We start from the raw sequence: 56,262 nt of genomic DNA, 5'->3' as shown, positions 1-56,262 counted from the left end.
GGTCTACCTGTGCCTGTTCAGCGTGGTCGGCAGCCTTGTGGTTGGCGTCTTGCTGGCGGCGGCGCTTACGTCCGCACGTCGCTGGTTGGCCTGGCCGGCGCGGGCCTTTATCGAGGTCACTCGTAATACGCCGACGCTGGTGCAGTTGTACTGCGCGTTCCTGGTGCTGAACATGCTGATCAACCAGAGCCTGGGCAACGCCAACCCGATGACGCCCTTTGCCTGGGTGGTGCTGGTGATATCCCTGCACAAAGGGGCGTTTCACGCCGAGGCCTTGCGCGCCGGCATCGAGGCGGTGCCGGCAGTGACCCTGGAGGCGGCCAGCTCGCTGGCCTTCAGCCGCCGCCAGCAACTGCTGCAGGTACAGCTGCCGCTGGCCGTGCGCTTTGCCTTGCCGGCGCTGGTCAACAACCTTATCGACCTGGTGAAGATGACCGCCGTGGCGTCGGCGATCGCTGTCAACGATATTACCTATGCCTCGATCATGATCTGGACCCAGGGCGACAATGTCATCGAACTGATGATTCTGATCCTGGCGTTCTACGGCCTGCTCAGCTTCGCTGTCAATTGTGCCGGTCGCGCCGTGGAAGCGCGCCTGAGGATGCCGGGTTATGGCCATTGAGAACCTCGCCACACTGTGGCATTGGTCACCGACCCTGGGGGCGGGCCTGTTGCAGAACATCCAGATCAGCGTTGGCGCCATTGGCCTGGGCACATTGCTGGGCTTGCTGATAGGCGTTCTGTCGCTGTCGCCCTTGGCGCCACTGCGCGGTGTCGCACGGCTGTGGGTGCAGGTGTTCCGTAACGCGCCGTGGCTGGTGCTGATCTACTTCACCTCGTATGTGTTCCCGTTCGAAATCCAGGTGGCCGGCACCTGGCTGGCCTTTCCCGACTGGCTCAAGGTCACGATCGGCCTGGCCCTGCCTGCCAGTGCCAACGTTGCCGAGATTTTCCGTGGTGCGGTGGCTTCTATCCCGGCTACCCAGTGGGAGGCTGCGCGTTCGCTGGCCTTCAGCCGCGTGCAGATCTTCCGTTCGATCATTCTGCCGCAGTGCCTGCGGCGCATGTTGCCGCCCTGGATGAACTTGTACGCGGTAGTGACCATGGGCACCGCGCTGGCTTCGCTGGTGGGGGTGCACGACCTGATCGACAGCGCGCAGATTGCCGCCAACACCGTCAACCGCAGCGGCTTCACCGTGCTGGTGTACTTCAGCGTGCTGGCGTTGTTCTTCGCCTACTGCTACCCCATTGCCCGCCTGACCCAACGCCTGGAGCGCCGCTATGCCTTCTGAACCCTTGATCCAGTTGCGCGACGTGCACCTGGCTTTTGCCGACAACCCGGTGTTGCGTGGCATCGACCTTGATGTGCAGGCGGGCCAGGCGGTGTCGATCATCGGCCCGTCCGGCTCGGGGAAGTCGACCATCCTTCGCTGCATGACCGGCCTGCTGCGGCCGCAGCGTGGCAGCATCTGCATTGGTGGTACCCAGGTCGAGCGTTTGCGCGGCGAGGCGGAGCTGATTGCCCTGCGCAAACAGGTGGGCTTTGTCTTCCAGCAATACAACCTGTTTCCCCATTTGAGTGTGCTGGACAATTTGCTGATCGCCCCGACCAAGGTGCTTGGGCGCAACCGCGCCGAGGCCCGCGAGCAGGCCCTGGCGCTGCTCGACAAGGTGCGCCTGGGCCACAAGGCAGCAGCCTTCCCAGGTGAGCTGTCGGGTGGCCAGCAGCAGCGTGTTGCCATTGCCCGTGCCTTGGCGATGCGGCCCAGGTTGATCCTGTTCGATGAAGTGACCTCGGCGCTGGACCCAGAGATGGTTGGCGAAGTGCTGGCGGTGATCCGTGAGCTGACCGAGGAAGGCATGACCTGCGTGCTGGTCACCCATGAAATGCGCTTTGCCGAAGAGATCAGCGACCAGGTGTATTTCACCGAGCATGGCCGGATCGTCGAGCATGGCAGCGCCGAACAACTGTTCCGCGCCCCGCAACACGAGCGTACCCGTGCCTTTCTGCAGCATGCGCTAGGTGAGGGCGGCCAACGCCCGAGCCGCCCGGCGCCCGATGTTTTCAGCAACCTGGGGCGCTACAGCCTCAGCGTGTGACCTCCGCTAGCCAAGAAGAGAAACCGATAATGTCCCGTGAATCCGTGATCCAGCCGTTTCTGGCGCAAGTGCGCGCTATCCATGAGCGTGGTGTCGACCGCGCTGCCCTGCAGCAGATCGTCCACTTGCTCGAAGGCCTTGCCGAGCGCCGCGAACTGTTCAATTTCGAGCGCTTCCCGGCACCGGACGCGACCACCGGCGAGACCCAGTTCCGCTACCGCCTGAACGATGATGGCGAGTCGCCGACCCTGTACGTCAACTCGCTGCTGCCGGGCAAGGCGACCCTGCCACACAACCATGAGACATGGGCAGTCATCGTCGCCGTCGAGGGGCAGGAGCTGAACCGGGTGTATCGCCGCGAAGATGACGGCAGCGACCCGGCCCGTGCACGCCTGGCGCTGGAGCAGGAGATCGTGGTGCAGCCAGGGACCTCCGTGGCGTTCCTGGGTGAAGACCTGCATGGCATTCGTGTGGAGGGAGATCAGCCGACCTTGCACTTCCACCTTTATGGTCGGCCGCTGGAGTCGCTGGAGAACCGTTACGGGGTCAAGGACGACGGCAGCGTGGTGAACTACAACAAATCCCAGATGGCGCCTTCGATCGCGGCATACGGCCTTTGATCCGTATTGCCTGAGCTCAACCCTGCAAACGACCACGGACTGCGTCCCATGACTCCCAGCATCACCCCCGCGCTACTGCATGACTGGCTGTTCGACGGCCACGAAATCGCCCTGTTCGACCTGCGCGAGCACGGCCAGTACGGCGAAGCTCACCTGTTCTACGCCGTGAACCTGCCGTACAGCCGGCTGGAAATCGAGGCCCCGCGCCTGGCGCCCAACCCGCTGGTGCGTCTGGTGGTCTACGACGCAACCGGCGGCGAACTGGTGCAGCGCGGCGTGCAGCGCCTGCAGGCGCTGGGCTACAAGGCCGTGCATTGGCTCGAAGGCGGTAGCCAGGGCTGGCAGGCCGCTGGCTTTGAATTGTTCGCCGGTGTGCACCTGCCCTCCAAGGCCTTTGGCGAACTGGTCGAACATGCCTGCCACACCCCACGCATCAGCGCCCAGGAGCTGGCCGAATGGCAACGCCAGGGCAAGCCGCTGGTACTGCTCGATGGCCGGCCACTGGACGAGTTCGCCAAGATGAACATCCCCGGCGCCACCTGCTGCCCCAACGGTGAACTGGGCTACCGCCTGGAGGACCTGGTGCATGACCCCCAAACACCGGTGGTGATCAACTGCGCAGGGCGTACCCGCAGCATCATCGGCGCGCAAACCCTGATCAACCTCGGCATCGACAACCCGGTCTATGCCCTGGAGAACGGCACCCAGGGCTGGTACCTGGTCGACCTGCCACTGGAGCACGGGGGGCAACGCGGGTATCCGCCGCATAGCGGCCAGGCACTGGGGCGGCAACGGGCACGCGCCACGGGGTTGGCGCACAAGGCCGGGGTGCAGTGGGTGGCAGCGGCGCAGGTACAGGCCTGGCAGCAGGATGCACAACGCACGCTGTTCCTGTGCGATGTGCGCACCCCGGAGGAGTTCACCGCTGGCAGCCTGCCCGGCGCGCAGCATTGCCCAGGCGGGCAACTGGTGCAGGGCACCGACTTGTACATTGGCGTGCGCAAGGCGCGCGTGGTGCTGTTCGATGGCGACGGCGTGCGTGCCCCGGTGGTGGCCAGCTGGCTGCGGCAGATGGGGCATGATGCGTACGTCCTCGAAGGCGGCCTGGGCAGTGGCTTGGCATTGCCGGCACAGCCGCCGCTGGCGGTAACCTTGGCCGAAGCCAGCGCTGCAGAACTGGAGGGCGCCTTGCTGCTGGACCTGCGCCCGAGCACGGCCTACCGCCAGCGCCACGTGCGCGGCGCGCAGTGGGCGATCCGCCCAGGGCTGGCCGAGCAGGTGCGTGAGCAGTCTGGGCGCCTGGTGTTCATTGCCGACGACCCTCGCGTCGCCGAGTTGGCTGCCAGCGAACTGCCAGATACACAACGTCGCGCTGCGCGCCTGTTCCCCCAGGCGTTGCTGGCCGAGTGGCCGCAGGCCGCGGACGACACCTCGTTGCCAGACGCCGCCTGCATCGATTTCCTGTTCTTCGTCCATGACCGACACGCCGGCAACAAGGAGGCGGCACGCCGCTACCTGGCCTGGGAGACCGGGCTGATCGCACAGATGAGCGCCGCCGAGGTTGCCAGCTTCACCCCCCTGACGCACAGCGATCCGGTCGCTACACGGCTGGTGCATGCCGGGCGTGGCGAATCGGGCCAAGGGGCCCACGGCGTCAACCCACCGGTCAGCCGCCTGAGCACCGTGCTGTTCGACAGCGTCGCCGAACAGCGTGAAGCGCGCAGCCATCGGGACCAGCAACGGGTGCTCAGCTACGGTGCCCGTGGCAACCCCACGGCCTTTGCCCTCGAAGACCTGGTCAGCGAACTGGAAGGCGGCTACCGCTGCAAGTTGTTCGTTACCGGGCTGCAAGCCATCACTCAGACCTTTCTCGCCTACTTGCGCCCCGGCGACCATGTGCTGCTCAGCGATGGGGTGTATGGCCCGGTGCGGCGCCTGGCGCGCGAGCTGCTGCAGCCGTTCGGTGTGCAAGTCAGCTATTTCGCCGCCGATGGCCACGGCCTGGAGGCCGCGTTGCGCCCGAACACCCGCATGGTCTACAGCGAGAGCCCGAGTTCGTTGCTGTACGAGCTCAATGACCTGCCGGCCATGGCTGCGTTGTGCAAGCCGCGCGGGATCCTGCTGGCGGTCGACAACACCTGGGGTTCGGGTTACTTGTACCAGCCGTTGGCATTGGGCGCAGACATCTCGGTGATGGCCCTGACCAAGTACGTGGGCGGGCACAGCGACGTGATGATGGGCAGCGTGTGCACCACCCAAGAGGCCTTCGCCGCGTTGTCGCGCAGCAGCGATACCTGCGGCTGCACGGTCAGCCCGGACGATGCTTGGTTGGTGCTGCGTGGGGCGCGCAGCCTGGCCAGCCGCATGGCCGTGCACGCGCGCCAGGGCCTGGAGATCGCCCAGTGGCTCCAAGCACGCGAGGATGTGGCGCGGGTGTATCACCCGGCGTTGCCGGAGCACCCGGGGCATGCCCTGTGGCGCCGCGACTTCAAGGGCAGCAATGGCCTGCTCAGCCTCGAACTGGCCGACGCCAGCCTGGGCCGGGCAGAAGCGTTCATCGATCGCCTGCGCCTGTTCGGCATCGGTGCCTCCTGGGGTGGCTACGAGAGCCTGGTGACCCTGGCCGAGCTGGGTGAGCGCAGCTTCGCAACCCCGGTGCGTGGTGCATTGGTGCGCCTGCACGTGGGCCTGGAAGAGGTCGGCTCGCTACAGCGCGACCTCGACCAGGCGCTGCGCTGATCAGGCCCAGTCGGCGCGGTCTGCCAGCAACCTGGCCTGGCGCAACAGCTCGTCGTCTGGTGTCGCGCTGGCGATGGCCAGGCGCAGTTGCCCAAGGAACCGCCCCTGGATAGGGGCGATCGTGCCCGAGAACAGGCTCACCCCATCGCCCAGCGCGGCACCGATGGCCGCCAGATCGGGCTTCAGCCCTTTGCCGCCGGTGTAGTGCAGGTCGAGGTAGCGTTTGTCGGCAGCAATGGCCTGTGCTGCAGGCGCGGCCTCGCCGAGCAACGTGCGGCTGACGGCGTGCTGCGGGTTGCCGAACACTTCCCACACCGCGCCCGTTTCGACGATGCGGCCTTGTTCCAGTACGGCTACACGGTCGCACAGATCACGGATTACCTGCATTTCGTGGGTGATCAGGACGATGGTCAGGCCCAGCCGCTGGTTGATGCTGCGCAGCAGGTCGAGGATCGCCTGGGTGCTTTCCGGGTCCAGCGCCGACGTCGCTTCGTCGCACAGCAGAATCTGCGGCTCCAGCACCAGCGCCCGAGCAATGCCGACGCGCTGCTTCTGGCCGCCGGACAGTTGCGCGGGGTAGGCGCCGCCACGGCCGGCCAGGCCGACCAGGCGCAACAGCTCCGCCACCCGGGCGCTGCGCTGTGCTTGCGGCACCCCGGCCATGCGCATTGGCAGCTCGATGTTCTGGGCGACCGTGCTATTGGCCAGCAGGTTGAAGTGCTGGAAGATCATCGCCACCTTGCGCCGCAGCGCGTGCAAGGGCTTGCCTTGCAGCCCGGCGATGTCCTGGCCGTCGATCAGTACCTGGCCGGCGCTGGGTGCTTCCAGGCGGTTGAGCAGGCGAAGCAGCGAGGACTTGCCCGCGCCGCTGCGGCCGATGATGCCGAACACCTCGCCCCGGCGCACTTGCAGGTCGATGGCGTCGAGCGCGCTGACGGCGCCATAGCGTTTGTGGATGCCGCGCAGGCACAGGTGCGCGTCGGTTGGCTGGATTTGCTGCTGGTAACGGCTCATGTTCGGGTTCCATGCCCTCCGTCACCAGAGGGCGTCAGGGGTCAGAAACCAGGGGCGATCTGGCCTTTGTAGCGGGTCAGGATGAAGTTGCGCACTTCAGGGGAATTGAGTGCCTTGGCCAGCTTCTGGATACCCGGGTCCTGCAGGTTGTCGGGGCGGGCGACCAGGTATTCCACGTACAGGTCCTTGCCTTTTTCAACGATCAGCGCGCTGTTGGTATCGATGCCGGCCTCCAGTGCGTAGTTGGCGAAAACGAAGGCCAGGTCGACCTGTTTCACCGAGCGGGCCAGCATGGCGCCTTCCAGTTCGCGGATCTTCAGGTGGTGGGGGTTGTCGGTAATGTCGCGCTGAGTGGACTGCGGGTTGGCCGGGTCTTTCAGCGTGAGCAGCCCGGCCTCGGCCAGCAGTACCAGGGCACGGCCAGTGTTCACCGGGTCGTTGGGAATGGCGACGCTGGCGCCATCGGGCAGCTCGGCAAGGGTTTTGTACTTGGCCGAATAGGCGCCGAATGGCTCGATGTGCACGCCTACCACCGGCACCAGGTCGGTGTGCCGGGTCTTGTTGAAGTCGTTGAGGAATGGCCGGTACTGGTAGTAGTTGGCGTCCAGGTTCTTCTGCGCCAGTTGCAGGTTGGGCTGGATGAAGTCGTTGAACACTTTGATGTCCAGGTCGACCCCTTGCTTGGCCAGGGCCGGTTTGACGAACTCGAGGATTTCCGCATGCGGTACCGGCGTGGCGCCAACCACCAGGTGTTCGGCGGCCTGGGCACTGAAGGCGAGGAAAGCGGCGAGGGCGGTGAGGGTCTTTTTCATGGTCAGTACCTGAGAAGAGTCGGGGTTCAGCGGCGGGTGAAGTGTCTTACCAGGCGGTCACCGCTCATCTGCAGCACCTGCACCAGCAGGATCAGCAGCAGCACGGTGACCACCATCACATCGGTCTGGAAGCGTTGGTAACCGAAGCGGATCGCCAGGTCGCCCAGGCCGCCGCCGCCGATCACCCCGGCCATGGCGGTGTAGTCGACCAGCACGATGGCGGTGACGGTGACCGCCGCGATCAGCCCGGTGCGCGCTTCGGGCAGCAAGGTGTAGCGGATGATCTGCGCGATGCTGCCGCCCATGGCCTGGCTGGCTTCAACCAGGCCACGGTCCACTTCGCGCAGCGCGGTTTCTACCAGGCGAGCGAAGAATGGCGTGCAGCCGACCACCAGCGGCGGAATGGTGCCCTTCACGCCCAGCGACGTGCCGGTCAGCAGGGTGGTCAGCGGAATCAGCACGATCAGCAGGATGATGAACGGCAGCGAGCGCAGCACGTTGACCACCACCGACAGGCTTCGGTACAGCGGGCCGTGCGCCAGTAACTGGCGCTGCCCGGTCAGGTACAGCAGTACGCCAAGGGGCAGGCCGAAGAGCACGGTAAAGCCCAGTGCGGCGCCCAGCATGCTGAGCGTTTCCAGGCAGGCCTGGGCGATTTCCGCCCAGTCGACGTTGGTCAGCAGGTCATTCATTGGCGTGGCCTCAGTTCCAGTCATGGCGAGGCGGCTTGACGCCGTTCAGTGCCCAGTTACCGACCAGGTGGTACTTCCAGCGCACCGGGTCGTGCAGGGTGTGCACGCGGGCGTTGCGCCAGTGGCGGTCGAGATTGTGCCGGGTCAGCGACGAGCGCGTGCCGCCCAGTTCGAACAGGCGGTTACTGGCTTCGATGGCGGCCTCGGTGGTCAGTACCTTGGCCTTGGCCACTGCAATCGAAGCCAGGGCCACGTTGTTTTCATCAGGGGCGGGTTTGGCCGCATCCAGGGCCTGGCCTGCACGTTCGAGCAGGGCTTCGGCGGCTTCCTGACGAATCTCCAGCGAGCCGACCTGGATGATGGTCAATGGGTCTTCGCTGGCCTTGTCGACCTGGGCATCGATCCACGGCCGGGCATGCTCACGCACGAACGCGAGGGTGTCGTCCAGCGCTGCGCGGCCGATGCCGGCGTCGATGGCCGCTGTGGTCAACTGAGCAAAGGGGCCGGCGAGGGTCGGGCTTTCGTAGGAGCGGTAGCTGGGGAACAGGTTGAATGCCGGCACCCGCAGGCCGTCGAGCAGCACCGTGCCGCTGGACGTGGTGCGCTGGCCCATGCTGCTCCAGTCATCGACGATCACCAGGCCGGCGCTGCCTCGTTGCACGAAGGCCAGTTGGGCACGGTCCTGCTCGTCCAGGGCCAGCACGCCGAGCCAATGGGCGTACAGCGAGCCGGTGCAGTAGCCTTTGCGCCCGTCGATGCGGTAGCCATCGCCCTCGGCGACCAGGCGTGTGCGAATGTCCTGGACGGTTTTGCCGCCGGTTTCCGACAGGGCGTTGGCAAATCGGTGCCCTTGCAATACCAGGTCGTAGAAGTAGCGTTGCTGCTCTGGCGTGCCTTGCAGGCGTATGTCTTCGAGCAGGCAATAGTGGTTTTGCGGAATTTGCCCAAGGGATGGGTCGGCAGCGGAGACGATGGCGATCACGCGGGCAAGCGTGGCGAACGATACTTCGGCGCCACCGTAGGCCCGCGGCACGGTGATGCCCCATAGCCCGCTGTTGGAAAAGGCGTCGACGATGTCGGCCGGTACTTCGCGGTTGCGGTCGCGTTCGGCTGCGCCCTCGCGCAGCAGTTCGGCGACTTGATGGGCGATGGCAAGCGCCTCGGCGTCATCGCGAATGATGTGCGCCGCTGGCGTGCGGATTTCGTAGTTGGCGGATACGGTAGGGGCAGGCATGAGCAACTCGTCGTGTAGGCGGATACCTTCACGTTGCAGCTGCTGTGCCAACCTTTAAAACCAATGAAATCAGGCTTTTAGCTTAGTGTTTCGAGGGGTATCTGCCTGAAAACCCAACTAACTGTTGTTGCACTGTCGGCCCTGCAACAGCAGCAGTTCACTGAGCTTGTCCATGGCCGGTGTCGCCTGGCTGCCTTTACGGGTAACCAGCTCGTAGGGGTCGCTGACCGAGCCCATGCTCAGGGGCAGAATGCTGACCTGTTGATTCATCGCACATTGCCGGGCCACGTCGATCGAGACCAGTGCGACGAAGTCAGGGCGGTTTTGCAACAACGACAAGGTTGCCAGGATCGAGGTGGTTTCAACCAGGTGCAGCGGGAAGCGCAGCCCGGCATCGTGGAACTCGCGCTCCAGTTGCACGCGCATCGGCATGTTGGCCCGGTACACGATCCAGCGGCTCTCGGCCAGCTCGTCAAGGCTCAGGCTTGCCGCATGCTTTAACGGGTGGTCGATGTTGGCGATGACCGCCAGCGTCTCATCCTGGACAAAGGTGCTGGCGAACAACTGTGGCGTGTTGCTGACGCTGGTGCGGCACAGGGCGATGTCCAGGCGGCCGCTCTCGATCTGCGCCAGCAATGACTGGCTGGTGTCCTCGATGATTTCGAACGACATCTGCGGCTGGATGCCGGCCAGCTGAGACACGGCTTTCATCAGCAACGGCACGGCGCCCATGATCGCCCCCACCGCCAGCCGGCCGCCAACCCCACGCAGGATGGCATCCAGGTCATGCCGCAGGTTGGCGATATCAGTCTGTACCACGCGGGCGTAGCGGATGGCGCAGTGCCCCGCGGCCGTAGGCTCCAGCCCGCGGTTGGTGCGGTTGAACAGCACGGTGCCGAAGGTGGTTTCGATTTCCTGCAATGCCTTGCTGGCACCAGGCTGGGTAAGCCCGACGCTGCCTGCTGCACCGAGCAGCGAGCGGTGCTCGTCCAGCTCGATCAACAAGCGCAGGTGGCGGGCGTGCAGGCGGGACATGATCGAATTGAGCGAGGGGGTCATCGGGTATGCGTCCTGGTTATACCGATATGGATTGTTCTCAATACCATGGCCAGCCGTGCATTCCTATACTGGCGCTGCACAGCGTCGCTTCCCTTGCGGTTGAGACGCCCAGAACAATAAAGCCAGGAGCCTGCCAAGCCTTATGTCCCTGATCAACTACGTCACCCAGATTCAATTCGAAATCGGCGCCATCGCCCGCTTGCCTGCCGAGTGCGAGCGCATTGGTATAACCAGGCCTTTGATCGTGACCGACCGAGGCGTGCGCGCTGCCGGTATTGTCGATACGGCGTTGAACACCTTCGGCGACAGCACCGCGCAACTGCCGATCTATGACGGTACGCCACCCAACCCCAACGAGAATGCCGTGCGTGAAGCCGTGGCCATGTTCAAGGAGTGCGGCTGTGACGGCATCATCGCCATTGGCGGCGGTTCGGCGATCGACCTGGCCAAAGGGGTGGCGGTGTGTGCCCGACACGATGGCCCCTTGAAAAGCTTTGCGGTGATCGAGGGCGGCCTGGCCCGCATCACCCCGGCAACCGCGCCGGTGATTGCGGTACCGACCACCGCCGGCACGGGCAGCGAGGTAGGGCGGGGCGCCATCCTGATTCTGGATGACGGGCGCAAGGTGGGGGTGATCTCGCCCCATGTGGTGCCCAAGGCTGCCATCTGTGACCCGGCGTTGACCCTTGGCCTGCCGGCACAGCTCACGGCTGCCACTGGCATGGATGCGATTGCCCACTGCCTGGAAACCTTCATGGCCCCTGTATTCAACCCGCCTGCCGACGGTATTGCCCTTGACGGCCTGTGGCGCGCCTGGCGCTTCATCGAGAGCGCCACCCGCGAACCGGGCAACCTGGACGGGCGCATCAACATGATGAGTGCCTCGCTGCAAGGTGCGTTGGCTTTCCAGAAGGGCCTGGGCTGCGTGCACAGCCTTAGCCATGCGCTGGGCGGGATCAACCCGCGCCTGCATCACGGTACCCTCAATGCGATCTTCCTGCCTGCCGTCATCACCTTCAACCGCCAGGCCGAAACGGTACTTGACGAGCACAAGATGCAACGCATCGCCCAGGCGATGGGGTTGGCGGACGACAGCCAGATCGAAGAGGCCATCCGCAACATGACCCGCACGCTGGGCCTGCCGACCGGGCTGCGCGAGCTGGGCGTCAGCGAGGACCTGTTCCCGCGCATCATCCAGGGCGCGCTGGCCGACCACAGCCACCGCACCAACCCGCGCGAAGCGTCTGCCGAGGACTACCAGGGGTTGCTTGCAGCGTCCATGTAAGCCGTTACTCGCGGTTCTTCCAATAACAACAAAAGTGAACGCCCATGAATAGCAAATACGCGCAAGCCGAGCTTGCAGGTTCGCCGGAAGCGGTCGCCAGCGCGAACCCCTTCAGAAAGTACCAGGTCATCACCGTCAGCCTGTTGCTGGTGATTGGCATCATCAACTATGTCGACCGCAGTGCGCTGTCGATCGCCAACACGTCGATCCAGCGCGACATGGGTATCACGCCGTCACAGATGGGCATTCTGCTGTCGGCGTTTTCCCTGGCGTATGCCTTTTCGCAACTGCCCCTGGGCATGATCATCGATCGCCTGGGCAGCAAGATCTCGCTGGGGGCGGCCTTGTTGGGCTGGTCGGTGGCGCAGACGGCTTCCGGCCTGATCAACAGTTTCTCGGCGTTTATCGGGCTGCGGGTGGTGCTGGGGATTGGCGAAGCGCCGATGTTCCCGTCGGCGGCCAAGGCGCTGGCAGAATGGTTCGAGGCCGAAAAGCGGGGGACGCCGACCGGCATCGTACTGTCATCGACCTGCATTGGGCCGTGCCTGGCGCCGCCGTTGCTCACGTTGCTGATGGTCACCTGGGGCTGGCGCGGCATGTTCATCGTCACCGGGGTGTTTGGCATTCTGGTCGCCGCCTGCTGGTTCGCCTTCTACAAAAGCAAGGCGCGTTACCTGGCCGAACTGCCCGCCGAAGAGCGTGAGCGGCTGCTGGCGACTCAGGTGCATAAACAGCCTGTGGCGAGCGCCAGGCCGAGCGTGCGGACGCAGTTGGCGGCGTGGGCCGAGTTGTTCCGCCACAAGAGCACCTGGGGCGCGGTGTTGGGCTTCATGGGGGTGATCTACATGCTGTGGCTGCACCTGACCTGGTTGCCGGGCTACTTCGAACGTGAGCATGGCTTGAGCCTGTACCAGACGGCCTGGGTGGTTTCGCTGGCCTATGTGTTCGGTGCGCTGGGCACCATTGTCGCGGGACGCATCTGCGACCGCCTGGTAAAAAACGGCGCCAGCGTGCTGGGTAGCCGCAAGCGGGTCGTGGTGACGGCGTTGTTCGCGGCGGCGGCATTTACCGTTCCGTTGTCGTTCGGTAGCGGTTTCATGCTCAGCGTGGCATTGCTGTGCTGCGCGTTGTTCAGTGTGAACATGGCCAGCTCCACCGCCTGGATGATTGCCAACACCGTGGTCGACAGCCAGCGTGTGGCCTCGTTTGGCTCGATCCAGAACTTCGGCGGCTACCTGGCGGGCTCGGTGGCACCGATCGTGACCGGGTTCAGCATCCAGCAGACCGGGTCGTTCGCTTCGGCATTCCTGATCAGTGCAGCGGTGGCGGCAGTGGCGGCGATGGCTTATGTACTGTTGCTGAAGCAGCCGGTTTCAACGGATCAGTGATCGTCATGCCGATTCATAACGGCTTGTTATGCCAGGCATCATGACAATATATTTACCCTCATCAATTTCAGGCCCTAGCATCTGTTGCCCGCCATCGCCCATTTCCATGAGGTTTTGATGAACAGTTCGCTCTTCGTACACCAACGCACCGCAGCCCTGTTAATGCAGCACTGGCGCAGTGGTGACCTGCTGACGGAACTGCCCGCCAGCCTCAAGCCTGAGACGTTGAAGCAAGGTTATGACAGCCAGGACCAGTTGTTTGCCGCTGCCGCTGGCCAGCGCGCAGGTTGGAAGCTGGGCGTCGGCAGCCCCGCAGCCATGCGAGCAGCCAACTTGTCGCGGCCATTGATTGGCCAGCTGGAGGCGGGGCGTTGTCATGCGGATGGCGCACACATCCAACTGCCGGCCATTACACCGGTGACCATCGAGTGCGAGATCGCCTTCGTGCTTGACCGTGATATCCCGCCACAAGCTGGGCGGGCCCCGGTCAGTGAGGACATCCGCGCTACCTGCGTCACCTTCGAAGTGGTGCGCTCGCGCTTTGTCGACCGCAAGGCGGTCGGCTGGCCGAGCTTTGTGGCAGACAACGTAGGCTTCGAGGCGCTGGTGGTCGGCAGCAGCCTGGGCGCAGGCATCGCTGTACCGCTGTTGGCCGACCTGGCCGAAACCACCGAGGTGCACGTAGACGGTGAATTGCGGGCGCGTGGCCTGTCGGGCGAAGCGGCGACCGACCCGCTGGTGTCACTGGCCCACCTTTATGCACATGCCGCCGAACGCGGCGAGACCTTGAAGGCAGGTGATGTGGTGACCACGGGGGCCATGTGCCAGCCCTTTGACCTGGATGGAACCGGGTATCGGATAAGCGCCAGGTTCCTTGGCCAGATGCTGTCGTTCACGCTGTAACGGCCGACCATTGCTCGAACGCCGCCTGCATCCTCTGCCGGGTCTGTGGGTCGGCGGGGATCAGGTGTTCGATGCGCAGTGATTCCACCGTGATATCCAGCGGCATGCCGAAGGTGGTGAACGTGGACAGGAACCTCAGCTCGCCATAGGGGCTATGCACACGCGTCAGCAGCACTGGTGTGGCAGCCGTTTCGAGCGGGCTGCCCGGAATCGGCAGTTTGCCCAAGCGCTCTGCCAGCGCCGGGTTGCCTGCCGCCTCCCTGGACGCACGTTGCCAGGCAGCGCTGCGAATTTCTTGCGCATTGGCCAGATGATCGCCCAGGCCGCCGGGGCAGAGCAGTGTCTGCAGCAGGTTGAGGCCTGTGGCCGGCTGTGCTGTAACGCCGGCCATCGCCAACAAGAGCCCGGTACTGGTATTGGCGGCGATGACGTCCCAGTTGCTGTCGATGACGATCGCAGGTGCGGGGTTGTTGACCTGCAGGATGTGTTCAATGGCGGCATGCACCAGCGCCAACTCGGGCGCATCGAGTGGCGAGGCCGCGTAGCGGGGCGCGTAGCCGGCAGCGACGAACACTTCATTGCACAGCTCCAACGGCGCGCCAAGGGCCGAAAGCAGCGCATGCAAGGTGCTCGGGCTGGCCCTGGCGCGGCCGGTCTCCACGCAGCTCAGATGGCGCTGCGACAGCCCCGCCAGCAGCGCCAGGTCCAGCTGGCTGAGGCTGGCCTGCCGACGCAGGTGGCGTAGATGCTGGCCTGCCGAAGTATGTGGGGCAGGGCTATTGCGATGGAACAGGTGCTGATTCATGCGTGGCCTGATCGTCCTTGAGTGCAATGTACATGACCTCACTGGTCATTGAGCGCCAACAACCCTACCACTACTGTGCCCGCAAACCCTACCAAGGAGAACGATATGGGCTTGCGTATCTGCGCGCTGGCAGTGCTGGTGCTGTTTTCGCTGTATACCGGCTGGACGATGCTGATTGCCGAGCAATCACTGCTGGCGTTCGGGCTGGCGCTGTTGTCCCGGCCGGACACTGCCCAGGTAGTCATCGACCTGTACCTCATGGCGGGGCTGGCTTGCCTGTGGATGGTCAAAGACAACCGACTACGGGGCAGTGCCGGTGTCGCGGTGCTGCCTTACCTGCTGCTGACCGTTGTCTTCGTTTCGCTGGGGCCGTTGTTGTACCTGGTGATACGAGGCGTTGCCGGAGGGCGACAGCCATGAGCGGTGCCTTGCAGGTGTACGCGTTGTGCGTGGTCGTGCTGTTTCTCAAGATGTTCTTGGTTTCCTGTTATCAGGGCTATCACCGCTTGCGTTTCGTGGCCTTCACCAACCCGGAGGACGCCGCTGTATTCAAACGCGCCGCACAGGCCACGGAACGCCCGCAGGTGTTGCGTGCAGCCAAGGCATGGGCCAATGACCTGGAAAATATCCCGTCCTTCTTCGCCCTTGGTGGCTTGGCCATCGCCCTCGACACACCGGCGGCGCTCGGTGCCTGGTTAAGCATCGTGTTCACCTGCGCCAGGGCCCTGCACACTTGGGCCTATCTGGCGGGGGTGCAGCCCTGGCGAACGCTGTTCTATGGCGTCGGGGTGGTCTGCCTGTTGGGCTTGTGCGCAATCATCGTGCTGAAGGTACTGAAGGGTTTGCTTCACTGATTCTGGCGAAAGAGCAAAGTTTGCATGAGTCAACTTGATGCTTTCCCGCATTGCTACTAATACTTAGGTACTGCCGGGAGAGGGATGATCATGCAGACGCGCTTTGTGGTGGTTCCAGCGGTGCCGCTCAAGAAAGAAATCTATCCACGCAACCTTGGCTTTCCCGCCACATTGGCGGCGGGCTATGACTTGTATGACACGCAAGAAAAGCTGCGTCTGAGCCTGCACTACCCGACACGCGCCGAAGCTGAGTTTCAATGTGCATGCCGCAACCGTTGTCGGGATGCCGACGAGGCGGATATTGCGGGAATTGGTTGAGCCCAGTGCAACATTGATACATGCAGAAAACCAAGGGCCGCCAGGCGGCCCCAATGCGTTGGGCTGACAGGCGTCAGTAAATCTGCGGCACGATGATATCCATCGGCGTCGGGTTGCGAATGTAGTCCTCCTTCCTGACCCGTTGCGGCAGCTCGATCATCGGCACCTCCACTTCTTCATAAGGCATTTGCCCCAGCAGGTGGTGGATGCAGTTGAGCCGGGCTTTTTTCTTGTCGTCGGCCTGTACCACCCACCAGGGTGCCTCGGCGATGTGGGTGCGTTCGAGCATGATTTCCTTGGCCTTGGTGTAGGCCTCCCAGCGCCGGCGTGACTCCAGGTCCATGGGGCTGAGCTTCCATTGCTTGAGCGGGTCGTGCAGGCGGCTGAGAAAGCGCAGGTGTTGTTCCTGGTCGGAAATGGAAAACCAGTACTTGATCAGCTGGATGCCTGAGCGGGCGAGCATGCGTTCGAACTCCGGTACCGTGCGGAAAAACTCCTCGTACTGGTCGTCGTTGCAAAAGCCCATGACCTTTTCCACGCCGGCACGGTTGTACCAGCTGCGGTCGAACAGCACGATTTCGCCTGCCGCCGGCAAATGCGGAACATAACGCTGGAAGTACCATTGCGTGCGTTCCCGATCATTGGGGGCGGGCAGGGCGGCCACCCGACAGACACGGGGGTTGAGGCGCTGGGTGATGCGCTTGATCACGCCACCTTTGCCAGCCGCGTCACGGCCCTCGAACAGGATTACCACCTTGTGGCCGGTCTTGACCACCCAGCTTTGCAGCTTTACCAATTCCCCTTGCAGGCGGAACAGCTCGCGAAAGTAAGTCCTGCGTGCGGCTTTTTCGCTGCCATCCTCGACATGTTCATCAAACAGCGCATTCAGGTCATGGCCGTCTTCGGCCAGTTCCAGCTCCAGTTCTTCATCGCTGTGGTCAAGCAGTTCGCGGTGGATGCGCCGCATCAAGGCGTGTTCTGTGGCGGTCATGGCAAAGGCTCTCGTTAGCGGAAATGGCCAAGTGATAGTCCGCTTCGGTTACCAAGGCATGACATCAAGTTGCCGTCATGGCACAGGTAAAGCGCTCTAACACGCGGATGCCATTCAACAGTCACAAAGCTGTAACACAGCTGATGCAAAGTGTGCCGGCCATCACACGGAGCACTTTTTGATGAAACGCCTGATGAAGTCTGCTGCACTCGCCGTTGCGGTTTCCCTTTGCGCCACTTCGGCAGCCTTTGCTGCAGAAAACGTCCGCCTGACTGGTTCCGGCGCCAGCTTCCCTGCACCGATCTACCTGACCTGGTTCAAGGACTTCAGCAAGAACACCGCTGGCGTCACCGTTGACTACCAGTCCAAAGGGAGCGGGGCGGGTGTTCAGGACTTCCTGAACAAAACCGTCGACTTCGCCGCCAGCGACTCGGCCATGAGCGAAGCAGACATTGCCAAGGTTGGCGAAGGCGTGCAGTTGCTGCCAATGACCGCCGGTGAAATCGTCCTGGCTTACAACCTGCCGGGCAACCCGAAAGGGCTGAAGCTGCCGCGCGATGTGTACTCCAACATTTTCCTCGGCAAGATCACCCAGTGGAACGACCCGCAAATCGCCGCGGCCAACCCTGAGCTGAAACTGCCTGCCACCCCGATTACCGTGGTCGTGCGTGCCGACTCCAGCGGTACCACTGCGGTCTTCACCAAGCACCTGTCGGCCATCAACGCTGACTTCAAGCAAGGGTTGGGTGAAGGCAACACCGTCAACTGGCCGGCCACCGACAAGTTCATCAAGTCGCCGAAAAACGATGGCGTAACCGCCACCGTCCGCCAGACCCCAGGTGCCATCGGCTACATCGAGTACGGCTTCGCCAAGCTGGCCAAGGTCGACTTCGCCGTGCTGCAGAACAAGGCTGGCCAATACGTCGTGCCGAATGCCGAGAGCGGTGCCGAAGCACTGGCTGCGGTGAACATGCCGGAAAACCTGGTGGCTTGGCTGCCGGACCCGGACGGTGCCAAGTCCTACCCGATCACTTCCTACACCTGGATGATCTTCCGCAAGGACAACGGCAACCCGGAAAAGGCCAAGGCCATGCGTGAAATGGTCGAGTACAGCCTGACCAAAGGCCAGACCATCGCCGACTCGATGGGTTACATCCCGCTGCCTGCGTCGGTCGTCGACCAGGTGCGTAAAGCGTCCGCCAACATCCAGTAATACCCAGGCGCTCCCGGTATTGGCATGACGCCATGCCGGGGGTGTTTGTCCCTTGTCCCGGAACTCGCCAATGAACACACCCTTTGCCATACCGGATAACCCAGACTCCGCGTGCCAGCCACCGTCTGCGAAAGACTTCCTGGTCGATCGCACCTTCCGTGCGCTTGCGCGCATTGGTGTGGTGCTGGTGCTGGCGCTGGTCTTCGCGCTGGTCTACGAAGTGGGCCGCAAGGCACTGCCTGGCATCGAAAAGCACGGCTTTGACGTGCTGTTTGGCAGCGTCTGGGACGTCAACCAAGGCAAGTACGGTATTCTGCCAGCGATCTGGGGTACGCTTTACAGCGCCTTGATCGCCCTGTTGATCGCCGGTTTCTTCGGCGTCAGCATGGCCATTTTCCTTACCCAGGATTTTCTTCCGGCCAAGCTCGCCGCGGTGTTTCGCACCATCGTCGAGCTGCTCGCCGCCATCCCCAGCGTGGTCTATGGCCTGTGGGGCATCTATGTGGTCATCCCGGCAATTCGCCCGCTGACCGCCTGGTTGAACAGCGAGCTGGGCTGGATCCCGTTTTTCGGTACCTCCCTCAGTGGCCCCGGCCTGCTGCCAGCGGCGCTGGTACTGGCGATCATGATCCTGCCGACCATCGCTGCGGTTTCCCAGGATGCGCTGACCAGCGTGCCGATGAAAACCAAGCAGGCTGCCTATGGCATGGGGACTACCCATTGGGAAGCCATCCTCAAGGTGATGGTGCCATCGGCCGCTACCGGCATCTTCGGATCGCTGGTGCTGGGCCTGGGCCGTGCGCTGGGTGAAACCATGGCGCTGGCCATGCTGGTCGGCAACGCCAACACCATTTCCCTTTCCTTGTTCGCCCCGGCCAATACCCTGGCGGCGCTGTTGGCGCTGAACTTCCCGGAGGCCGGCCCCAACGAGGTCGAAGTGCTGATGTACGCGGCACTGGTGCTGATGTTCATCACGCTGCTGGTGAACGTGCTCGGCTCGATGATCATGCTCTACGCCCAGCGGGGTAACAAACAATGACTGACTTGACGACCCCTGTGGCCGCGTTGCCCAGCCTGCAGCGCAAGCTGGAAGGCCGTGCCCTGCGCAGCCTGGTATTGACCACCCTGGCCTGGCTGGCGGCGCTGGTGGCCAGCGTGCCGCTGATTTCCGTGCTGTACATGCTGATCACTCGTGGTGGTGCACGCCTTAACCTGGAAGTGTTCACCGAGTTGCCGCCCACCGGCTTCGAGATGGGTGGCGGTTTTGGCAACGCCATGGCCGGCACGTTCGTCATGGTCGGTATTGCCGCCGCCATCGCGGTACCGGTCGGTATCCTGGCCGCGGTGTTCCTGGCCGAGCTAGGCCCGGACAGCAAGCTGGCCAACGCCGCGCGCTTTGCCGCCAAGATGCTTACCGGCCTGCCGTCGATCCTGGCCGGCGTGTTTGCCTACGCCCTGGTGGTGATGACCACCGGTACCTACTCGGCACCGGCAGGCGGTGTGGCCCTGGCGGTGCTGATGCTGCCGATCGTGGTGCTGACCGCCGAAGAGTCGATGAAGATGGTGCCCAAGATCATGAAGGACGCTGCCTACGGCATGGGCTGCACCCGCGCCCAGGTGATCTGGAAGATTGTTTTGCCCACCGGCCTGCCGGCCATCCTCACCGGCGTGATGCTGGCCGTGGCCCGCGCCGCTGGTGAAACCGCGCCACTGCTGTTCACCGCACTGTTCAGTAACTACTGGATCTACCACGACGGTAGCCTGGCGGTCATGAACCCTACGGCCTCGCTCGCCGTGCTGATTTACAACTTCTCCGGCATGCCGTTCGACAACCAGCTCGAGCTCGCCTGGGCGGCCTCGCTGGTGCTGGTAATGATCGTGCTGGTCATCAACATTCTGAGCCGAGTCTTCGGCAAGCCCAAGTATTGAGAAAGGGAGCATCCAACTTGAACGTATCCACTGCGCAAAGAGCCGCTCCCATGGTCAGTGAAGCTACCCCGATCGTCATGGACTGCAAGCTGGACAAGATTTTCTACGGCAATTTCATGGCCGTGCGTGACAGCCATGTACCGATCCGCAAGAACGAGATCACCGGCTTCATCGGGCCGTCGGGCTGCGGCAAGAGTACCGTGCTGCGTAGCCTGAACCGCATGAACGACCTGGTGAAGGGCTTCCGCTTCGAAGGCCATGTGCACTTCCTGGGCCAGGACGTTTATGGCAAGGGCGTTGACCCGGTGGTGGTACGCCGCTACATCGGCATGGTGTTCCAGCAGCCCAACCCGTTCTCGATGAGCATCTTCGACAACGTCGCCTTCGGCCTGCGCCTGAACCGCTACAAAGGCGACTTGGGTGATCGCGTGAAGCACGCCTTGCAAGGCGCCGCGCTGTGGGACGAGGTGAAGGACAAGCTCAAGGTCAGCGGCCTGTCGCTGTCCGGTGGCCAGCAACAGCGCCTGTGCATTGCCCGTGCCATTGCCACCGAGCCAGAAGTGCTGTTGCTGGACGAGCCGTGCTCGGCGCTCGACCCGATCGCTACCCGCCGGGTGGAAGAGCTGATGGTCGAGCTGAAGAAGGACTACACCATCGCGCTGGTGACCCACAACATGCAGCAGGCGATTCGTGTGGCCGACACCACGGCGTTCTTCTCGGTCGATATCTCCCAGGGCACGCGCACCGGCTACCTGGTCGAGATGGGCCCTACCGCGCAGATTTTCCAGAACCCGCGCGAACAACTGACCAGCGACTACATCAGCGGCAAATTCAGCTGAGCCATGCATGCCCAAGGTGGCCGGGTGTCGCAGCCAGGGAGGTTGCAACACCTGGCCGCGTTACCTTCCGTTAAAGTGTTACCCAGGATTTCCAATGCGAGCGATGCGTCGTCTTGATCTGTCAGCGGTAGAGCGCGCACTGCGCGAGGTGCAGGGCCGCTTTGCAGAACTCAGCCAGCATTTCACCGAACCGCGCGACCCGTTCACCGACGAGGTGCTGCTGAATGTGCTTGAAGGCTATGCCCTGATTGACGACTATGTCGCTCGCGGTATCGACCTTTTCGACCTGCAACAGCTGAACCTGATGCTGGAAATCAATGCCACCGTGCTGTGCGGCAGCGACCCGGCCCGCCGCCTGGAGTTCGCCCCGCACCTTGCCGCAACCGAGGCGCACTTTTTCAACAACGTGGAAGGTGGCATCAAGGATTTGTACAACTGGTACTGCTCGTACCGCAGCGATTCGATCTGGAAGCGGGCAGCCGGTGTGTATGTACGTATCCTCAGCAAACCGCAGCTGTTCATCGAAGGCAACAACCGCACCGGTTCGCTCATCGTCAGCTACTTGCTGATGCGTGCCGGGCTGCCGCCATTCGTGCTGTCGCTGGATAACGCCGAGGGTTACTTCAACCCGTCCTCGGTCATACGCAACTCCGCTAAACACGGTGTCAAGGCTTTGTACGAACTCCCCAAGATCAAGAAAAAGTACGCCGCTTTCCTTGAAGCGAAGGCGCCTGAGCCCGGCAAGTTCTTCCTGAGCGGCACACCCGTGCCCGCCTGTGAGGGGCGCCGCTGATGCAACGGTCATCCATGTTCGCACGCGGGCGCCAAGCTATCGAACGCAAGCTCAAGCGTGGCCAGGTGCGCATTTCGTTCGATATCGACGACACGCTCGCCTGCCTGCCCGAGCACGCCGCCGCCGAAGACAGCAAGCTGCCAACCTTCGTCCACCGCTGGCTCGGCGAGCCCCTGCGCAGCGGCACCCGTTCGCTGATTCGCGACCTGCGCCGCCAAGGCTGCAGCATCTGGATCTACACCTCGTCGGGGCGCACCCCGGCTTACATCCGCCGCTGGCTGATGCTGTACGGCATCCATGTCGATGGCGTGGTCAACAGTGACCGGCACCAGCACATCCTGGCGCAGAAAGGCCTGGAAAATTCGCCGTCCAAGCTGCCATCGGCGTTCGACATCGACCTGCATGTCGATGATTCCGAAGGTGTGCGGCTGGAGGGCGTCGACCACGGTTTTCGCGTGGTGGTGGTGTGCCCGAAGGATGAAAACTGGGCGCAGAAGGTGATAGACGCGGCGGCCGATGTGCAGGCGCGGCTGGCCTGGCAACAACCGCACCGTTATGAGATGCCCGTGCGCCAACGCTCGCAGGCGCTGGCTTCCTGAAGTAACGCGATAAGGGGGCCGCAAGGCGGCCCCCAGTTCGTTCAGGCGTATTGATACCCGCCTGCTACTGATGTGTACACCCTAAGTCTTGCGCCCCGGCCCAGGCAGGTACTGGGTCCGAATCATCACGCCATACCCGCCGCTCCAAAGCACCCACCCAATCGCGCCAAAGCAGCGTATCTGGCAATTTGCCCACTTCTGATAATCGCCTCCGACATCCAGTCCCCGTTTGGAGCGCGCCATGCACAACAACAATAAGCACCTGCCGCCTCGTTTCCTCGCCGCCGCCATTGCCAGTGTTTCTGCCCTGGGCCTGAGCGGTGTCGCCGAGGCCGAGATCATGCTGTACGACAAGGACCAGACGACGTTTTCCACCGATGGCTATATCAACGCCTTCTACGTCAACAGCAAGGTCGACCGTGAGGGCGAACAGTTCGACCGCCGCCAATCGCGGGTGAAAATGGGTTTCTTGCCCAACTACCTGGGTTTCAACATGGGCAAGCAGGTGGATGACCTCAAGCTCGGTGCGCGTGCCTCGTTCTGGGTAACCATCAACGACAGTGAAACCAACGGCACCGACACCGCCATCGACGTGCGTCAGTTCTACGGCACGGTGGCCAACCCCGAATGGGGCGAGGTGCTGATCGGCAAGGACTTCGGGCTGTTCGCCCGTTCCAACATCCTGCTCGACGAACTGCTGGCCGGTTATGGCCAGGTCAGCGACACGCTGGGGCTGGTGGATGGCGGCGGGGTTTCGTTCGGCAACATCGGCAGCGGCTACCCGTACCCGTTCCCCACCTCGCAGATCACCTACCGCACCCCGGTGATGGACGGCCTGCGGGTGGCGGTGGGCATCATGGACCCGGTGGACACCAACGACAGCAGCCCCACCGGCAAGGCCTACCAGGAAAACCCCCGCACCGAGAGCGAGATCACCTACCAGTTCGACCTGGGTGGCGCGCAGATCTACAGCTGGGTCAACGGCAGTTACCAGACCTCTGACAACACGGACTCGACAGTAGAGACGATCACCTCCAAAGGGGTGGGGTACGGGGTGCAGGCGAAAATGGGCGGCTGGTCGCTGACCGGTTCTGGGTTCCAGGCCAAGGGCATCAACCCATTCTTCACCAACAATGCTGGCGAACCGGTGTTGCGCAATGTCGACAGTGACGGCTACCTGCTGCAGGGCTCGTACAAGTTCGGCAAGAACCGCGTGGCGCTGTCCTATGGCAAGACCAAGGACGATGGCAATGGCGCGGTGGGCAGCGGGGCAGACTACGAAACCCGCGGCGTGGCGTTGTTCCACGACATCAACGACAACCTCAAACTGGTGGCCGAGTACAACCAGTTCTCCATTGACGGGCATGACACCAGTGCCCAGAACGAAGACACCGATACCTTTGCGGTGGGCGCGGTGCTGACCTGGTGAGTGGTGGGGGCCGCGAAGCGGCCCCTGCAATGACAGGCAGACAACAGTACTCCCATGGAACCGCCCACCCGCTACCCAAGTAGCATTCGTCCCCCGTACCCACCTTCGTACACTGATCCCTCAGCCACCCCGCGCCGGAGACCACGATGCAGCAGGCCCAAAACGACGGTGTGGTCAGCGCCATGTCTCAGGCAACCGACGCACGGCTGGCAGCTCAGGACCTGGCGCGGCAGTTGCTGCACCCGCACTTGGGTTTCGTGTTGTTCTTCTGTTCCGCCGAATACGACTTGCAGGCCTTGGGCGAAGCGTTGGAGCAGGATTTTGGCGGTATTCGACTGGTCGGTTGCACCAGCGCTGGCGAAATCACCCCGCAAGGCTACGGCCGTAATTGCGTGACGGCGGTGGGCTTCGATCACCGGCACTTTTCCATCGCCACCGAGTTGATCGATGAAATGGAGCGCTTCAGCCTGATCGATGCGCAGCAGATGGTCGAGCGCCTGGTCGGCACCTGCCGCAGCAATACCCTGGCGCCCATCAAGGGCCACAGCTTTGCCCTGACCCTGCTCGATGGATTGTCCAGCCGCGAGGAGATGGTGCTCGCGGCCCTTAGCGCAGCACTGGGGGAAATCCCGCACTTCGGTGGATCGGCCGGTGATGACAACTACCTGAACCGCACCCATGTGTACTACGCCGGAGCATTCCACAACGGCGCAGCGGTGGTGGTGCTGGTCAACACCTGGCTGGACTTTGAAGTGTTCACCACGCACCACATTCTGCCGCGCCAGGAAAAACTGGTGGTCACCGGGGCCGACAGTGCTCAGCGCCGGGTTTTCGAACTGAATGCCGAGCCCGCTGCCGAGGAGTACGCCCGCCATATCGGCGTGCCGGTGGCCGCGCTTGATCACCGGGTGTTCGCCGCCCACCCGCTGGCGGTACGCATTCACGATCAGTACTACGTGCGGGCGATTCAGCAGGTGCACCCGGACCTGAGCCTGAGCTTCTACTGCGCGGTGGAGAACGGCATCGTGCTGACGGCCATGACCCCAGGCCCGTTGTTGCCGAACCTGCACCAGCTATTCGACGGTTTGCACCAGCGGCTCGGCCCGTTGCTGCTGACCATCGGTTGTGATTGCTTCCTGCGGCGCCTGGAACTGGAGGCCCGGCACGGCCTGGAGCCAGTCGGTGCGTTCCTGCGCGAGCAACGGGTGATTGGCTTCAACACCTACGGAGAACAGTTCAATGGCATGCACATCAACCAGACCTTTACCGGGGTCGCCATTGCCCGCAACCGGCCGCCTGTCGGTCGCTGAACTGCAGGCCGAGGTTACCCGGCTGCAGCATCAGAACCACAAGCTGCAGCGCATCAACGGCGCGCTGATCGAACGCATCGAGTCCGGGGTAACCCGTGGCAACGACCCTTACGCCGCTTTCCAGCATTCGGTGGTGCTGGCCGAGCAGGTGCGTGAACGCACCGATGCGCTGAACCAGGCCATGGCGGAACTCAAGGCCGTCAACCGCTTGCTCAGCGAGGCCCGGCAGCGTGCTGAGACTGCCCACCAGCACCAGATTCGCCTGATCACCGACAACGTCCCGGCACTGATCGCTTACCTGAACGCTGATCTGGTCTATGAGTTCACCAACAAGGTTTACGAAGAATGGTATTGCTGGCCGCACGGGGTGATGCTTGGCCAGAGCCTGCGTGAGGCCCACAGCGAGCAGCATTACCAGCGCCTGGAAGCCTATGTGGCACGTGCGCTGGCGGGGGAGAGCGTAACCTTCGAGTTTGCCGAAACCAATATCAACGGCCAGGAGCGCTACATGCTGCGCTCCTACGTGCCTAACCGCCTGGCCAGCGGCGAAGTGGTGGGTATTTTCGTGCTGATCCGCGACATCACCGAACGCCGCAACACCGCCCAGGCGCTGCACCAGGCCTATCAGCACCTTGAGCAACGGGTGCGCGAACGCACCGCCGAGCTGACCAGCCTCAACGACCAGTTGCTGCGCGAAATCGAAGAGCGCAGCCAGGCAGAATCGCGTCTGCGCGAGGCCAAGCGCGAAGCTGAACAGGCCAACCTGTCGAAAACCAAGTTTTTGGCCGCGGTCAGCCATGACCTGCTGCAACCGCTGAACGCGGCGCGGTTGTTCACCAGTGCGCTGCTCGAACGCCGTGAGCCGCAGAACGCTGGCCACCTGGTGCGCAATGTCAGCAATTCGCTGCAGGATGTGGAGAACCTGCTCGGCACCCTGGTGGATATATCCAAGCTCGATGCCGGCGTGATCAAAGCCGATGTCGCCCCGTTCGCCCTCAGCGAGTTGATGGACAACCTAGCCGCCGAATACGCCCAGGTGGCGCGCAGCGAAGGGCTGGCGCTGCACTTCGTGGGCTGTTCTGCCGTGGTGCGCAGCGACATCCAGTTGCTGGCGCGCATTCTGCGCAACCTGCTCAGCAATGCCATCCGTTATACCCGCAGCGGGCGTGTGGTGCTGGGGTGTCGGCGCCTGCGTGGTGGCCTGCGGATCGAGGTATGGGACAGTGGCATCGGCATTGCCGAGGAGCACCTGGAAGACATGTTCCTGGAATTCAAGCGCGGTGATGTGCAACGCCCGGACCAGGACCGCGGGCTGGGCCTGGGCCTGGCGATCGTGGAGAAGATCGCCGGCATCCTCGGCCACCGGATCCGCGTGCGTTCGTGGCTTGGGAAAGGTTCTGTGTTCGCGGTCGAAGTGCCGCTGAGCGCCACGGCACCCAAGGCCCAACCGAGCCAGGCGATGTGCGAGCCGATGCTCGAGCGCCTGCGTGGTGCACGGGTGTGGGTGCTGGATAACGATGCGGCGATTTGCGCCGGCATGCGCACCTTGCTGGAGGGTTGGGGTTGCCAGGTGGTCACCGCGTTGTCGGAGGAAGACCTGGCGCGCCAGGTGGACAACTACCACGCCGAGGCCGACCTGTTGATTGCCGACTACCACCTGGACAACGATTGCAATGGTGTCGATGCGGTGGCGCGGATCAATGCCCGCCGCGCCCAGCCTCTACCGGCACTGATGATCACCGCCAACTACAGCAACGACCTCAAGCAACAGATCCGTGAGCTAGGCCACACCCTGATGCACAAGCCGGTGCGGCCGATGAAGCTCAAGACAGCGATGAGCCATTTGCTGGCCGGTGCAGGTCAACGCCGTAGGTAATCGGCGAAATCGATATCGCCGGCACTCAGGATCGCCTGCACCCGGTTGTGCACATTGAGTTTGCGCAATATCGCCGAAACGTGGGCCTTGACCGTGGTTTCGGCGATATCCAGGGTGTAGGCAATCTGTTTGTTCGATTCGCCTTTGGTCATGCGCTCGAGCACCAGCAGCTGCTTGCGGGTCAGGGCCTGGAGCATTTCCGGCGGGAAGCTCGGGGCGTCGTTGTGGCGCCGGCTGGTGCTGCTTTTCTGGGCGCGGATGATGTCGGGCGGCAGGTACACATTGCCATTGAGGATTTGCTCGATCGCTTCGATCATCTGTGAGCGTGGCGAGGACTTGGTGATGAAACCCACGGCGCCGTAGGTAATGGCCTGCAGCACGATTTGCTTTTCCTGCTCGGCCGAAACGATCACCACCGGCGTGGTCGGTGCCTCGTTGCGCAGGGTGATCAGGCCGTTGAGGCCATGCATGCCGGGCATGTTCAGGTCGAGCAGGATCAGGTCGAGGTCGTCGTGTGCCTGAGTCAGTGCCAAGGCGCTGTCCAGGTCGGCGGTTTCCATGACTTCACTGCCCTGGAAACCATCGCTGATGACGTTGTGGATGGCTTCGCGAAACAGGGGGTGATCGTCGGCAATCAAAATTTTGTACATGGCCTTTTCACCTTGTTTTTATTGGATGGAGCGGGGCACGCATGCGCAGGCAGGCAATTCAGGGGAAGGGCACTGGTTGCGCCGGCTGCAATGGCAGGTTGGCTTGCTGCCAGGCATCCACGCCGTCGCGGTACCAATACAGGTTGTTATAGCCCAGGGCTTTCGCGCGTTTTACCGCGTTCCAGCTTAACCAGCAATCGGAGCGGCAGTAAAACACCAGTGGTTGCTCCGGGTGACCGGCGCTGGCTTTGTGCAGGTTACGCACGAAGTAGTCCTGCCAGGCCTGGGTCAGTTCGCCGTCGCCGGTGTTGGCCAGCCATAGGCTGCCGGGGAGGTTGGCGTGCGGCTCGTCTTCGATGAAGCGCCCTTGCAGCCATTGGCGGCGATAGACGTCGATCAGCACCGGCCTGGGGGTTTGGCCCAGCAGGTGCTGCAGCGTGGCGGTGTCGATGACCTGGCCGCCTTCGACCTGTTGCGGGGTCGGGCTGCGGTAAAGGGTGGCGCGATAGCCCTCGGCGGTAAACAACGGCGCGGTGTCGGCGTGGGCGATACCCAGTGACAGACACAGCGTAAGGGCAGCCAGCAGGGGGCGCGGGGCACGTGGCATGGTTTTATCCTTTTTGTTATAGGCCCATTACATGCCAGTGGTGGTGCGTTGTGAATGCGACGATCAGACAGCAAAGGCAGTACTAAAGTAGTAGGTGGCCGCCGCCACAAGAAAGGCGCACTCACAGGCCTGGTTGATCAGCGGGGCTTGCGCAGCGCCGCATGCTGGGGGTTGAAGGTGAGTATCGCCAGCAGCGTGAACAATGCGGTCAACCCAAGGCACACCACCAGTGCCAGCAGGTTCAGGCGCTCATAGAGCGCATACCGCACCAGCTCCACGGCATGGCTGAACGGGTTCACAGCGCACAGCCAATACAGCCACTGGCTGGCCTCGCGCATCTTCCACAGCGGATACAACGCTGAAGACAGGAAAAACAGCGGGAAAATCACGAAATTCATCACCCCGGCAAAGTTCTCCAGTTGGCGAATCGCGTTCGACAGCAACAGCCCCAGGGCGCTGAGCATGAAGGCCACCAGCAACAAGGCCGGCAACGCCAGCAGCAAGCCCGCAGCCGGTGGCTGCACGCCGTACAGCCAGGCGATGGCGAGGAAGGCATAGACTTGCAGCAGGGATATCAACGAGGTCGCCAACAGCTTGCTGGCCAGCAGAAACGGCCGGGGTAACGGGCTGGTCAGCAATACGCGCATGCTGCCCATCTCGCGGTCATACACCATCGACAGTGAGCCCTGCATGCCGTTGAACAACAGAATCATGCCGGCCAGGCCCGGAATGATGTACACCTCGTAGGGGATGTAGGTGTCGTAAGGCTCGATGATGGCAATGCCCAGCGCCGCGCGAAAGCCGGCTGCGAACACCAGCAACCACAGCAGTGGGCGCACCAGGGCGCTGAGCAGGCGCGTGCGCTGCAACACGAAGCGCAGCCATTCGCGCAGCATGATGCCGTTGAAACATTGCCAGTAGGCGTTCATTGGGCGTCGGCTCCTGAAGGGGTGCTGGTCAGGCGGGCAAAGGCGTTGTCGAGGTCGCCGCCGTGCTCCAGGCTCAGCGCATCGGCCGTGCCACTGGCCACCAGGCGCCCCTGATGCAGTATCAACAGGTCATCGCTGGGCTGCACTTCGTCCAGCAGGTGGGTGGCCCACAACACACTCAGTTGCTGCTCGCGGCACAGCCGACGCAGGTGCTGGTTGAGCGCCAGGCGGCTGGCCGGGTCGAGGCCCACACTGGCCTCGTCGAGCAGTAGCAGGCGTGGTTCATGCAGCAGCGCGCGGGCAATTTCCACCCGGCGGCGATGGCCGATGTTCAGCTCGCGCACTCGATCGCGCCGGCGCTCGCCAAGGCCTTGGCGGGCCAGTTCGGCTTCGACGCGCTGGTCGCTCTGGCGCCGCGACAGGCCATGCAACGCGGCGTGGTAGCGCAGGTTTTGTTCAACGCTCAGGTCCAGGTCCAGGGTGCTTTGTTGAAACACCACGCCCAACTGGCGCAATGCCGGGCGTGCAGCGTTGCGCAGCGAGCAGCCGCACACGCGGATGTCGCCGTGCTGCAGGTCGTACAGCCGGGTAAGCAGGGCGATCAAGGTCGATTTGCCGGCACCATTGGGGCCCAGCAACGCGGCAAAACGCCCGGGCGCCAGGCTGAAACCGACCTGCCGGAGTGCCTCGCGCGCGCCATAGGCAAAGCTCACGTCACTTACATCGAGGGCGTTCATGGTGTCACCACCACACCCCAGGGGTAGCGCCCGACCTTAACCGACTTGAGCACCTTGAGGTTCTTCACATCGATGACCGAAACGTCGCCGCTGACACCGTTGGTGGCCAGCAACTGGCTTTGGTCCGGAGTAAAGGCCAACTGCCAGACTCGCCGCCCGACCAGCAGGTAGTCGAGTACCTCGTAGGTCTTGGCATCGATCACCGCCACATGATTGGCCGGGCCCAGGGCGACGAAGGCGTACTTGCCATCGGCGCTGAGCTTGATGCCCACCGGCTGGACCTTGTCCGGGTGCACGCCCTTGATCTGGAAGTTCAGGGTTTTCAGCACCTGGCGCGTGGCCACGTCGAGGATGGTCACCGTGCCGCCGATTTCCGCCGAGGCCCACAGTTTCGAGCCGTCCTTGTCGAACTCGACGAAGCGCGGGCGTTGATCGACCAAGGTGCTGTCGGCCAGGGTCTGGGTGCTGGTGTCGATCCAGTGCAGCATGTTGGTGGTTTCGCTGGTGTTGACCGCCCATTTGCCGTCGGGGCTGACCGCCATGCCTTCAGGTTCGATGCCGACGTCGATCTGCCCGAGCACCTTGTCGGTCACGGTGTCGATCACCGTCACCAGCGCATCGTCTTCGTTGGACACATACAGCCAGCGGTCATTGGGGTGCAGGGCGAACTGCTCGGGGTCCTTGCCGGAGGGCAGCTCCTTGATGATCTTGCGGGTGGCCACGTCCATCACTTGCACCCGGTCCGAATCGCTGGCGCAGATGTACAGCAGCTTGTTGTCGTGGGACAGCAGCAGGCCGCGCGGGCGCTGGCCCACCGGCAGGGTTTCGGTGACTTGCAGTGTTTGCATGTCGATCAGGCTGAGGCTGTTGTCCTTTTCGTTGGAGACCCAGGCGGTGGCCGCCGTGGCGTGCCCGCAGGCCAGCGCCAGGGCGCCCGACAGCAGGCTGGGGTAGAGCAGGGCCCGGTGGAAGAAGGGGCGGCGCATGGCGAATTCCTTATTGTTGTGGTTGTTGGGTCAGGGGTAGCTGCACGTCACTTCGGGCTTGTCGTAGCCCAGGCTGTCCATTTCATTGAAGGGATGCAGGAAGCCCTCCTGCGGCGAGGTGCTGACCAGGGCCCGCGGCTGCACCAGCGCAATCGGCTGGCGCAGTTCACCGTTCCATGGGCGGTAACTGAGCTTGCGGCCCTTGAAGCCGTCCAACGGCAACTGCTCGCTGAGCAGCAGTTGCTGCAGCGCGCGTGGTTCGGCCTGGCGCAGCTTGCTGGCCGCGCTGGCGACGCTGCGCACAGCCATCCAGGCGGCGAAGTCGCGGTCGTTCATCCAGCGCCCGGCCTGGGCCTCGAAGCGCTTTTGCAGCTGGGCCGCACCGAAGGTTTCCACGGTCTTGTGCCAGCCCGTGGGGGTCAGGCCCTGGGTGCCGGCCACCGGGCGCGGGTACCAGGTCTGGTAGGGCAGGTATTCGCCGAAGTCGCCGCGTTCGTCAGCCACCAGCACCACGTCGTATTCGGCGGTTTGGGTGAACAACGGCATGTCGGCCTGGGCGCTGCGGCGCTGGTCGTTGTCGAAGGTCCAGGTTTTTTCCGCGACCAGTTGCGCACCAAAACGCTTCAGTGCGCGGCGCAGGGCGTCGGCGTAGGCTTTGTCGTCCTCGGTCTGGCCGACCACCAGCAGCGCCCGCTGCCACTTGCGCAGCACCAGGAACTGCACCAGGGCATCGGCCAGCATGGCCCGGCCCGGCAGGCTGTGCAGCACATTGCCCAGGCACTGGCTGCTGCGCAGGCTGTCGTCAGGGCTGCCGGCATTGAACAACAGGCTGTCGGGCAGGGCGGCGGACAGCGCGCGCAGGCTGGCTGCTGGGGCGTTCACCACGAACAGGCGCAGGCCTTGGTCATGTTGGGCGTTGGCGGCCTGCAGCAGGGCCTCGGGGCTGTCGACCGTGGCGCTGGTCAGCTGGAAGTGCTGTTTCAGGAAGCGCCCGGTGCTGTTGCTGTCGACAATCGCCAGTTCCGCCCCTTGCAGGCCGGCGTCGGCAGGCTCGGGGATGATGTTGGACAGCAGTGGGCCGGGGTCGGGGCGATAGCCCAGGTAGCCGATGCGCACCTGCAACGGTTCTGCAGCGCACACCAAGGGCGCCGACAACGTCGCGGCCAGGGCCAGCAGGCAGGTCAAGGCAAGTTGGGCAGGCTGGCGCATAACACACTCCACGGCAGATGGCGCCAGCATAGGAACCCCGCCGGGAGGGGGAAATATGCAGAAAGTAGCGCTCGGCCGGTACCAAGGTAGTAATTCACCGCGCAGGCCACGGTTTTACGATGGGCCGCAGCGCCCCGAGGAGAACCGCCCATGCGCCTCATCAACCTGTCTGCCCTGTGGCGTATCAACCTTTGGGTCACCTTCTGCTTTGCCCTGGTGACGCTGGCGTGCGCCGGGGTGCTGTTGCACCAGGCGGTGGCGGACGTCGAGCGTGAGTTGCAGTCTGCCGAAGCCGTGGTGGCGTACCTTGGCGACACTGCCGAGCGTGACCCGGCGAGCCTGCAACCCGGCCTGACCGAGCGCTTGCGCCATGTGCGGGTGCACTGGCTGGCGCCGGGTGAAGCTGCACAGCTTCCACACCAAGGCGGTGTCGATGCCTGGCTGGGGCGTCAGCTGTTCGGCGAGCGCGATCACAGCAGTCGGCTGCTGGCGCTGAGTGACGGGCGCCGAGTGTTGATAGCCGTGGATGCGCGGGATGAAATCGACGAAGTCTGGGATTCGCTGCAGCAACTGCTGAGCCTGTGCGGCCTGGCCCTGTTGTTGAGCCTGTTGACCATCCGCTGGGCGGTGCGGCGGGCCATGGGCCTGCTGGAGGAATTGCTGGGTGCCTTGCGCCAGGTTTCAGGCGGGCAATTGACAGCACGCCTGCGCGAAGCCGGCCTGCCGGAAGCGCGCCAGTTGGCGGAACACTTCAACCGCATGGCTGCCACGCTGGAGCAGGCCCAGGCTGACAATGCCCACCTGACCCAAGCCCTGTTGGCGGTGCAGGAACAAGAGCGTACCCAGCTGGCGCAGACCCTGCACGATGACCTGGGGCAGTACCTGGCCGGCATGCGTGCTCAGCTCTGCCTGTTGCGCATGGTGGCCGATCAGCCTGCGGTGGTGACGCAGACGGCGCACGCCCTCGAATTCAATTGCGAGCGCTTGCAGCAGGGTTTTCGCGCGCTGGTGCACAACCTGTACCCCGTGGCGCTGCACTACATGCCGCTGGCCGAGGCTTTCGGCCTGTTGGTGAGCCAGTGGCAGGCCAGCCAGGGCATCGAATGCCGGCTACGGGTTGGCGAGCACTTGCCGGCGCTGCCTGGGCCGAGCAGAACGCACTTGTACCGCTTGCTGCAGGAGGCGCTGACCAACGTCGCCCGGCATGCCGGCGCCAGCCAGGTGCGGGTACGTCTGCAGCGCAGTGCCAAGGGTTTGCGCCTGTTCATTCGCGACAATGGCTGCGGCGCACGCCCGCCCCAGCGCCCAGGGCTAGGTTTGCACTCGATGGCCGAGCGCGCCCGTAGCCTGGGCGGGGAGCTGCGTATTTTCAGCCGCCCGGGTGGCGGCTGGGCGCTGGCCCTGAACATTCCCAAGGAGGTGTGATGAATATCGTGTTGGTCGATGACCATGCCGTGGTCCGCCAGGGCTACGCCAGCCTGCTGCGGGCGGTGCTGCCGTTGATGCAGGTGCGTGAGGCTGCCAGTGGTGAAGAGGCGCTGGCCCGGGTGCAGGAGCAAGTCCCCAACCTGGTGATCATGGACTTTGGCCTGCCCGGTATCAGTGGCCTGGAAACCACCCGCCGCCTGCGCCAGCGCCTGCCGCAACTGCGGGTACTGTTTTTCAGCATGCACGACGAGCTGCCGCTGGTGCGTCAGGCGCTGGACGCGGGGGCCTCGGGCTACCTGACGAAGAACTCGGCGCCCGAGGTGTTGATCGAGGCGGTGCAGCGGGTGATGGCCGGGCATGCCTACATCGAGCAGCCTCTGGCCACCCAGTTGGCGTGCACGTCACAGCAGAGCGCCAGTGATCCACGGTTGCAGCGCATGACCCAGCGCGAGCTGGAGATTTTCACGATGCTGGCCAAGGGGACGCCGATGCGGGTGATTGCCGAGCAGTTGTGTATCAGTGCCAAGACCGTGTCCAACCACCTGACCTTGCTCAAGAGCAAGTTGCAGGTCAGCTCCCATGCCGAGCTGGTGCACCTGGGGATCGACCTTGGGGTGGTACGGGTGGCGGGGTGATGGCCGACATGACAGATGTGGCGCCTGGGAGATCGAGCGCCGCCCGCGCGGCGCATCGCGAGCTACGCTCGCTCCTACGTTTGTTTCGGGCCAATTATTCCTGTGGGATTTGCGCGCGAACGCCTTGGCGCATGGCTCGATATCGCGTCGTACAAAAAAGGCGGTCGCGTGCGCCTGCCACAGGCGTTACTGGCCAAAAACAAACGTAGGAGCGAGCGTAGCTCGCGATGCGCCGCGCGGGTGGCGCTCGGTCTCCCAGGCGCCACACATCCCACGTCGAACCCTGCGCTCACTTGTCCCAAGTCTCAGGGCACCCTTTGCACCCTTCCATGTTGGCCTCCTGAAAATTCCCGTAATGCTGCCGCGCCCCGCGCAAATCGGCGCGGGCCAGGTTGCTCTGGCCAAATTTTGCTTCCTGCAGGTTGGCATCGCCCAGGTTGGCCCCTTGCAGATCAGCCTTGCTCAACCAGGCCATCTCCAGGTCCGCCGCCTGCAAGTTGGCCTGCTGCAGCTTCGCCCCGGACAGCCTGGCGAACTGCAGGTAGGCCGCACTGAGGTCGGCCTTGGCAAACTGTGCCCCTTGGGCGAACAGCCCCCAGCCCTGAATGGCCACCAGCCTGCTATTGCTCAGGTCGGCCAAGCGCAGGTTGCTCTGTTGCAGGCTGGCGCGGGTCAGGTTGGCGCCTTGCAGGCGGGCCCTTTCCAGGTTGGCCAGGTCCAACTGGGCATGGCGCAGGTCGGCATCGCGCAGGTCGGCGCCGGCCAGGTTCATCTTGCGCAGGTCCTGGTTGGCCAGGTTGGCGCCGCGCAGGTTGGCCCCCGGGCACTGGCTGGCTTCGGCAATCACGCAGCCGTTGATGGTCAAAGGGGCATCGTTGCCAGCATCGTCGGCATTCTCGGCCATGGCAGGGGACAGCACCAACAGCAAGGCAAAGGGTAAGTAGTTCATGGCGAAAGGCTCTATGCAGAAGAAGGGCTGATGCGGGGAGGGGCACAGGCCCGCTCCCCGCTGCAGGTCAACGCTGTGCAGTCTTGGTGTCCCAGCTAGGGATCTTGAACACCCAGAACGAGCCGCCCTGCGCCACGGGTTTGGTCAGCTCGGCCATGTCGCCGCCCCACAGCGGCACCGCGCCGCCATAGCCCACGGTCACGCCGATGTACTGCTCGCCATCCTGCTCCCAGGTGATGGGCGGCGAAACGATGCCGCTGCCGGTCTGGAACTTCCACAGCTCCTTGCCCGTCTTGGCGTCGAACGCCTTGAAGAAACCGTCACCCGTGCCGGTGAATACCAGGTTGCCCTTGGTGGCCAGCACGCCTGCCCACAGCGGCAGGTGCTCCTTGTGTTCCCACACCAGCTTGCCGGTAGTCGGGTCCATGGCGCGCAAGGTGCCGACGTGGTCGTCGTACATGCGCTTGATACGGAAGCCCATGCCCAGGTAGGCCGAGCCTTTCTTGTAGTTCACTTCCTCGGTCCAGTATTCCTCTTTCCACTGGTTGCCGGGGATGTAGAACAGGCCAGTGTCTTGGCTGTAGGCCATGGGGTTCCAGTTTTTGCCGCCAAGGAACGGTGGCGAGACTTCCACCGGCTTGCCCTTGGTTTCACCCGGCAACGGCTTGGCCGGGCGTTGGCCGGGGTTTTCCACCGGGCGCCCGGTCTTCAGGTCGATGTGGCTGGCCCAGGTGATGTTGTCGACGAAGGGGAAGGCGTTCTGCAGCTTGCCGTTGTTGCGGTCTACCACGTAGAAGAAGCCGTTGCGGTCGGCGTGGGCGGTGGCCTTGACCACTTTGCCGTCCTTGTCTTTGTAGTCGAACAGCACCAGCTCGTTGTTGCCGGAGAAGTCCCAGGCATCGTTGGGGGTGTGCTGGTAGAACCATTTGACCTCGCCGGTGCTCGGGTCGACGCCGACCTGGCCGGAGGTGTACAGGCTGTCGAAGTCATGCGGGTTGCCGTCCTTCGACGTGCGCGCCCAGGTATTCCACGGGCCGGGGTTACCCGCGCCAACGATGATGGTGTTGGTCTCGGGGTCGAAGCTGGCGCTTTGCCAAGGGGCGCCGCCGCCGTGGCTCCAGGCCTCGACCTTGCCGGTTTCGGTGGTGGGGTCGTCTGGCCAGGACGGCGCCTTGACATCGCCGGTCGGGGTGCTGTCCTTGCCGTTCAGGCGGCCCATGTGGCCTTCGACGAAAGGCCGCATCCACACCTCTTCGCCGGTGTCTGGGTCGCGCGCGAACAGCTGGCCGACCACGCCGAATTCATCGCCGGAACTGCCGTGGATCAGCAGGACCTTGCCGCTGGTCTTGTCCTTGATCAGCACCGGTGCGCCGGTCATGGTGTAGCCGGCGCTGTGGTCGCCGAACTTCTTGTTCCACACCACTTTGCCGGTGTTTTTGTCCAGGGCGATGACCCGCGCGTCCAGGGTGCCGAAGTAAATCTTGTCGCCGTAGATCGCTGCCCCGCGGTTGACCACGTCGCAGCACGGGCGAATGTTGTCGGGCAGGCGATGGTTGTAGGTCCACAGGCGTTTGCCGGTCTTGGCATCGAGGGCGAATACCCGTGAGTAGGAGCCTGTGACGTAGACCACGCCGTCGCTGACGATGGCCTGGGACTCCTGGCCGCGCTGCTTCTCGTCGCCGAAGGAGTAGGACCAGGCCGGCGTGAGCTTGAACACGTTCTGGTCGTTGACCTGGGCCAGCGGGCTCCAGCGCTGGGCGTTGGTGCCCATGCCGTACTGCAGCACGTCCTGGGTGGTCAGGTGGTCATTGGCGATGTCTTCCCAGGTGACGTGCTTGCCGGCAGGTGCAGCAGAGGGGGTGGCCGCTGTTGCCACAGTGCCCAGGGCCAGGCTACCGGCCATCAGCAGGACGCGCACGCTCAAGGCCAGAGGGGAAAGGGCGGGTAGCGATCTTATTGTCATGGTTGCAGTTCCCAGTGGAGGTTTTGGCCTGCACAGGGTGGGGTGGGGCGGTGGTTGCGGGATACGGAAAAATTCCCGCCCTTGCCGGGAAGAGTTCCCGCACGGCACCTCAATTGGCCCTTCGCCACAAGCCCTACTACCAAGGGAGTAAGGCCCGGCCACCAAAGCAGCATTCGGCCGCCTGCGGGCTGTTTCTAAGATGGCGGCACGGCCTCTGTGGTTGAGGCTTTGCGTGCAATGGTGAGGGCATAACAATGACAAAAAAACGCGATGTGTTGCTTGCTGCAGGGTTGCTGGCCGGGGCTGTGCTGACCGGCACGGCCTGGGCCCATGGCAACGTGGTGCCCCAGGCCGTGGAGACCAAGGGCTTGACCCCGATCAAGGACGCTGGCGTTAGCCTGGACGGCGACGGTTGGGCGGCAGTGAACCCTTACCGCAGCTCACCCGAGCACGACAAGGCCGTGGAAATCGGCGCCTCGGCCTACAACCAGAACTGCGCGGCCTGCCATGGGCTGGAGGCCAAGTCCGGCGGTATCGCCCCGGACCTGCGCATGCTCGATGCCGGTGATGCCGGCGATGAGTGGTTCGTTGAGCGGGTGCGCCACGGTGCGGTGCGCGACGGCCGCGTGTACATGCCTAAGATGGCCGATTACCTGAGCCAGGAAGCGCTGTGGGCGGTGCGCACCTACCTGGACAGCGTGCACGTCGAGGAGTGACGGCCATGCGCCTGTGGACGGTGCTGTTGAGTGGCCTGCTGCTGTGTTGCGCGGTGGCCCAGGCGCAGGTGCGCAACTACGACGCGATCATCGCCGCCGGCGAGTTGAAAGTGGCGGTGTACAAGGATTTCGCACCCTACAGTTTCCAGGACCACGGCCAGCCGCGAGGCGTCGATGTGGAGCTGGCACAGGCCCTCGCCACGGCCTTGGGGGTGCGCCTGCAACTGATTTGGGCACCGCCTGGAGAAAAGCTCGACGATGACCTGCGCGACTACATCTGGCGCGGCAGCCCGCTGCGCCACCAGCAATTGGCCGACCTGATGATGCGGGTGCCATACGATCACGATTACGCGCAGAAGCGCAACGAACTGGGCGAGCTGGAAAACGCCCAGGTGGTGATGTTCGGCCCCTATCAGCAAGAGCGCTGGCAGGTGGCCTATGACCAGCGCCGGCTGGCCTCGGTGGCCAGTGTGGCAGTGTTCCAGCAGCACCCGATCGGGGTCGAGGTCGACAGCGTGCCGTCGTTCTACCTGACCTCGGTGTTCAACGGCATGCTCAGCGCCAAGACCCACCATTACCCCAACGTGCAGCAGGCATTTGCCGCGATGCAGGCCGGCCAGGTGGACGCGGTGATGGCGATGCGCGGCGAGGTCGACTGGCAGCTGCACCAAGCCGCCGACCCGCAACTGGCCTTGGCGGAAAACGCCTACCCGAACCTTGGCAAGCAAGCCTGGGAAATCGGCATGGCTGTGCACGAAAGCAACCGGCAGTTGGCCTATGCGGTGGAGGAGGCCCTCGAGGGCATGATCCGTGATGGCCGGCTCAAGGCGATGTATGCCACTTACGGCCTGCGTTACGAGGTCCCGGAGATGTATCAATAGGAGTGGCCATGAACTGGCGAGCGACGTTCCTGCTGGCCTGCTGGATGCCCTTGGCGGCCCAGGCTGCGACGCAGGGCACCCACATAGACCCGGTGCCCTCGGTCATGTGGGACTTCTACCACAAGCAGATACTGGGCCAGGCAGCGTTCGTGTTCGATGACCGTGTAAAACTGCTGGCGCCGCCCTTTGCCGAGGACGCGCGGCAGGTGCCGCTGGAGATCGACGCCCGGGCGTTCACAGGCGAGGTGGTGCGGATCATCGCCTGGGCCGAACTCAACCCGCTGCCGCGCATCGTCGACTTCCAGCCTGGCGAGCGCGTGCTGCCCTGGTTGTCGATCCGTATTCGTATCGAGCAGGCCACGCCGCTGCGTGCCGCCGTGCTGACGCGCGATGGCCTGTGGCATGTCGGCTCGACCCTGATTGATGCCGCAGGTGGCGGGTGTACCGCGCCCAGCGTAGTCCGTACCCAACCCGGCTGGGAGGAGCACCTCGGTGAAGTGCTGGGCGGGCGCTACCCGCGTGGCGACAGCAGCCGCCTGCGCCTGCAGGTGGCCCACCCGATGGATAACGGCCTGGTCAGCGGCATTCCCGAGTTCTTCCTCAACCATGCCGAGTTGCAAGGCGACGACGGCCAGCGCCTGGCGAGCCTCGAGCTGTACCCGGCGGTCAGCGAAAACCCCAACCTGGGCTTTGACATCCGCGGCACCGGGCCAACCCGGCTGTTGTTGCAGGACAACAGCGGCAACCAGTTCGAGGCAGCGGTGCCCTGAGCAGTTGCCCGACTTCACCCCAGACCAGAGGCGCCGTCATGCGTTGGACCCTGCTGTTGCTACTGTGCCTGGGGCTGCCGGCCCAGGCCGACCTGGAATACCGGCTCACTCCCCGGCAGATCGCCGAGGGCACCTGGTTGCTGGAAGGCAGCACCGACAATTTTGCCAAGGCCAATGGCGGCAATGTGGTCAACACCGCATTCATCGTCACCGACAGTGGTGTGGTGGTCATCGACAGCGGGCCATCGAAACGCTATGGCGAGGCGATGCGTCAGGCGATTGCCACCGTCACCGAAAAGCCGGTGCTGGAAGTGCTGTTGACCCATCATCACCCTGATCACGTACTGGGCAACCAGGCCTTTGCAGATGTGCCGATTGGCGCCTTGGCCGGCACCCGCGACCTGCTGCGCCAGCAAGGCGACGCCATGGCCGAAAACATGTACCGCCTGGTTGGCGACTGGATGCGCGGTACCGAGGTGGTGTTGCCGACCCAGGTGCTGCAGCCGGGGGTGCGTGAAGTGGGCGGGCACCGCCTGCGGCTGCTGGCGCTGAGCGGGCATACCGGTGCCGACCTGGCGATTCTCGATGAAAACACCGGCGTGTTGTTTGCCGGTGACCTGGTGTTCTACGAACGTGCCCTGACCACGCCCAACAGCCCAGGGTTGGAGGTGTGGCTCAAGGACCTGGACACCTTGCAGGCGTTGCCCTGGAAGCAACTGGTGCCCGGCCACGGCCCGGTGGCCAGTGATGCGCAGCCGTTCGCGCAGATGCGTGACTACCTGGGTTGGCTGGATGGCCTGATGCGTGATGGCGCGGCGCGCGGCGATGACATGGCAGAGATGATTCGCAGGCCCATCCCTGAGAGGTTTGCCGGGATCAGCTTGACGCGGTATGAGCTGATTCGCAGTGTCAGCCATCTGTATCCGCGTTATGAGCGACAGCAGCTGCGGCGGGTGGATGGGGGCGGTGAGGCTTTTTAGGGTTCGTCATGGCATTTTTTGCGCCTGTGAGATCGAGCGCCGCCCGCGCGGCGCATCGCGAGCTACGCTCGCTCCTACGTTTGTTTTTGCCCAGTAAAGCCTGTGCCAGGCGCGCGCGACCGCCTTGTTTGTATGACGCGATATCGAGCCATGCGCCAAGGGGATCGCGCGCAAACCCCACAGGCATAATTGGCCCGAAACAAACGTAGGAGCGAGCGTAGCTCGCGATGCGCCGCGCGGACGGCGCTCGATCTGTGCCCCCACGCAAATCCCAAGCCGATACCAAGGAACTAGAAATCTCCGCACTGCGGCCAATTGTTGGTAACCGGGTAGGCAACCAAGAATTCTCGGCACACCGGGAAATTTTCCCGGACACAACAATAAAGCCAAAGGTAGCCGTCATGACCCGATCCCCACGTCGCCCCTTGTTCGCCGTGAGCCTGGTGCTCAGCGCCATGCTGCTTGCCGGCGCGGCTCACGCCGCTGTCAGCAATGAAGAAATCCTCCAGGACCCGAAGAACCCGCAGCAGATCGTGACCAACGGCCTGGGCGTGCAGGGCCAGCGCTACAGCCCGCTGGACCTGCTCAATGCCAACAACGTCAAGGAACTGCGACCGGTCTGGGCGTTCTCCTTCGGCGGTGAGAAGCAGCGCGGCCAGCAGGCCCAGCCGCTGATCAAGGACGGGGTGATGTACCTGACCGGCTCCTACTCGCGGGTGTTCGCCGTGGACGCCCGCACCGGCAAGAAGCTGTGGCAATACGATGCACGTCTGCCGGACGACATCCGCCCGTGCTGCGATGTGATCAACCGTGGCGTGGCGCTGTACGGCGACCTGGTGTTCTTCGGCACCCTCGACGCCAAGCTGGTGGCCTTGAACAAGGACACCGGCAAGGTGGTCTGGAGCAAGAAAGTGGCCGACCACAAGGAAGGCTACTCCATCAGCGCCGCGCCGATGATCGTCAACGGCAAGCTGATCACCGGCGTTGCCGGTGGTGAGTTCGGCGTGGTGGGCAAGATCCAGGCGTACAACCCGGAAAACGGCGAGCTGCTGTGGATGCGCCCCACCGTGGAAGGGCACATGGGTTATGTGTACAAGGATGGCAAGGCGATCGAAAACGGTATTTCTGGCGGTGAGGCGGGCAAGACCTGGCCTGGCGACCTGTGGAAGACCGGCGGTGCGGCGCCATGGCTGGGCGGGTACTACGACCCGGAAACCAACCTGATCCTGTTCGGCACTGGCAACCCTGCGCCGTGGAACTCGCACCTGCGCCCCGGCGACAACCTGTACTCTTCGTCGCGCCTGGCGCTGAACCCGGACGACGGCACCATCAAATGGCACTTCCAGAGCACGCCCCATGATGGCTGGGACTTCGACGGCGTCAATGAGCTGATTTCGTTCAACTACAAGGACGGCGGCAAGGAGGTCAAGGCTGCCGCCACGGCCGACCGCAACGGCTTCTTCTACGTGCTGGACCGCACCAACGGCAAGTTCATCCGCGGCTTCCCCTTCGTCGACAAGATCACCTGGGCCACCGGTTTGGACAAGGATGGCCGGCCTATCTACAACGACGCCAGCCGCCCAGGCGCGCCGGGTAGCGAGGCCAAGGGCAGCTCGGTGTTCGTCGCCCCGGCCTTCCTCGGTGCCAAGAACTGGATGCCGATGGCCTACAACAAGGACACCGGGCTGTTCTACGTGCCGTCCAACGAGTGGGGCATGGACATCTGGAACGAAGGCATCGCCTACAAGAAGGGCGCGGCGTTCCTCGGCGCCGGCTTCACCATCAAGCCGCTCAACGAAGACTACATCGGCGTGCTGCGCGCCATCGACCCCATCAGCGGCAAGGAAGTGTGGCGCCACAAGAACTACGCGCCGCTGTGGGGCGGGGTGCTGACCACCAAGGGCAACCTGGTGTTCACCGGCACGCCGGAAGGCTTCCTGCAGGCCTTCAATGCCAAGACTGGCGACAAGGTCTGGGAGTTCCAGACCGGCTCCGGCGTGCTCGGCTCGCCCGTGACCTGGGAAATGGACGGCGAACAATACGTTTCGGTGGTTTCCGGCTGGGGTGGTGCGGTGCCGCTGTGGGGCGGCGAAGTGGCCAAGCGGGTCAAGGACTTCAACCAGGGCGGCATGCTCTGGACCTTCAAACTGCCCAAACAGTTGCAGCAAACGGCAAGCGCTCAGCCATAACGCTGTAACCCTACTACCAAATGACGAGAGCCCCGCTGCCAACGATGCATTCGCCCGGCACGCGGGGCTTTTTACCATCGGTCCATCGCCTGTCGTGGGACAGGCATCGACCCGCAGAGGCTCAGCATGATCTACGCACAACCCGGAACTCCAGGTGCCGTCGTGTCCTTCAAACCACGTTACGGCAACTTCATCAATGGCGAGTTCGTGCCGCCGCTGGCTGGCCAATACTTCACCAACAGTTCGCCGGTCAATGGCCAGCCGATTGCCGAATTCCCGCGCTCCACTGCCCAGGACATCGACCGCGCCCTGGACGCCGCGCATACCGCCGCTCAAGCCTGGGGCAAGACCTCGGTGCAAGACCGCGCCCTGATGCTGCTGAAAATCGCCGACCGCATCGAACAGAACCTGGAAGTGCTGGCCGTCACCGAAAGCTGGGACAACGGCAAGGCCGTGCGCGAAACCTTGAATGCCGACGTGCCGCTGGCGGCGGACCACTTCCGTTACTTCGCCGGTTGCATCCGTGCCCAGGAAGGTGGTGCCGCCGAGATCAACGAAGGCACCGTGGCCTATCACATCCATGAGCCGTTGGGCGTGGTCGGGCAGATCATCCCGTGGAACTTCCCGCTGCTGATGGCCGCCTGGAAGCTTGCCCCGGCGCTGGCCGCCGGCAACTGCGTGGTGCTCAAGCCGGCTGAGCAAACGCCCCTGTCGATCACCATTTTCGCCGAGCTGATCGCCGATTTGTTACCGGCCGGTGTGCTGAACATCGTCCAGGGCTTTGGCCGCGAGGCTGGCGAGGCCCTGGCTACCAGCAAGCGCATTGCCAAGATCGCCTTCACCGGCTCCACCCCGGTGGGTTCGCACATCATGAAGTGCGCGGCCGAGAACATCATCCCGTCCACCGTCGAGCTGGGCGGCAAGTCGCCGAACATCTTCTTCGAAGACATCATGCAGGCCGAGCCCGCGTTCATCGAAAAGGCCGCCGAAGGCCTGGTGCTGGCGTTCTTCAACCAGGGCGAGGTATGCACCTGCCCGTCGCGGGCGCTGATCCAGGAATCGATCTACGAGCCGTTCATGGCCGAGGTGATGAAGAAAATCGCCAAGATCACACGTGGCAACCCGCTGGATACCGAGACCATGGTCGGTGCCCAGGCTTCCGAGCAACAGTACGACAAGATCCTTTCGTACCTGCAGGTTGCCAAGGAGGAGGGCGCGCAGCTGCTGACTGGCGGCAGTGCCGAGCGGCTGCAGGGCGACCTGGCAAGCGGTTACTACATCCAGCCGACCCTGTTGAAGGGCAACAACACGATGCGCGTGTTCCAGGAAGAAATCTTCGGCCCGGTGGTGGGCGTGACCACCTTCAAGGACGAAGCTGAAGCGCTGGCGATCGCCAACGACACCGAATTCGGCCTGGGCGCCGGCCTGTGGACCCGCGACATCAACCGCGCCTACCGCATGGGCCGGGGGATCAAGGCCGGGCGGGTATGGACCAACTGCTATCACCTGTATCCGGCGCATGCAGCGTTTGGTGGCTACAAGAAGTCGGGTGTTGGCCGTGAGACCCACAAGATGATGCTCGACCATTATCAGCAGACCAAGAACCTGCTGGTGAGCTACGACATCAACCCGTTGGGCTTCTTCTAAACCACGCCGCTTGCTTGGCGGGCACGCCCGCTCCCACAGGGACCGCACAACTGCAGGCCTGTGGGAGCGGGCGTGCCCGCGAAGAGGCCCCCTACCAACGCACCCCGCAAGCTCGTTCCAAAGTAGCATTCGGCCCAGCCCGCCCCCGTGCATTAATGCTTCTACCGGAATTCTCCGGCACAAGAAGAGGACTTGCCCGATGTGGAATAAACCCGCTTACACCGACTTGCGCATTGGCTTCGAAGTGACGATGTATTTCGCCAATCGCTGATGCCTGCCCGGCCACCGCATCGGTGGCCGGGCCTTCAGTGCCGATGCCCCTGTGAAGCTGATCGATCGCGAGCACACACTGGCTTTGGGCAAAGGTTTCCGCCTGCACTGGGAGCCGCTGCAGGCTTGCCATGTGCTGCTGTACCCCGGAGGCATCATCGAGCTCAACGCCAGTGCCGGTTGGGTACTGGAGCTGCTGGACGGCCAGCGTAGCGTGGCTGCCATCATAGATCGCCTGGCAAGGCGCTTCCCCAGCGCAGCAGGGCTCGAAGAGGACGTGCTGGCGTTCCTGGAGGTGGCCCGCGCCAAGGCCTGGGTCGAATGAACCGTGGCCCCGCTTTGGTCTGGTTGCTTTCGCGGCCGGATGCTTTACGCTGGCGGTTACCTTCCAGAACAATAAGAACAGGCTTTCCGATGAGCCAGAGTTTCAGCCCGCTTCGCAAGTTCGTATCGCCTGAAATCATCTTTGGTGCCGGCTGCCGGCACAATGTCGCCAATTACGCCAAGACCTTCGGTGCACGCAAGGTCCTGGTGGTCAGCGACCCCGGCGTGATCGCCGCCGGCTGGGTGGCGGATGTGGAGGCCAGCCTGCAGGCCCAGGGCATCGACTACTGCCTGTACACCGACGTGTCTCCCAACCCTCGAGTCGAAGAGGTAATGCTCGGCGCCGAGATCTACCGGCAGAACCACTGTGACGTTATCGTCGCCGTTGGCGGCGGTAGCCCGATGGATTGCGGCAAAGCCATCGGCATCGTGGTCGCCCACGGGCGCAGCATCCTCGAGTTCGAAGGCGTGGACATGATCCGCGTGCCCAGCCCGCCACTGATCCTGATCCCGACCACCGCCGGCACCTCGGCGGACGTGTCGCAGTTCGTGATCATTTCCAACCAGCAGGAGCGCATGAAGTTCTCCATCGTCAGCAAGGCGGTGGTGCCGGACGTGTCGCTGATCGACCCGCAAACCACCCTGAGCATGGACCCGTTCCTGTCGGCCTGCACCGGCATCGATGCGCTGGTGCATGCCATCGAGGCCTTCGTCTCCACCGGCCACGGCCCGCTGACCGATCCCCATGCGCTGGAGGCCATGCGCCTGATCAATGGCAACCTGGTGGAGATGATTGCAAACCCCACCGATATTGCCCTGCGCGAGAAGATCATGCTCGGCAGCATGCAGGCGGGGCTGGCGTTCTCCAATGCGATTCTGGGCGCGGTGCATGCCATGTCGCACAGCCTGGGCGGGTTCCTCGACTTGCCCCATGGCTTGTGCAACGCGGTGCTGGTGGAGCACGTGGTGGCGTTCAACTACAGTTCGGCACCCGAGCGTTTCAAAGTGATTGCCGAGGTATTCGGCATCGACTGCCGTGGCCTCAACCATCGGCAAATCTGCGGCCGCCTGGTGGAGCACCTGATTGCCCTGAAGCACGCCATCGGCTTCCATGAAACCCTGGGGCTGCATGGGGTGCGTACTGCCGATATTCCGTTCCTGTCGCAACATGCGATGGATGACCCGTGCATCCTCACCAACCCCCGTGCGTCGAGCCAGCGTGATGTTGAGGTGGTCTATGGCGAGGCCCTCTGACGAGCAGCAACGGGCGCTGGCCGGGCTGCTGGGGCTGGGCGACCACTCGGCGCGCAAAAGCCACTACCCGGAACTTTCCGCCCGTCTGGACGAACTGGAGGCCGAACGCAACCGCTACAAGTGGCTGTTCGAAAACGCCGTGCACGGGATTTTCCAGGCCAGCCTGCAGGACGGCATGCGTGCCGCCAACCCGGCGCTGGCGCGCATGCTCGGTTACGACGACCCGCAAGCGGTATTGTTTTCCCTGACTGACTTGGCCGCACACCTGTTTGACGGCGGCACCGAGGAGTTGCAGGCCATTACCGCTATCCTCGCCCGCGAGCACAGCCTGCATGGCTACGAAACCCGTTTGCGGCGCAAGGACGGCAGCCACCTCGATGTGCTGATGAACCTGCTGCTCAAGCCCGGCCAGGAGGGCATAGTAGAGGGGTTTGTCGCCGACATCACCGAACGCAAACTGGCCCAGCAGCGCCTGCAACAGCTCAATGACGAACTGGAGCAGCGGGTTGCTGCGCGTACCGATGAATTACTGGAGGCGCGTGATGCCGCAGAGGCGGCCAACCGCAGCAAGGACAAATACCTCGCCGCCGCCAGCCATGACCTGCTGCAACCGCTGAACGCTGCGCGCCTGCTGATCTCCACCTTGCGCGAGCGGCCGTTGCCAGAGGCCGAGCATGTGTTGGTGGAGCGCACCCACCAGGCCCTGGAAGGCGCCGAAGACCTGCTGACCGACCTGCTGGACATTTCTCGGCTCGACCAGGCGGCGGTCAAGCCGGACGTAGCCGTGTACCGCTTGGATGAGCTGTTCGCGCCGCTGGTCTCGGAGTTCAGCTCGGTCGCCGATGCTGCAGGCCTGAAGCTGCATGCGCGCATAGCCGACTATGCCATCTGCACTGACCTGCGGTTGCTGACACGTATCCTGCGCAACTTCCTCAGCAACGCGTGCCGGTACACCGACCAGGGGCGGATCCTGCTCGGCGCGAGGCGCCGCAGCGGCCATTTACGGCTGGAGGTGTGGGATTCCGGGCGGGGCATTGCGCAGGATCGGCTGCAGGCCATTTTTCTCGAATTCAACCAGCTGGACGTTGGCCGCGCGGCGGATCGCAAGGGCGTGGGCCTGGGGTTGGCGATCGTAGAACGGATCGCCAAGATTCTCGGCTATCGGATCGAAGTGCGTTCGTGGCCTGGGCGTGGCTCGATGTTCAGCATCGAAGTGCCGCTTGGTAAAGCGGTGCCCCTGGCCACTCACCAGGCCGTGCCGCTGCCAAGCGTCGGCAACCCGCTGCCGGGCCGCCGCCTGTTGGTGCTGGACAATGAGGTGAGCATCCTTGAAAGCATGGGCGCGCTGCTAGGGCAGTGGGGCTGTGAAGTGGTAACTGCAACCGACCAGGAAGGCGCCTTGCAGGCCTTGCAAGAGCGCGCTCCAGAGCTGATCCTGGCGGACTTCCACCTGGACCATGGTGTGGTGGGCTGCGAGGTGGTCAGGCACTTGCGTGAGCACTTTGCCGCGCCGATACCGGCGGTGATCATCACCGCCGACCGCAGCGATCAATGCCGGCGGGCCTTGCACAAGCTTGGCGCACCACTGCTGAACAAACCGGTAAAACCGGGGAAGTTGCGCGCGGTGTTGAGCCAGTTGCTGGGGTAATTCGCTAAAGCCCCGGCGTGAGGTTGCAGTTACGGCTATTGATCGTCTGCGAGAACCTTGTAGGTACTGTGCGCCACGCGCAGGAATTTGGCGGCGGCGCCCTTGTTGACGTTGTAGCCGCCTGCGCCGCTGTGAGCGTCACGGGCATAGTTGGCGATGGTGGTGCCGATTGCTGTTTTCATGAAAAACTCGAAACCGATCCGATACTTTTCGACCAGCGCTGGCCCGTCCGGGCACATTACACGGCGGTGCTCGGACGTGAGCTCTTGAAGCTCGAAAGTATCTCCCAGAGCGCCATTACGGGTTTCCAGGACAATGGATTCGTACAACGTCATGTTCTTTCCTTGGTAAATGGGGCGGCCTGCTCAGTCAGGCCGCCTGAGTCTATCTGCAAACCTTGCAAGTGGCTGGTTTTCAGAACACGCGAACGGCACCGGCAGCTACGGGCAAGAACAGCCAGGCCTCTGTCACCGGCTTGCCTGATGCGGCCTCCACGGCCTTGGCGTAGGCCTGCAACTGCCCCGCGTGCGTTGCCGCCAGCCGCTGCCATTGCGCCTCGGGTGCCGGGTTGGACTTGTGGTCGATCAACACCCAACCCTCTGGGGTGGCCAACAGCAGGTCAATGCGGCCATCCAGTACCTGGCCGGCATCCAGCAGCTGTTGTACCGGGTATTCAGCCACCGCGTCGGCGTGGGGCCAGCGACTTGCAATCCAGGCATGCAAGGCCGTTACCTGGGCCAGTACCTGGCGGGCATCGACGTGTTCGAGTACGTCCAGGCCCTGCAGCAATCGGTTGACCTCGTCCTGGCTTATCGGGCGCTCCGGGTCGCTGAACGACAGGCCAAGGCTGGCATGAATCGCAGTGCCTACTGCGCTCATGTCCGGGTTGCCTTGCAAGGTGATGCGGCTACCGATACGGCAGGTTTCCTGTGCACCAGCAAGCGCGCTGGCCTGGGTGGCCGAAGGCTGCACCCCAAGTGGCAATCGAGGTGTAACGCTGTCGGGGGACGCAAACCAGTGCAGCTGTTTGGTGGTGGCTGTTGCAATGACTGGCGCACTGCCGGCGCCAAGCGTGCGATGCTCGACGCGCACGGTTGTTCCACTTTTCAGCTGCAATTCATGTGTGCCTGCTTCGGTCGTCAGCCATGGAGCCTGGACGCAATCTAGCCACGGCCCAGTCAACCGCCTGCTGGAACGAGCAATCACCAGAAAATCACGGGCGCGGGTCATGCTCACGTACAGCAGGCGCTTGGCTTCCTCGACAGCCTCATCGCGGCACGCCTTGGCAGCGGGGGTTTTGCCGATGGTGTCCGCCAGCGGCACGTTTTTCTGCTTGCCCAGTGGCCACGGCCAGTAACGGATAAAGCGGTCGCGCAATGGATCATTCGGGTCCAGGGCACTGTCGGACTGCGCCGAAACCGACCACAGCCGCTCGCCAATGTCCCGCGCCAGGTCCATCAAGATGACCACGGGCCATTCCAGGCCCTTACTGGCGTGGTGAGTCATCACCCGGACCGCATCCAGGGCCGGGGTTGCCAGCGCATCATTGCCCGCGCCGGCGGTTTGCCCCAACCAGAGCACCAGCCCGGAAATCGATGCCGCCCCCAGCCCATTGCGACAGAGGTCTTGGTAGCGTTGCGCCAGTTCAAGCAACGCGTCCAGGTTGGCCAGGCGCTTCTGCGCCTGTGCCGGCGTGGTCGACCAGCCCGTTACGCAACGGGCCAAGTCGCACTCGGCGATCAAGCGCTGCAGCGCCTCGACCGGCGTCAGCAATGGCAGGTCGGCACGTAGCCGTGCCAGTTCGGCGACCAGCGGATGTGCTGCATGCGCATCGACTGTTTGTTCTCGCCATTGGCCTTGCGGGTGCCCGGCGTGCAGATAGTGCAAGCGCTCTGCAACCCAGCTTTCTGGTTCCTCGGCGCTGGTCATGGAGACGATCTGGGCGGTGGCCAGGGTATCCGTCGGGTCATTCAACCGGCGCAAGCAGGCCAGCGCCAGTGTCGCTTCTGGCGTTGCCAGCAGCCCGGGCTGGGCCGTGGAGCAGGGCAGGCCTGCGGCGGCCAGGGCCGCCGCTACCTTGGCCACATTGCTGTGGGAGTAGCAAAGCACGGTGATATCGCCAGCCTGCAGGTCACGGGCCTGCTGGGTGGTCTTGTCGAACACCTGGTAGCGGCTTTCGAGCAGTTGCCCTATCCCTTCGGCAAGTGCACAGGTCTGCTGCTCGGCATTGCTGCCATCGAGTATCCAGTTGGCAAAGGCGGGCCCGCCAAGCGGGTCCTGTCGAGTAGGCGTGAGCCGGACCTCGTCGGCGGACAGGCTGTTGCTGAACGCCTGGGTGAACACTTCGTTGGTCAACTCGACAAGCTCAGGGCGCGAGCGCCAGGATTTGGGCAATACCTCTTTGACCCCGCCCATGCCAGGCAAAGCGCCAAGGATGGCTTGCATCAAGGCGCAGTCGCTGCCACGAAAACCGTAGATCGCCTGTTTGATATCGCCTACCCAGTAAACCCGCTTGGCGATGCGGGCAAGCTTCAGGAAAATCGCCAACTGCATAGGGCTGGTGTCCTGGAACTCGTCAACCATGACCAGGTCCAGTTCTTGCTCCAGCACCTCGATGACCGCGGGGTTGTCCAGCAATCTGAGCAACGCATGTTCCTGGTCGGCGAAGTCCAGCACGCCCAGCTCGATCTTGTTACGGCTGTACAGTTGCAAGGCATCGATGGCGAGGTTGAATATCTGGTCCAGGTATTCCCTCAGATCGGCGTGCAGGCGCGGGTGCTCGGCATAGCGCTGGACCCTTTCGGTCACGCCGGCCACCAACGGCGTCAGCTTGGCTTCCGGTGCCGTTTTCGCCAGCTTTGCCCAGTCACTCCAGCGGGCATTGCCTTGTTGCAGTTCACGCTGGAAGTCCTTGAGCAACGTTATGTACGTCGCTGTCAGCCTGACTTTGCTGTTGGCGGCTTGCAGCTGGGCAAGCACATCTGGAATGGTGCGCAGCAGTTCACGGTCCAGATCGCTGCTGGTTGCGCTGGGGAAGTGCGCAAGCAGGTCCTGGGCGTTACGCGCAGCGAAGCCGCGCGCGCGGTCGAGGTCAATGTCATTGCTGCGCAGTTGATCCAGCAGTCGGCGTAGTGCGACTTGCCAGTTGTCACTGGGATGGTCACTCTGCTGGAGGGTAACCTCCAGCCCCAGGCGCCGACTGATGGCAAGGAACGCCTCCATGCGCGTACCGTCAAGGACGCTATCGACGGCCTGGTTGAGCAGCACCTTCGCCTGCTCTTCTTCCAGCACGCGCTGTTGCGGTGGCATGCCGGCTTCAAAGGCGAAGTGCTCGAGCAACTGGCCACACAGGCTGTTTACCGTACCGATGCGTGCCTGGCCCATAGCGCTGGCCAGGCCGACCTGCCCCTTGTCGAGCAGGTGGCTGCGCACGCGCTCGCGCAGCTCGGCAGCGGCTTTGCGGGTGAACGTGGTGGCGATGATGCCCTCTGGCTGCACCTGTTGGCTGGTCAGCTCCTGGTACAAAAGCTCCGTGAGCCGATAGGTCTTGCCGCTGCCAGCGCCAGCGCTGATGAACGTGATGCGCGGGTTGTCGGACATGCTCATTGCTCCCATCCAGCCAAGCTCAGGTAGTCGTTGTAGGCTTCTTTGAGGTATTCCATGGCCAGTGCATGCGCCGGTGGCTGGGAAGCCTCGTCCTCCTCGATGCCTACCAGTGCCAGCTCGAAGTGGCCATCTGCAAGCTGCCCTTGCCGCCATTTCCAGGCTTTGATGAAGGCCTGCCACAGCTCGCGGGTGTTGCCTGGAGGGTTGGCAGGCACCTGTTGCGCGTCGGCGAACACGCGGTCGTCCGGTGTCAGCAAGCGTGCAGGCTCCAGAATGAAATACGCCACGGATGGCACCGAGCCGGTCTGCTGCTGCAGCAGTTCGGCATAGATCGCCAGTTGCAGATGGCGGTTGGCCTGAAGTTGGTCGGGGTACTTCTTGCCACCGGCCCACTTCATGTCGACGACCGCACGCAGCTCGTTGGCGGTGGTCACTACCAGGTCTGCCGAGCCTGCCAGCGCACCGCCCACGAAGGTGCCGGCCAGTGGCTGCTCAGTGGTGACAGCCACGACATTGGCCCGTGCGAAATGGCTGCGCAGCTGGATCATTGCGCGACGTACGCGGTGGCGCAGTGTTGCCAGATCGGCGCCACGGCCGCGCATCAGCAGGACCGCCCCTTCCTCGAGCACCACCTGCTCGAAGTGCGTGGCGAACCAGGTATCGAACGCGTCAGTGGACATCGTCAGCGCGTCCGGCACGTTGAAAAAGCGCTCGGCCAGGCGGTGTGCGAGCGCGCCATTCAGTCGATAGCTGTCGCTCAAGCTGGGGCTGTTGCTGGCCTGGATCCTGGCACCGTACTGCAGCAGCCAGTGGTAAGGGTTGAACAGCAACAGGTTAAGGCTTGTATACGAAGCCTTCTCTGGCGCAGCCAGTGGGGTGCCGGCAGGCAGCTTCCACCAGCGTTTGCGTAGCGGCAGCGCGTGCAGGGTTTGTGCCTGGCACAACGGCCCTGGCGCGAGCATGAGGTCCTCCAATGCGTGCACGTGCGGCTGGCTGACGACCGTTTCGATCAACTGCCAGAGCGGGTGGGGCTCTTCCTGGGGCGGCGCCAGCACCAGTGTCAACTGCTGCCGTGCTGCCAGGACGGGACGCAGCCAGTCCTGGGCTGCCTGAGCCAGCTGCGCGGTGCTGTCGGGCAAGGCGACACCCAGGTCTGCCCATTGGCGGCTTTCGGCTCTGGACCACGGGGAGCGTGCCGGCAACGCCGGCATGGCCAGGTTCCACCATGTCACGGTGTCGGCCGGTTCGATGGCTGCACCCGGGCGAGTGACGGTCAGGTAGGCGCCGGCCTGTGCCGCCAGCAGCGGGTTGTCCGAGCCGTTTGCAGTCGCTTGCTCGATAACCTGCTGCAACTGCCGTGGGCGCAGGAACTCGACACCTTGCTGCTCGAGGGCGGCCAGTGCCTGCAGCGCTGCCTGACATTGGCCATGGCCGGCCTGCGCTGCCTGGCGCTGTGCTGGGTCCTGGTGCCCCAGGCGCAGCTGAAAGAACGCTTGCAAGCGCTGAACGCGCACCTGCACTTCGTTCAGCGGAGCACCCGTGTCAGGGGAAAACGTGGGTGCTTCGAGCCAATGTTCGATAGACGTGCGAACACTTGGCGCGTCAGGGCCGTAGTACGCGCTGATGCGTTCGAGCAGCCTGTCCCATTCGGCCCCGACAATGCCGGGCATGCTGGATATCTTGGCTGCCAGCTGGCGGCGGGCAAACAGCCGAACGGGGTTGATCGGATGGGTCAGGAACTGCAGAAGCACCGGGTAATTCAGCGGTGCCCAGAGCAATTCCATCGTCAGCGGCAAGACTTGCAAGGCCGGCCGCAGAATGCTGCTGCCAGAAAGGCCATGCCGGGCCTGGTTCGCACCTGCCAGGTGGCTGTCCAGGCAGGCGCCGTCGGCAGTGGCCACCAGCAGCGTCTGCCGGCCTTGGGGCAATGTGCGGCTGAGCCAGGTAGCGGCCAGCGTTCGGGTCTGCGCCTGGACCACCCGGACGCTTCCGTCATCCTGCCAGGGCACGGGGGAGACGGGCGCGCCTGCAACACTGTCGCGCAATACCGCCTGCAACTGCCCGAGAAAACCTGGTGCAGCACCCGACGGGTTAGGCAGCTGCGCGTGAGGCAGCCGTTGCAGCACCCGTTGCCAGGCCAGGGGGTACACCTCCCATGCATCGCTGAGGTACACGTTGGTAATGCAGGCGCGGCGAACGGCCAACGCTTCGGCAACCTGTTGCAGTCGTTGCCCGATGGACGGTGGCACGACCTCGCAAGCATCGGCTTCAACTTCGGCAAGGTCGTTGATCCGTTGGCTGGCAACTGCTTTTGCGCGTCCGTCCCAGCCGTGGAGGTACAAGTCGTCGCGCCAGGCCAGCAGCGTGGCTGCCACGCCCAGTTCGTCGGCGCTGAAGCTGGCGTGATAGAAGCGTTGCCCGTTATCGCACTGGGCCAGGCAGGCGCGGTACGCGGCTGCGCGCTGCGCTGCACATGGCCGCACGGCGAGCAGGCCCAGCTGGCCTTCGAGGATGTCCAGCAAACCTTGTGGCCCGACTGTCAGGGCGCCTAGCCGATTGCCGGGCTGTGTAGCCCGCTGACCGTCGAGTTGCATTCCGAACGTGATGAGCATTTCAGGCACTTTGGCGCTCCTTGTATCCAGCGCACCACTTGGGCAGCAGTGACGTTGGCCTGTGGGCAGGTTTGTTCCATTGTGTGAGCGGGGGGCGACAGCTTGTGTCGCAGCCAGCTTGTGCGCTGGCTGGCGGGCAATTGGCGCGATGGTGGCGTTGGCTGGACGTCAGGGCTCCGGGTCAGGAGGTCAGTCGCTGACCACCGGGTAGCAGGCGTCGCCCCAGAGGGTGTCGGGGTTGTCGAGCATAAGCAGGATGATCAAAGGGACCAGCTTGCCCAGCAGTTTGGTGCAGTCGCGCAGCTGTGTGCGATTGACGCTGCCGTTCCAGGTCGCACCGCCGTGCATCAGTTGATTGCGCAAGGTGTAGATGCGGTTGAACAGTACCCCCAGAACCTTGGCCGTATCACGTTCCGCCAGTGCGTGGTGGGCGGCGCGTTTGCCGTTGCGCAGGCGTTCTTCCCACTCGGCTTCGCTGATTTTGCCGTTCTGGAACTCCCAGAAGCTCTGGAACACATAGGGGTTGTCCAGCAATGCACGGATGCTGCCAGAAAACTCCGACCACACCAGTTTCTCGATGACATGCTCACTGTCCAGCACGCAGAGCTTGTGCAGGAAGGCCTTGAATGCCTCTTGTTCGGACAACCGATACTGCTCGTCGATATCCGTGGCGTAGGCGGCGTTGAAGGCGATCCACAGGAAAACGAAACGACCATCGACGTCGTCGGCCTGCTCGGCGCGCTGTAGCCAGCTCAGGGCCCGGTGTATACGAATCGCCAGGTTGGGGTGATGGGCGTCGCGTTCAATGCGCTGACGAGTCTTGAGCGACTGGTAGTCCATTGCGTTTGCTTCCTTGGCTTGGGGCAATGCTGGCTGGGAGGCCGTATTCGCGTGGCAGGGCCCATCAGGTAAGTTATGGCTATAGGCTATCACTCATTGCAGTCATGACTCTACTCGCTTACCGGGCTGTACCGCTTCGGGCACCAGGTGCTCAGGCCAGGCACTGTTCAGGCGCGTACGCGGCGGCGGCGCGGCGCAGCGTATCGCCGATCTGTTGGCGCAATTGTGCTGGCGCATGCACCACCACCGCGTCACCGAGCGACAACAGCCACCAGTGCAGCTGCCAGGTATTATTGACCGTTGCCTGAAGGCGGAAGCCTTGCTCCCACGGTTCGAGCGTCATGTCCGTGCTCAGTGGGGTTTCGCGAATCAGGCGTGCCTGGCGTTCGCTCACCCAAGCTTCCAGGCAGATCTTTTCGGGTTTGCCAAATTGCAGGGCATCCGTGGCGAGGTAGCTGTGCAATTCGAACGACTCCAGCCCCTGGCACGGCGAGTCGAGTACGGTCACCTCTCGGAAGCGGTGCACCGCGAATTGACGGACATCGGTGTAGGGCGCCGCCGTGGCGATGAGGTAAGTGATCAAGCCGCGCTGCACAATCGCCAGCGGGTTGAGTGTCAAGTCGCTTTGCTTGTCATTGTGCGCCGAATAGTACTGGCAGCGGATCTGCTGTTCGCTGATCAAGGCGTGCTGCAGGGCTTCAAGCGTTTCTGCATGAACCTGCGGCGCTTGCATGTTGAAGTCCGGCCGCACGCTGGCCACTTTGTCTGGCCAGCGGGCTGCTGGGTTGCCGTCGCCCAACCCCTTGAGCTTTTGCCGTGCGTGCTCGAAGCGTGGTTCCAGAACACTCAGCATGCTCCCTGGCAACAAGGGGCGAACGGCGTCCTCGACCAGCGCCAGGCTGACGGCTTCGGTCAACGTGATGCCTTGCAGCTCGACACTCACACCTGGCTTCCAGTACCAGCCCGATGGCGTTCCCCCTTCGTTGCGCTGCAACGGAAACACCAGGGAAAGGTCATGCAGATCGCGCTCGATGCTGCGTCTGCTGATGACGTAGCCCGCATCCGTCAGGCGGGCCAGCAGTTCAGTCACCGTGCTGCCGGGGGCGCGTTTTGGCAGCTGGCGCAGCAGCTCCCACTGGCGGCTCAGCGCGGTATGGGTCTTGGCTGAAGGCAAGAGAGTCATCCTTGTGGTGGCAGGGCTGGCTTATGGCCAGCAATGGCGGCTAGTCTGCCTATCGGCGCCAAACCTGCAACCTTTAATTCGTCCACTGGGTGAAGCCGATGGGGCGTTGTTGCGCCGTAGTTTTCAGGCGGCATTCGGCAATCAACGCCGTGGCCAGTTCATTGGCGTTGGCAAAGGGTTTGAATCGGCCGCGTCGGGCAACCGCGGCGAAGTCACCCGGGGTCAGGCAGGTTTCGCCGCGCAGACGGGCGGCGGCAGCGTGCTGTGGGTCTTTGAGCCCCAGCGCCTTGAGGTGTGCGCTGAACAGCGCTTGAACCTGGGCGGTTTTCAGGTAGCCGAAATGCACTTTGAGGTCGAAGCGGCGCAAAGAGGCTTCATCCAGATCGCTCATCAGGTTGGTCGAGGCGATGAACAGCCCTCGGTAGCTTTCCATTTGCGTGAGCATTT

The 56,262-nt window shown here is 63.5% G+C and carries 53 protein-coding genes (2 of these 53 cut by a window edge); 32 read left to right on the top strand and 21 right to left on the bottom strand.

Features of this window, described 5'->3' with window-relative positions; genetic code table 11:
• The 5 genes in view from DM807_RS20655 to metC are tightly spaced (at most 48 nt apart) and all read left to right on the top strand, a layout consistent with a single transcriptional unit that may run on beyond the window.
• On the top strand, positions 1–622 hold the 3' portion of the coding sequence (locus DM807_RS20655; RefSeq protein WP_012272786.1) for an ABC transporter permease subunit. Its footprint begins 113 nt before the window's first position; the window shows 622 of its 735 coding nt (coding positions 114–735); its start codon lies off the left edge, out of view; the stop codon is at positions 620–622.
• Positions 612–1,292, top strand: coding sequence for an amino acid ABC transporter permease (locus DM807_RS20650; RefSeq protein ID WP_012272785.1), 681 nt, complete (start codon positions 612–614; stop codon positions 1,290–1,292). Before DM807_RS20655 ends, DM807_RS20650 begins: the two co-directional genes overlap by 11 nt.
• A complete protein-coding gene (locus DM807_RS20645) occupies positions 1,282–2,100 on the top strand; it encodes an amino acid ABC transporter ATP-binding protein (protein WP_012272784.1) in 819 nt (272 codons plus the stop codon). Before DM807_RS20650 ends, DM807_RS20645 begins: the two co-directional genes overlap by 11 nt.
• Positions 2,101–2,129: 29 nt before the next feature.
• Complete coding sequence (locus DM807_RS20640) at positions 2,130–2,720, top strand: cysteine dioxygenase family protein (RefSeq protein ID WP_179027830.1); 591 nt, start codon at positions 2,130–2,132, stop codon at positions 2,718–2,720.
• A 48-nt stretch (positions 2,721–2,768) separates the two neighbouring features.
• Complete coding sequence (metC, locus tag DM807_RS20635; RefSeq protein WP_179027829.1) at positions 2,769–5,459, top strand: cystathionine beta-lyase; 2,691 nt, start codon at positions 2,769–2,771, stop codon at positions 5,457–5,459.
• Here the strand turns inward: metC and DM807_RS20630 are convergent, their stop codons facing one another.
• The 5 genes from DM807_RS20630 to DM807_RS20610 form a co-directional block, all read right to left on the bottom strand.
• Positions 5,460–6,473: a methionine ABC transporter ATP-binding protein gene (locus tag DM807_RS20630; protein WP_069942428.1), complete on the bottom strand. Its 1,014-nt coding sequence runs from the start codon at positions 6,471–6,473 to the stop codon at positions 5,460–5,462.
• 41 nt (positions 6,474–6,514) lie between these two features.
• Entirely contained in the window at positions 6,515–7,285 is a 771-nt protein-coding gene (locus DM807_RS20625) for a MetQ/NlpA family ABC transporter substrate-binding protein (RefSeq protein WP_012272780.1), read from the bottom strand.
• A gap of 26 nt (positions 7,286–7,311) precedes the next feature.
• Positions 7,312–7,977 carry a methionine ABC transporter permease gene (locus DM807_RS20620; protein WP_060493507.1) on the bottom strand — a complete coding sequence of 222 codons (666 nt, stop codon included), beginning with the start codon at positions 7,975–7,977 and terminating at the stop codon, positions 7,312–7,314.
• A gap of 10 nt (positions 7,978–7,987) precedes the next feature.
• Complete coding sequence (locus DM807_RS20615; RefSeq protein WP_179027828.1) at positions 7,988–9,211, bottom strand: SfnB family sulfur acquisition oxidoreductase; 1,224 nt, start codon at positions 9,209–9,211, stop codon at positions 7,988–7,990.
• Between the two features lie 117 nt (positions 9,212–9,328).
• On the bottom strand, positions 9,329–10,270 hold the full coding sequence (locus DM807_RS20610) for a LysR family transcriptional regulator (protein WP_060514381.1): 942 nt from the start codon (positions 10,268–10,270) through the stop codon (positions 9,329–9,331).
• 142 nt (positions 10,271–10,412) lie between these two features.
• Here DM807_RS20610 and DM807_RS20605 point away from each other — a divergent pair, with 142 nt between their 5' ends.
• The 3 genes from DM807_RS20605 to DM807_RS20595 all read left to right on the top strand — a co-directional run bounded on the left by DM807_RS20605 (position 10,413) and on the right by DM807_RS20595 (position 13,846).
• Positions 10,413–11,555, top strand: coding sequence for an iron-containing alcohol dehydrogenase (locus DM807_RS20605; RefSeq protein ID WP_060514380.1), 1,143 nt, complete (start codon positions 10,413–10,415; stop codon positions 11,553–11,555).
• 44 nt (positions 11,556–11,599) lie between these two features.
• Complete coding sequence (locus DM807_RS20600) at positions 11,600–12,943, top strand: MFS transporter (RefSeq protein ID WP_179027827.1); 1,344 nt, start codon at positions 11,600–11,602, stop codon at positions 12,941–12,943.
• Positions 12,944–13,060: 117 nt separating this feature from the next.
• Positions 13,061–13,846, top strand: coding sequence for a 2-keto-4-pentenoate hydratase (locus DM807_RS20595; protein WP_179027826.1), 786 nt, complete (start codon positions 13,061–13,063; stop codon positions 13,844–13,846).
• Here DM807_RS20595 and DM807_RS20590 read toward each other — a convergent pair.
• On the bottom strand, positions 13,836–14,651 hold the full coding sequence (locus tag DM807_RS20590) for a helix-turn-helix domain-containing protein (protein ID WP_012272773.1): 816 nt from the start codon (positions 14,649–14,651) through the stop codon (positions 13,836–13,838). The two genes, DM807_RS20595 and DM807_RS20590, sit on opposite strands and share 11 nt — an antisense overlap.
• 105 nt (positions 14,652–14,756) lie before the next feature.
• On the opposite strand from DM807_RS20590, the gene DM807_RS20585 reads away from it, so the two are divergent.
• The 3 genes from DM807_RS20585 (at position 14,757) to DM807_RS20575 (ending at position 15,823) form a co-directional block, all read left to right on the top strand.
• The gene (locus tag DM807_RS20585) at positions 14,757–15,071 is read left to right on the top strand and encodes a DUF2834 domain-containing protein (RefSeq protein ID WP_179027825.1); all 315 of its coding nucleotides are present in this window, start codon (positions 14,757–14,759) and stop codon (positions 15,069–15,071) included.
• Entirely contained in the window at positions 15,068–15,505 is a 438-nt protein-coding gene (locus DM807_RS20580) for an MAPEG family protein (RefSeq protein ID WP_179027824.1), read from the top strand. Before DM807_RS20585 ends, DM807_RS20580 begins: the two co-directional genes overlap by 4 nt.
• Before the next feature lie 84 nt (positions 15,506–15,589).
• Complete coding sequence (locus tag DM807_RS20575) at positions 15,590–15,823, top strand: hypothetical protein (protein WP_012272770.1); 234 nt, start codon at positions 15,590–15,592, stop codon at positions 15,821–15,823.
• Positions 15,824–15,896: 73 nt separating this feature from the next.
• Here DM807_RS20575 and ppk2 read toward each other — a convergent pair whose 3' ends face one another.
• Positions 15,897–16,814, bottom strand: a complete 918-nt coding sequence (ppk2, locus tag DM807_RS20570) for a polyphosphate kinase 2 (protein ID WP_012272769.1) — start codon at positions 16,812–16,814, stop codon at positions 15,897–15,899.
• Between the two features lie 181 nt (positions 16,815–16,995).
• On the opposite strand from ppk2, the gene pstS reads away from it, so the two are divergent.
• The 9 genes from pstS to DM807_RS20525 all read left to right on the top strand — a co-directional run bounded on the left by pstS (position 16,996) and on the right by DM807_RS20525 (position 26,802).
• A complete protein-coding gene (gene pstS / locus DM807_RS20565) occupies positions 16,996–18,027 on the top strand; it encodes a phosphate ABC transporter substrate-binding protein PstS (protein WP_012272768.1) in 1,032 nt (343 codons plus the stop codon).
• A gap of 70 nt (positions 18,028–18,097) precedes the next feature.
• Positions 18,098–19,066 carry a phosphate ABC transporter permease subunit PstC gene (pstC, locus tag DM807_RS20560; protein WP_004574212.1) on the top strand — a complete coding sequence of 323 codons (969 nt, stop codon included), beginning with the start codon at positions 18,098–18,100 and terminating at the stop codon, positions 19,064–19,066.
• Positions 19,063–19,956: a phosphate ABC transporter permease PstA gene (gene pstA, locus DM807_RS20555; RefSeq protein WP_012272767.1), complete on the top strand. Its 894-nt coding sequence runs from the start codon at positions 19,063–19,065 to the stop codon at positions 19,954–19,956. The genes pstC and pstA overlap by 4 nt, the downstream gene beginning before the upstream one ends.
• Positions 19,957–20,006: 50 nt before the next feature.
• On the top strand, positions 20,007–20,795 hold the full coding sequence (gene pstB / locus DM807_RS20550; protein WP_012272766.1) for a phosphate ABC transporter ATP-binding protein PstB: 789 nt from the start codon (positions 20,007–20,009) through the stop codon (positions 20,793–20,795).
• Between the two features lie 94 nt (positions 20,796–20,889).
• Positions 20,890–21,588: a hypothetical protein gene (locus DM807_RS20545; RefSeq protein WP_012272765.1), complete on the top strand. Its 699-nt coding sequence runs from the start codon at positions 20,890–20,892 to the stop codon at positions 21,586–21,588.
• On the top strand, positions 21,588–22,187 hold the full coding sequence (locus DM807_RS20540) for a trehalose-phosphatase (RefSeq protein ID WP_179027823.1): 600 nt from the start codon (positions 21,588–21,590) through the stop codon (positions 22,185–22,187). The genes DM807_RS20545 and DM807_RS20540 overlap by 1 nt, the downstream gene beginning before the upstream one ends.
• A 241-nt stretch (positions 22,188–22,428) precedes the next feature.
• Positions 22,429–23,616 carry a porin gene (locus DM807_RS20535; RefSeq protein ID WP_012272763.1) on the top strand — a complete coding sequence of 396 codons (1,188 nt, stop codon included), beginning with the start codon at positions 22,429–22,431 and terminating at the stop codon, positions 23,614–23,616.
• 146 nt (positions 23,617–23,762) lie between these two features.
• Positions 23,763–24,926 (top strand): nitric oxide-sensing protein NosP, encoded by a 1,164-nt coding sequence (gene nosP, locus DM807_RS20530; RefSeq protein ID WP_060514377.1) that lies wholly within the window; start codon positions 23,763–23,765, stop codon positions 24,924–24,926.
• Entirely contained in the window at positions 24,895–26,802 is a 1,908-nt protein-coding gene (locus tag DM807_RS20525) for a PAS domain-containing hybrid sensor histidine kinase/response regulator (protein ID WP_012272761.1), read from the top strand. The genes nosP and DM807_RS20525 overlap by 32 nt, the downstream gene beginning before the upstream one ends.
• Here the strand turns inward: DM807_RS20525 and DM807_RS20520 are convergent.
• The 6 genes from DM807_RS20520 to DM807_RS20495 form a co-directional block, all read right to left on the bottom strand.
• Complete coding sequence (locus DM807_RS20520) at positions 26,787–27,452, bottom strand: response regulator transcription factor (protein ID WP_012272760.1); 666 nt, start codon at positions 27,450–27,452, stop codon at positions 26,787–26,789. The genes DM807_RS20525 and DM807_RS20520 overlap by 16 nt on opposite strands.
• Positions 27,453–27,510: 58 nt before the next feature.
• On the bottom strand, positions 27,511–28,059 hold the full coding sequence (locus DM807_RS20515) for a PQQ-dependent catabolism-associated CXXCW motif protein (RefSeq protein ID WP_012272759.1): 549 nt from the start codon (positions 28,057–28,059) through the stop codon (positions 27,511–27,513).
• Positions 28,060–28,196: 137 nt separating this feature from the next.
• Positions 28,197–28,988, bottom strand: a complete 792-nt coding sequence (locus DM807_RS20510; protein ID WP_012272758.1) for an ABC transporter permease — start codon at positions 28,986–28,988, stop codon at positions 28,197–28,199.
• Positions 28,985–29,725: an ABC transporter ATP-binding protein gene (locus DM807_RS20505; protein WP_012272757.1), complete on the bottom strand. Its 741-nt coding sequence runs from the start codon at positions 29,723–29,725 to the stop codon at positions 28,985–28,987. The genes DM807_RS20510 and DM807_RS20505 overlap by 4 nt, the downstream gene beginning before the upstream one ends.
• Entirely contained in the window at positions 29,722–30,711 is a 990-nt protein-coding gene (locus tag DM807_RS20500; protein WP_012272756.1) for a YVTN family beta-propeller repeat protein, read from the bottom strand. The genes DM807_RS20505 and DM807_RS20500 overlap by 4 nt, the downstream gene beginning before the upstream one ends.
• A 30-nt stretch (positions 30,712–30,741) precedes the next feature.
• Positions 30,742–31,920, bottom strand: coding sequence for an ABC transporter substrate-binding protein (locus tag DM807_RS20495; RefSeq protein ID WP_179027822.1), 1,179 nt, complete (start codon positions 31,918–31,920; stop codon positions 30,742–30,744).
• Positions 31,921–32,070: 150 nt separating this feature from the next.
• Between DM807_RS20495 and DM807_RS20490 the strand changes: the two genes are divergently transcribed.
• Positions 32,071–33,345: a HAMP domain-containing sensor histidine kinase gene (locus tag DM807_RS20490; RefSeq protein ID WP_012272754.1), complete on the top strand. Its 1,275-nt coding sequence runs from the start codon at positions 32,071–32,073 to the stop codon at positions 33,343–33,345.
• A complete protein-coding gene (locus DM807_RS20485; protein WP_012272753.1) occupies positions 33,345–33,983 on the top strand; it encodes a response regulator transcription factor in 639 nt (212 codons plus the stop codon). Before DM807_RS20490 ends, DM807_RS20485 begins: the two co-directional genes overlap by 1 nt.
• Positions 33,984–34,272: 289 nt before the next feature.
• Here DM807_RS20485 and DM807_RS20480 read toward each other — a convergent pair whose 3' ends face one another.
• Both DM807_RS20480 and exaA read right to left on the bottom strand, forming a co-directional pair.
• On the bottom strand, positions 34,273–34,932 hold the full coding sequence (locus tag DM807_RS20480; protein WP_012272752.1) for a pentapeptide repeat-containing protein: 660 nt from the start codon (positions 34,930–34,932) through the stop codon (positions 34,273–34,275).
• Between the two features lie 67 nt (positions 34,933–34,999).
• Positions 35,000–36,895 (bottom strand): quinoprotein ethanol dehydrogenase, encoded by a 1,896-nt coding sequence (gene exaA / locus DM807_RS20475; RefSeq protein WP_012272751.1) that lies wholly within the window; start codon positions 36,893–36,895, stop codon positions 35,000–35,002.
• A 254-nt stretch (positions 36,896–37,149) separates the two neighbouring features.
• Here exaA and pedF point away from each other — a divergent pair, with 254 nt between their 5' ends.
• The 10 genes from pedF (at position 37,150) to DM807_RS20425 (ending at position 47,574) form a co-directional block, all read left to right on the top strand.
• Positions 37,150–37,611, top strand: coding sequence for a cytochrome c-550 PedF (gene pedF / locus DM807_RS20470; RefSeq protein ID WP_012272750.1), 462 nt, complete (start codon positions 37,150–37,152; stop codon positions 37,609–37,611).
• Positions 37,612–37,616: 5 nt separating this feature from the next.
• The gene (locus tag DM807_RS20465) at positions 37,617–38,492 is read left to right on the top strand and encodes a substrate-binding periplasmic protein (RefSeq protein WP_012272749.1); all 876 of its coding nucleotides are present in this window, start codon (positions 37,617–37,619) and stop codon (positions 38,490–38,492) included.
• A gap of 8 nt (positions 38,493–38,500) precedes the next feature.
• The gene (locus DM807_RS20460; RefSeq protein WP_012272748.1) at positions 38,501–39,262 is read left to right on the top strand and encodes a quinoprotein dehydrogenase-associated SoxYZ-like carrier; all 762 of its coding nucleotides are present in this window, start codon (positions 38,501–38,503) and stop codon (positions 39,260–39,262) included.
• 38 nt (positions 39,263–39,300) lie between these two features.
• Positions 39,301–40,242, top strand: coding sequence for a quinoprotein relay system zinc metallohydrolase 1 (locus DM807_RS20455; protein ID WP_179027821.1), 942 nt, complete (start codon positions 39,301–39,303; stop codon positions 40,240–40,242).
• Between the two features lie 401 nt (positions 40,243–40,643).
• Positions 40,644–42,431 (top strand): PQQ-dependent alcohol dehydrogenase PedH, encoded by a 1,788-nt coding sequence (gene pedH / locus DM807_RS20450; RefSeq protein ID WP_012272746.1) that lies wholly within the window; start codon positions 40,644–40,646, stop codon positions 42,429–42,431.
• A gap of 126 nt (positions 42,432–42,557) precedes the next feature.
• On the top strand, positions 42,558–44,078 hold the full coding sequence (exaC, locus tag DM807_RS20445; RefSeq protein WP_179027820.1) for an acetaldehyde dehydrogenase ExaC: 1,521 nt from the start codon (positions 42,558–42,560) through the stop codon (positions 44,076–44,078).
• Positions 44,079–44,277: 199 nt separating this feature from the next.
• Entirely contained in the window at positions 44,278–44,349 is a 72-nt protein-coding gene (gene pqqA, locus DM807_RS20440) for a pyrroloquinoline quinone precursor peptide PqqA (protein ID WP_071984777.1), read from the top strand.
• Positions 44,350–44,400: 51 nt separating this feature from the next.
• Positions 44,401–44,673, top strand: a complete 273-nt coding sequence (pqqD, locus tag DM807_RS20435) for a pyrroloquinoline quinone biosynthesis peptide chaperone PqqD (protein ID WP_012272744.1) — start codon at positions 44,401–44,403, stop codon at positions 44,671–44,673.
• A gap of 89 nt (positions 44,674–44,762) precedes the next feature.
• Positions 44,763–45,926, top strand: a complete 1,164-nt coding sequence (ercA, locus tag DM807_RS20430) for an alcohol dehydrogenase-like regulatory protein ErcA (protein WP_012272743.1) — start codon at positions 44,763–44,765, stop codon at positions 45,924–45,926.
• Positions 45,910–47,574, top strand: a complete 1,665-nt coding sequence (locus DM807_RS20425; protein WP_179027819.1) for a PAS domain-containing hybrid sensor histidine kinase/response regulator — start codon at positions 45,910–45,912, stop codon at positions 47,572–47,574. Before ercA ends, DM807_RS20425 begins: the two co-directional genes overlap by 17 nt.
• A gap of 35 nt (positions 47,575–47,609) precedes the next feature.
• Here DM807_RS20425 and DM807_RS20420 read toward each other — a convergent pair whose 3' ends face one another.
• The 6 genes from DM807_RS20420 to DM807_RS20395 form a co-directional block, all read right to left on the bottom strand.
• Positions 47,610–47,909, bottom strand: coding sequence for a hypothetical protein (locus DM807_RS20420; RefSeq protein ID WP_012272741.1), 300 nt, complete (start codon positions 47,907–47,909; stop codon positions 47,610–47,612).
• A 79-nt stretch (positions 47,910–47,988) separates the two neighbouring features.
• Positions 47,989–51,180: a UvrD-helicase domain-containing protein gene (locus tag DM807_RS20415; RefSeq protein ID WP_244965063.1), complete on the bottom strand. Its 3,192-nt coding sequence runs from the start codon at positions 51,178–51,180 to the stop codon at positions 47,989–47,991.
• Positions 51,177–53,792, bottom strand: a complete 2,616-nt coding sequence (locus tag DM807_RS20410; protein ID WP_218647998.1) for a PD-(D/E)XK nuclease family protein — start codon at positions 53,790–53,792, stop codon at positions 51,177–51,179. The genes DM807_RS20415 and DM807_RS20410 overlap by 4 nt, the downstream gene beginning before the upstream one ends.
• A 189-nt stretch (positions 53,793–53,981) precedes the next feature.
• Positions 53,982–54,632: a HEPN domain-containing protein gene (locus DM807_RS20405; protein WP_012272738.1), complete on the bottom strand. Its 651-nt coding sequence runs from the start codon at positions 54,630–54,632 to the stop codon at positions 53,982–53,984.
• Between the two features lie 151 nt (positions 54,633–54,783).
• A complete protein-coding gene (locus tag DM807_RS20400) occupies positions 54,784–55,815 on the bottom strand; it encodes a helix-turn-helix transcriptional regulator (RefSeq protein ID WP_179027817.1) in 1,032 nt (343 codons plus the stop codon).
• Positions 55,816–55,888: 73 nt separating this feature from the next.
• On the bottom strand, positions 55,889–56,262 hold the 3' portion of the coding sequence (locus DM807_RS20395) for an AAA family ATPase (RefSeq protein ID WP_012272736.1). It continues 1,723 nt past the right edge of the window; only the last 374 of its 2,097 coding nucleotides appear in the window; its start codon lies beyond the right edge, outside the window — the gene reads right to left on this strand; the stop codon is at positions 55,889–55,891.

It is taken from the genome of Pseudomonas hunanensis (assembly GCF_013393325.1).
Classification (GTDB): Bacteria; Pseudomonadota; Gammaproteobacteria; order Pseudomonadales; family Pseudomonadaceae; genus Aquipseudomonas; species Aquipseudomonas putida_P.
The sequence above is the reverse complement of the archived record's forward strand: the minus strand, read 5'-3'. Positions and strand labels throughout refer to the sequence as shown.

Excerpts from the sequence above, each read along its gene's own strand:
- DM807_RS20650 (WP_012272785.1), top strand. The coding sequence starts at position 612 with ATGGCCATTGAGAACCTCGCCACACTGTGGCATTGGTCACCGACCCTG.
- DM807_RS20645 (WP_012272784.1), top strand. The coding sequence starts at position 1,282 with ATGCCTTCTGAACCCTTGATCCAGTTGCGCGACGTGCACCTGGCTTTT.
- DM807_RS20640 (WP_179027830.1), top strand. The coding sequence starts at position 2,130 with ATGTCCCGTGAATCCGTGATCCAGCCGTTTCTGGCGCAAGTGCGCGCT.
- metC (WP_179027829.1), top strand. The coding sequence starts at position 2,769 with ATGACTCCCAGCATCACCCCCGCGCTACTGCATGACTGGCTGTTCGAC.
- DM807_RS20630 (WP_069942428.1), bottom strand. The coding sequence starts at position 6,473 with ATGAGCCGTTACCAGCAGCAAATCCAGCCAACCGACGCGCACCTGTGC.
- DM807_RS20625 (WP_012272780.1), bottom strand. The coding sequence starts at position 7,285 with ATGAAAAAGACCCTCACCGCCCTCGCCGCTTTCCTCGCCTTCAGTGCC.
- DM807_RS20620 (WP_060493507.1), bottom strand. The coding sequence starts at position 7,977 with ATGAATGACCTGCTGACCAACGTCGACTGGGCGGAAATCGCCCAGGCC.
- DM807_RS20615 (WP_179027828.1), bottom strand. The coding sequence starts at position 9,211 with ATGCCTGCCCCTACCGTATCCGCCAACTACGAAATCCGCACGCCAGCG.
- DM807_RS20610 (WP_060514381.1), bottom strand. The coding sequence starts at position 10,270 with ATGACCCCCTCGCTCAATTCGATCATGTCCCGCCTGCACGCCCGCCAC.
- DM807_RS20605 (WP_060514380.1), top strand. The coding sequence starts at position 10,413 with ATGTCCCTGATCAACTACGTCACCCAGATTCAATTCGAAATCGGCGCC.
- DM807_RS20600 (WP_179027827.1), top strand. The coding sequence starts at position 11,600 with ATGAATAGCAAATACGCGCAAGCCGAGCTTGCAGGTTCGCCGGAAGCG.
- DM807_RS20595 (WP_179027826.1), top strand. The coding sequence starts at position 13,061 with ATGAACAGTTCGCTCTTCGTACACCAACGCACCGCAGCCCTGTTAATG.
- DM807_RS20590 (WP_012272773.1), bottom strand. The coding sequence starts at position 14,651 with ATGAATCAGCACCTGTTCCATCGCAATAGCCCTGCCCCACATACTTCG.
- DM807_RS20585 (WP_179027825.1), top strand. The coding sequence starts at position 14,757 with ATGGGCTTGCGTATCTGCGCGCTGGCAGTGCTGGTGCTGTTTTCGCTG.
- DM807_RS20580 (WP_179027824.1), top strand. The coding sequence starts at position 15,068 with ATGAGCGGTGCCTTGCAGGTGTACGCGTTGTGCGTGGTCGTGCTGTTT.
- DM807_RS20575 (WP_012272770.1), top strand. The coding sequence starts at position 15,590 with ATGATCATGCAGACGCGCTTTGTGGTGGTTCCAGCGGTGCCGCTCAAG.
- ppk2 (WP_012272769.1), bottom strand. The coding sequence starts at position 16,814 with ATGACCGCCACAGAACACGCCTTGATGCGGCGCATCCACCGCGAACTG.
- pstS (WP_012272768.1), top strand. The coding sequence starts at position 16,996 with ATGAAACGCCTGATGAAGTCTGCTGCACTCGCCGTTGCGGTTTCCCTT.
- pstC (WP_004574212.1), top strand. The coding sequence starts at position 18,098 with ATGAACACACCCTTTGCCATACCGGATAACCCAGACTCCGCGTGCCAG.
- pstA (WP_012272767.1), top strand. The coding sequence starts at position 19,063 with ATGACTGACTTGACGACCCCTGTGGCCGCGTTGCCCAGCCTGCAGCGC.
- pstB (WP_012272766.1), top strand. The coding sequence starts at position 20,007 with ATGGTCAGTGAAGCTACCCCGATCGTCATGGACTGCAAGCTGGACAAG.
- DM807_RS20545 (WP_012272765.1), top strand. The coding sequence starts at position 20,890 with ATGCGAGCGATGCGTCGTCTTGATCTGTCAGCGGTAGAGCGCGCACTG.
- DM807_RS20540 (WP_179027823.1), top strand. The coding sequence starts at position 21,588 with ATGCAACGGTCATCCATGTTCGCACGCGGGCGCCAAGCTATCGAACGC.
- DM807_RS20535 (WP_012272763.1), top strand. The coding sequence starts at position 22,429 with ATGCACAACAACAATAAGCACCTGCCGCCTCGTTTCCTCGCCGCCGCC.
- nosP (WP_060514377.1), top strand. The coding sequence starts at position 23,763 with ATGCAGCAGGCCCAAAACGACGGTGTGGTCAGCGCCATGTCTCAGGCA.
- DM807_RS20520 (WP_012272760.1), bottom strand. The coding sequence starts at position 27,452 with ATGTACAAAATTTTGATTGCCGACGATCACCCCCTGTTTCGCGAAGCC.
- DM807_RS20515 (WP_012272759.1), bottom strand. The coding sequence starts at position 28,059 with ATGCCACGTGCCCCGCGCCCCCTGCTGGCTGCCCTTACGCTGTGTCTG.
- DM807_RS20510 (WP_012272758.1), bottom strand. The coding sequence starts at position 28,988 with ATGAACGCCTACTGGCAATGTTTCAACGGCATCATGCTGCGCGAATGG.
- DM807_RS20505 (WP_012272757.1), bottom strand. The coding sequence starts at position 29,725 with ATGAACGCCCTCGATGTAAGTGACGTGAGCTTTGCCTATGGCGCGCGC.
- DM807_RS20500 (WP_012272756.1), bottom strand. The coding sequence starts at position 30,711 with ATGCGCCGCCCCTTCTTCCACCGGGCCCTGCTCTACCCCAGCCTGCTG.
- DM807_RS20495 (WP_179027822.1), bottom strand. The coding sequence starts at position 31,920 with ATGCGCCAGCCTGCCCAACTTGCCTTGACCTGCCTGCTGGCCCTGGCC.
- DM807_RS20490 (WP_012272754.1), top strand. The coding sequence starts at position 32,071 with ATGCGCCTCATCAACCTGTCTGCCCTGTGGCGTATCAACCTTTGGGTC.
- DM807_RS20485 (WP_012272753.1), top strand. The coding sequence starts at position 33,345 with ATGAATATCGTGTTGGTCGATGACCATGCCGTGGTCCGCCAGGGCTAC.
- DM807_RS20480 (WP_012272752.1), bottom strand. The coding sequence starts at position 34,932 with ATGAACTACTTACCCTTTGCCTTGCTGTTGGTGCTGTCCCCTGCCATG.
- exaA (WP_012272751.1), bottom strand. The coding sequence starts at position 36,895 with ATGACAATAAGATCGCTACCCGCCCTTTCCCCTCTGGCCTTGAGCGTG.
- pedF (WP_012272750.1), top strand. The coding sequence starts at position 37,150 with ATGACAAAAAAACGCGATGTGTTGCTTGCTGCAGGGTTGCTGGCCGGG.
- DM807_RS20465 (WP_012272749.1), top strand. The coding sequence starts at position 37,617 with ATGCGCCTGTGGACGGTGCTGTTGAGTGGCCTGCTGCTGTGTTGCGCG.
- DM807_RS20460 (WP_012272748.1), top strand. The coding sequence starts at position 38,501 with ATGAACTGGCGAGCGACGTTCCTGCTGGCCTGCTGGATGCCCTTGGCG.
- DM807_RS20455 (WP_179027821.1), top strand. The coding sequence starts at position 39,301 with ATGCGTTGGACCCTGCTGTTGCTACTGTGCCTGGGGCTGCCGGCCCAG.
- pedH (WP_012272746.1), top strand. The coding sequence starts at position 40,644 with ATGACCCGATCCCCACGTCGCCCCTTGTTCGCCGTGAGCCTGGTGCTC.
- exaC (WP_179027820.1), top strand. The coding sequence starts at position 42,558 with ATGATCTACGCACAACCCGGAACTCCAGGTGCCGTCGTGTCCTTCAAA.
- ercA (WP_012272743.1), top strand. The coding sequence starts at position 44,763 with ATGAGCCAGAGTTTCAGCCCGCTTCGCAAGTTCGTATCGCCTGAAATC.
- DM807_RS20425 (WP_179027819.1), top strand. The coding sequence starts at position 45,910 with ATGGCGAGGCCCTCTGACGAGCAGCAACGGGCGCTGGCCGGGCTGCTG.
- DM807_RS20420 (WP_012272741.1), bottom strand. The coding sequence starts at position 47,909 with ATGACGTTGTACGAATCCATTGTCCTGGAAACCCGTAATGGCGCTCTG.
- DM807_RS20415 (WP_244965063.1), bottom strand. The coding sequence starts at position 51,180 with ATGAGCATGTCCGACAACCCGCGCATCACGTTCATCAGCGCTGGCGCT.
- DM807_RS20410 (WP_218647998.1), bottom strand. The coding sequence starts at position 53,792 with ATGCTCATCACGTTCGGAATGCAACTCGACGGTCAGCGGGCTACACAG.
- DM807_RS20405 (WP_012272738.1), bottom strand. The coding sequence starts at position 54,632 with ATGGACTACCAGTCGCTCAAGACTCGTCAGCGCATTGAACGCGACGCC.
- DM807_RS20400 (WP_179027817.1), bottom strand. The coding sequence starts at position 55,815 with ATGACTCTCTTGCCTTCAGCCAAGACCCATACCGCGCTGAGCCGCCAG.